Raw genomic sequence first — 56,772 nt, forward strand, 5'->3', positions numbered from 1 at the left:
GTCAGCATCTCGATCGCCGAGAGCATGTTCACCTCGTCGGCACACACCAGGGAAATCGCCTCACCGGTGTTGCCCGCACGCCCGGTACGGCCGATACGGTGGATGTAGTCTTCGGCCACGATGGGCAGGTCGAAGTTGACCACCAGCGGCAGGTCTTCGATATCCAGGCCACGGGCCGCCACATCGGTGGCCACCAGGATTTGCACTTCGCTGGCCTTGAAGCGGTCCAGTGCGCGTTGGCGGGTGGCTTGGGGTTTGTCGCCATGGATGCCGTCGGCGTTGATCCCCAGGCCCTGCAACTTGTCCACCAGGGCGTCTACGCCGTTGCGGGTCTTGGCGAACACCAGCACTTGCTTCCAACGGCCTTTGCGCATCAGGTGCACAAACAGCTCCGGCTTGCGCTTCTTGTCCACCGGCACCACCCACTGCTTGACGGTGTTGGCGGCAACGTTGCGGGGGCTGACTTCAATGCTCAGCGGGTCGTTGAGCATCTGCCCGGCCAGCAGGCGAATGTCATCGGAGAAGGTCGCGGAGAACAGCAGGGTCTGGCGCTTTTTCGGCAGCATGCGATAAATGTTGGCAAGCTCTTCGGAGAAGCCCAGGTCGAGCATACGGTCGGCTTCATCCAGCACCAGGGTTTGCAGCTGGTTGAGCTTCAGCGCGTTCTGGCGGAACAGGTCGATCAGGCGGCCAGGGGTGGCGACCAGAATGTCGACGCCTTTGCGCAGCTTCATCATCTGCGGGTTGATGCTCACGCCGCCGTACACCGCGTAAGTGGTCAGCGGCAGGTGTTGGGCGTACTCGGCAACGCTGGCATGAACCTGCTCGGCCAGTTCGCGAGTGGGGCACAGGATCAGCGCTCGCGCCGAGTTGGCGGCGACTTTCGGCCCTTCCAGGGTCAGCAGTTGCAGCAGCGGCAAGGCGAAACCTGCGGTCTTGCCGGTGCCGGTCTGGGCTGCGGCCATCAGGTCGCGACCGGCCAGCACGGCCGGAATGGCTTGGGCCTGCACCGGCGTCGGGGTCTGGTAGCCAAGCGTCTCAAGGGCGCGCAGCAAGGGTTCGATCAGGCCAAGGGTGGCGAAAGTCATGTAGTTACCGTAGGAAAAATTCAGCGCAAGGGCGTAATGCGCGGCAGTTTACCTTATTTCGGGTTTGGGCTTGCGCCATTGGGGCAGGCTGATCAGCAACACCGCGCTGATGATCACCAGCATTGCCAGGGCTTCTTCCAGGCCGATGCTCTCACCGACGAACACAATCCCCAGTAACACGGCCACGGCCGGATTCACATAGGCGTAGCTGGTCGCCGCTGCCGGGCGTACGTGCTTGAGCAGGTACATATAAGCGTTGAAGGCGATGATCGAGCCGAACACCGTGAGGTACGCCAGGGCCAGCCAGCCCTCCAGCGGCGGCATGGCCTGCAGGTGCTCGCCAGACAACGCGCTGACCAGCAGCAGCGCCACGCCGGCCACGAGCATTTCTGCGGCACTGGCCATGGCGCCTTGGGGCAGCGGCAAATGCCGGCTCCACACCGAGCCGAAGGCCCAGGACGCCGCCGCCATCAACAGCAACACCGCGCCCAGTGGGCTCGACTGCAAGGTACTGCCCATGTTGAGCATGGCAATGCCGATGATCCCCAGCAGCACCCCGGCCCATTCCAACCGCGTATTACGTGCGCCCCAGAAAAACCCACACAGCAAGGTAAACAGCGGCACCGTCGCCACCGCCAGCGCGGCCACGCCGGACGACACGCCCATATGTTCCGCCACGCTGACGCCACCATTGCCCACGGTGAGCAACAAAATCCCGATCATCCCGGCCGCCTTCCACTGCGGCCAGGTCGGCGCCGGCACCCCGCGCCACCTGAGAAAGCCGTACATCAACGCGCCCGCCGTGCAAAACCGAATCCCCGCCAGCAACAGCGGCGGCCAGTACTCCACGCCAATGCGGATCACCAGGTAGGTGGAACCCCAGATCACATACAACGCAAAAAAGGCGGCGATCAACGGTAAGGGAAAGCGACGTGGGCCAGGCATTGGGCGGCTCTATGGCAGGAAATGGGAAACTTATTCTAGAAACGAAGGTGGATAAACTTAAGTTACAAAACCTGTTTAAAACGCCAATACACTTCTCAAACCATGGTTATCAAGGCTATAAACCGTGCTTTCGAAAGCCATGCGCAACCGGAGCCTTATCATGGACAAATACGACCGCATGCTCCTCAGCGCCCTGCTTGAAGATGGCCGTGCTTCCTACGCGCAACTGGCGCGCACCGTGAACCTCTCCGCCCCCGCCGTGGCCGAACGCGTGGCCAAGCTTGAGGCCAGCGGCGTGATCACCGGGTACCAGGCCAAGGTGGATTTATCCAAAGTGGGTTTGCCGATTCAATGCGTGATTGAACTGCGACTGACCAACCATGGCAGCCAAAAGGTTTACGACGCCCTGGCGGAAATACCCGAACTGACCGAATGCCACCGCGTCACCGGCGACCCGTGCGTGATCATGCAAGCGGCGGTGGGCTCGATGCCCGAGCTGGAAAACCTGATTAATCGGGTAGCGAAGTTCGGCTTCAGCAAGACCTCGATTATTTTGTCCAGCGCCATAGAGCGGCGGGTGCCGTTGGGGCAGTTGGAAGCCAATGGGAAAAATGCTGGCTGATCTGCCCAAGCGACGCGGTCAACTGTGGGAGCTGGCTTGCCTGCGATGGCGCCAGTGGCCTCACCGGTTGCCCGCCGCGCCCCCTGTAGGAGCGAGCTTGCTCGCGAAAAACCCGAGGGCGCCGCGTGCATTCAGGACGCCAGCGTCCGTTGGCGTTCTTCGCGAGCAAGCTCGCTCCTACAAAGGGCTCGATCTGCGCTGGACGATCAGATCGACTATCTGCTCGATGGTCGTGATGTGATCCCAATCCTCCTGCGTCGCTTGCAACTTGAACTGCCACTTGATCTGCATGACAAAGCACGTCAGATCGTCATCAATGATGTCGAAGTCATGGATGAAATCGGTTTGCTCCGTCACATCGCTTCGGTCGATAAAGCCGATGATATCGACGAATAGCTGGATCACTTTTTCGCTGATGTCGGCTCTGGTCAGGCTACCTTCCATTTCTCGCCTCATAGGCACACTTACCAATACTGACTAGGTCAAAGACTGCAAGCCCGGCAGCAACGAAGGGTATGCCTCGCCCGATGATGCCAAATACCCGAACCGTGCCAAACGTTGCCTTTGCCATTCTGGCCATGGTGGGTTGCCTGATCAATGTACGAGGGAAAAAGCGCATGCCGATCAGGCTAGCCAGGTTCGTGGTTTTGCTGGAGCCGACGTGAACCCAAGCACCCACCGCAATTTTGCTTATCGGTATGCCCGCCGCGCCAGTGATCACGGTGGCTGCCGTGAGGCCGTAGTGTTGCTGTGTACATTTCCAGAGTTCATCAAACGTCGTATCCGGCACAGCGGGGTCAGCGTGAATCGGCTTGAGTAACTGGTAATGAGGGCCATGACTCCAACCTGGCGAACTCGGCAACACCATGACTGCCGGGCAGCTTGTCATCGTGTTGCCCACATGAAACGCCATGCTTGAACTGGAGCCCAGATCAATGCCATTTGATTCAAGTTCCAACTTGCTTCGCATAATCGCTGTATGAAGATCGCTTTCCTGCATGACTGTAATCCCTGTGCATGAGTGACAGACGGGATGGTAGGTCGCAGTAAGACGCGATAGAGGAGTAAAGAGGAAAACCAGAAAGGTCCTAGGTCATAGCCGGATTTGGCCTACCGACCATTCAGCGCTCAGGTGAAAGAGACCTCAAAACCTCCGTGTTTCAGTGGCCAGCAAGACCGATCCCTTTCATTTGCGGGACGTTTCCGAGAGAATCCCACGGCCTTGTTTCCGTCGGATTCGGTAGCTAGTCTCGCTCTGTCATCGAATGTTCGGTGACCGGACGTGCAAGTCCGATGGCAAGCAAGATCATAAATAAACCTACAGCCAATATGCCTGTTATGGCGGCTGTGCGTGGGAGGCCTTCGGGCCTGCTGGGTTTGGATCCTTGCCCCGGTCTTGCACACCTACGCACAGTTGCCACCCTAATTCGCGTGCAAGCGAACGGTGTCGACTTCTTCCAGCAAGGAGTTTCACCATGGTCAAAAAAGTCACCCCCGATCCACCCCAGCCCAAAACCGACTTCCTCAGCGAAGACGCCCTGCTCCACCGTCGTGCCATCGACTACTACCTCAAGGCATCCGCCCCGGATGCGCCGATATTTATCCTCAATGACAACCTGAGCTTCGAAGACGCCCTGGCCCATGCGGCGGAGTTGTTGCACTGCGCGGTGGAGACAGCGAATGCGTCGGGTGAGGTGATGAAGGCGCCGCAGCGGGCGGTGATGCATTTGGTGGAGATGGCGAAGGGGGTGGTGGACCAGGCGCTGGAGTGCGCACAGCCTCGATAGTCGACGCATAACCCCCTGTGGGAGTGGGCTTGCCCGCGATAGCGGAGGGTCAGGCAATAAATGGCTGGCTGATACACCGCTATCGCAGGCAAGCCAGCTCCCACATTGGAACTTCAGTGTTCTTGAGAGGGGTGGCTGGATCAGAACCCGCGATGTTTTGCTCGCGAAGGCGGTGTGTCAGTCAACTTATTTAGCGACTTGCTGATCGTTCCCACGCTCTGCGTGGGAATGCCGCCCTGGACGCTCTGCGTCCGCTCTTAAAGTCGTGACGCGGAGCGTCACCAGATGCATGCCCACGCGGAGCGTGGGGACGATCAGCGCCAGGCCTTAGAACCCGCGATGTTTCTTCAGGTGTTCATTGATCTTTGCGGCAGGCACTTTCTGCAACGTGCACAACAGGTCATGGGACAGCTCGCGCAAACCATGAGTCTGGCGCAGTTCCTGGGCCAGGTGCGCCGTGAGGTTAGCGGCCATTTCCGCGTCCGCCAGCGCCCGGTGAGCCTGGCCGGTGTGGGGCAGTTTGGCGTAGGCGTTGAGGGTGCCGAGCTTGTGGTTGGGCGCCGCCGGCATCAGGCGGCGGGCCAGGAGCAGGGAGCAGGCGAATTTCTGCAGGCGGGTGCGGCGGATCAGGCCGAGCTCAAAGTCCCAGAACTTCTGGTCGAACGCGGCGTTGTGCGCCATCAAGGGCGTGGTGCCGACGAATTCATTGACTTCGTTCATCACCCGTTCAGCCGGTGGCGCGCTGCGCAGCATGGCGTTGCTGATGCCGGTGAGTTGTTCGATAAACGCCGGTATGCGCACACCGGCATTCATCAGGCTCTGGTAGCGGTCCACGATTTGCCCGCGCTCAAGGATGACCACGCCAATCTCCGTGGCCCGGCAGTGGCTGCTGGGGGTGATGCCGGTGGTTTCAAAGTCGATGACCGCTATGCGTTCCAAACCTGTTCCTACTCCGTTCAACGATCTATTTGAGCAACAACGCGCCTTCGATCGGCACGTAGTGGCTGGCGGCGCGTATCAATGAGTTGGCCGTCAGCCCCGGCACGCCGTAGGCCACGGCCCGCACGCCATGCTTGTGGATAATGCGCTCGAGCAGCATGTCGAAATCACCGTCACCGGAGGCCAGCACGACCTCGTCGACATGGTCGGCGGCGTCCATGATGTCCAGGGTGATGCCCACGTCCCAGTCGCCCTTGGCCGAGCCATCGCTGCGCTGGATGTACGGCTTGAGTTTTACCGTAAAGCCCAGGTTGCGCAGGATCTGCTGGAACTGCTGCTGCTTGCTGTCGCCGCGGTCGATGGCATAGGCGTACGCCTCGACAATCTGCCCGCGCGCGCTGATGTCAGCCCACAGAGCGGCGTAGTTGAAGTGGCAACCATAGGCCTGGCGCACGGTGTAGTAGAGGTTTTGCACATCGGCGAACACTGCAATTTTTTTCACCGCACTTCCTCATGGACAGCCAGGCGCCAGCGCCCGGAAAGGGCGCCAGTATGCCAGCCAAGGGAGTGTTTCCGGGAAAAAATCAGACCGGAGCGCCGCAGCGTTCCGGTCTGCGTGGGTCAGACGAAAGAATCGTCGTCGCCAAAGGATGAGGAATCGTCCGAATAATCGCTGTCGGCATTGTTGCCGCCCCAGCTGTCATTGCCGGCGAACTGTTGGTCATCGTTGCCCCAGTTGCCTTGATCGCTGGCCGGTGCCGGTTGTTCGATGATCTCCTCCACCACCTGCGGCTGCGAGTTGTGATGGAACAGGCTGCTGATCCCTTCGGCCAGCAACACACCACCGGCCACACCCGCGGCGGTCTTCATGGCGCCGCCGAGGAAGCCACTGCCGGCTGGTGCGGCGACCGGTGCTTGCGGCGGCTGGTAGTTCTGCTGCGGCGCCGGCTGGCCAAAAGCGGGCCGCGCCGGTTCACGCCAACCCCCACCGGAGTTGCTCGGCGCAGGCTGTGGCTCACGGGAGCCGCCGCCAAAGATGCTCGACAGGAACCCACCACCGCTGGCCGGCGCCGGTTGCGTGGCCTTGGCCCGTTGCAGCTCGTCCTGCAATTGCTGGATCTGCTGGGCCTGTTGCTTGTTTTGCGCGTCGAGGCTCTGCAGCGCATGTTCCTGCACCAGAATCGACTGGGTCATGTAATAGCCGACGGCGGGTTGGCGAGCCATATGCTCCTTGATCCGCGCTTCGGCCTGGGCGTCGCGGGGGGCTGAGTCCGTTTCGGCTTGCTGCAACCGTGAAAACAGTCCATCGATCAGGGTTTGCTCTTCGCTGTTCATGGCGACCTCGTTAGATTGCCGATAAAAAATTCCGGTCCCGCCTGTGATCAGGCTGGGGGCTTTCCAGTTATGGGGATGTTACGAGTTGTTTCAATGGTCTTTACTCAAGGTTTACGTTTGCGCCCCTTGGACCCTGATCGGTTAAAGTGTGGCCCTCTGCTTCCAGGCCTGTGATGACCCTGATGAATCCGTTAGACGTTTTGCGCGACTCCTTCCGCTTTACCCAGCGCAACCTGGGCGCCATCGTCCAGCTGTGCCTGCCGTTGGTGATCCTCGAAGCCTTGTTGCAACAGGTGCTGGACCACACGCTGGGCCCGGATGCGTTTCCCGGCTACAGCGTGGTCGTGGGTTTGTTGGTGTACCCGCTGTACACCGGCGCCCTGATCCTGTTTCTCGATGCCCGCACCCGGGGCGAGTCGCCGCGCACCAAGGACGTGTGGGCCATGGCCTTGAGCCTGTGGCCGCGTTTTGCCCTGCTGACAGCCATGAGCACCTTGCTGATTCTGCTGGGGCTGTCGCTGTATTTCCTGCCGGGCTTGTGGCTGATGGTGGTGCTGGCGTTTGCCGAATACCTGCTGGTGCTGCGCGGCATGCCCGCCCTGGAGGCGATGAAGGAAAGCTTTCGCCTGACCCGCGGGCATTTCTGGCGCATCCTGGTGTGCCTGCTGTGTGTGATGACGCCGTTGTGGCTGCTCAAGGGCGCCAGCGTGGCGGCCTACCCTGAGCCGGCGCCGCTGCTGGGGCTATTGATGGACAGCGCCCACAGCTTCCTGCAACTGTTCACCAGCGTGGTGCTGTTCCGTTTATTCATGCTGATCGGTGGCGACGCCGACGTGCGGTGATATGCTCCGTGGCTCTTCTGACACGCATATAAGCCGAGCCGATGACCCGTTTATTGCGCATCACCCTGTTGAGCCTGTTGATCATCACCGGCCTGCTGGCCGCGCTGATCTACAGCCTGACCTGGCGCCCTGCCGACAAAGAGACCCTGCCCGTCAGCTGCGTGGCACCCCGCGCGCCTACGCTGTTGCCGGGGCAGGCGCTCAAGGTCATGACCTGGAATGTGCAATACCTGGCCGGCAAGAACTACGTGTTCTGGTACGACACCCCGGACGGTAGCGGCCCGGACGATCGCCCCACCGTCGAAGACATGGCCTTTAGCCTCGACGAAGTGGCGCGGGTGATTCGCGACGAACAACCCGACATCCTGCTGTTGCAGGAAGTCGACGAAGGCGCCAAGCCTTCCCATTATCAGGACCAGCTTGCGCTGTTGCAGGAGCGTCTGGTCGACCTCTACCCATGCAGCACCCAGGCGTTCGACTGGAAGGCCGACTTTGTGCCCAGCCTGCATATCTTCGGCAGTGTCGGGCGCAAGCTCGCTACGCTCAGCCGCTACCAGATCGAACACGCCGAACGCCTGCAACTGCCGGCCGCCGAAACCAACTTCATCAGCCGGCAGTTCCAACCTAAACCTGCGTTGCTACTGACTTACCTGCCCTTGAGCGATGGCGGCCAACTGGCGGTGCTCAATACACGCCTGGACGGCGGCGCACCTGGCCGCTCGGCAGCGCAACAACAAGTGCAAGCCACGGCCAAGCTGCTGGACAAGTTCGAAGGCCGGGGCACGCCCTGGTTGATCGGCGGGGATTTCAATCTGCTGCCACTGGGCCAATACCTGCGCCTGGACGCGGCTAAGCGTGGGCAGTATGCGCCGGACAGCGAGTTGCACCTGCTGTGGGACAAGTACCCGATGATCCCACGTAACAGCGAGTCCAGCGGGATTGATCGAGAAAAATGGCTGACGCACTTCCCCAATGACCCGAGCCTGGACGGGCCGGATCGCACCTTGGATTATCTGTTCTACAGCCCGCGCATCAAGCGGGTGGAGGCGAAGGTGAGGCAGGAGGACACATTGCGCATTTCCAACCATCTACCGGTTATCGCCCGCTTCCTGCTGCCTGCCGCGCAATAACCCACATCCTTAATCTTTTGTGGGAGCTGGCTTGCCTGCGATGCCGCCGATGCGGTCTTTCAGTGACACCGCAGCGATGCGATCGCAGGCAAGCCAGCTCCCACATTTGAACTGCATCGCGCCTACTTACGCGGCTTGATCCGGGCCGTCGCTTCGGCCACCAACGGGTCATCCGGCCAGTAATGCTTGGGGTAGCGCCCTTTCAAATCCTTCTTCACCTCGGCATAGGTACTGCGCCAAAAGTTCGCCAGGTCCTGCGTGACCTGCACCGGTCGCCGCGCCGGGGACAGCAGGTGCAGCTTCACGGCCAGGCGCCCACCGGCAATGCGCGGGGTGTCTGCCAACCCGAACAATTCCTGCAAGCGCACCGCCAGGATCGGCGGCTGTTCGCTGTAGTCCAGGCGTACCGATGACCCTGAAGGCACTTTCACATGCTGCGGCGCCAGCTCTTCCAGGCGTTGGGGCAAGGGCCATGGCAGCAGGTTGTGCAGGTAGCTGGAAATATCCAGGTTGGCGAAATGGCTGAGGCGCGAGACCTTGCCCAGGTAAGGCATCAGCCAGTGCTCCAGGCCCGCGAGCAGGGCCTTGTCACTGATGTCGGGCCACTCGCTGGTGTTGCCGGCATCCAGTTGGCGCAGCAGCATCACACGGGCTTGCCACTGACGCAGTTCCGGGGTCCAGGGCAGCAGTTCCAGGCCTTTGCGGCGCACCAGGTTGACCAGCGCCTGGCTGCGAGCGGATTCGTCGAGGCCGGTCAGGGGTTCGCGGCTGAGCACCAGTTCACCGACTTTGCGTTGGCGCTCGGCACGCAAGACGCCTTCGCGCTCGTCCCAGTCGAGTTGGTCGACGTTGCGCACTTGCTCGGCCAGCACCGTGTCGAACAGCGCCGGGGCAAAATCCGCCGCCAGGTAGATGCGCTCTTCACGCTGGCCCTGGCGGCTGCCCAGGTCGGCGATCACCAGCCAGGGTTGTTTCATCAGGCTGTCGGCTTCGGCAAACAGCGCTGCTCGGCCATTGGCCAGACGATATTCAGCGCCACCAGGGCGCCGTTGCTGGGCGACGCGGTCCGGGTAGGCCAATGCCAGCAAGGCGCCGAGCCAGCGCGGGTGGTCGGGGTTGTCCACCGGCAGGGTCGCCTTGCCGCGCAGGTAGCCACGGTATTGCCGGGCCAGTTGCTTGGCGCGCTGCACGCCCCCCTGGGTGCCGCGCGCACGTTCTTCACCGGACATCAGCGCCAGGCGGCTGTGCAAATCGGCACCGCCGCCGCGCAAGATGTCGCGTTCGCCCAACAAGGCTGCCACGTCGCAGGCGGTGGCGGCGAGGCCCAGGTCCTGGCCACGTAATAACAGATGGGCGATACGCGGGTGAGCCGGCAACTCGGCCATCTTCTGGCCATGGGCAGTGAGGTTTTCTTCGTCCAATGCACCGAGGCGTTGCAACAGATCCTGGGCCTGGGCATACGCGGCAGTCGGTGGTACGTCCAGCCACACCAACTGGTTGGGCTTCACACCCCAACGGGCCAGTTGCAAGGCCAGCCCTGCCAGGTCAGCGGCGAGGATTTCCGCGCTGCCATAAGCGGCCAGACCGTCGTGCTGGTCTTCGGACCACAACCGGTAACACACCCCCGGCTCCAACCGCCCTGCCCGGCCGGCGCGCTGGGTGGCGCTGGCGCGGGAGATGCGCTGGGTGTCGAGGCGGGTCATGCCGCTGCCGGGGTCGAAACGCGGCACCCGCGCCAGCCCGGCGTCGATCACAACGCGTACGCCGTTGATGGTCAGGCTGGTCTCGGCGATGTTGGTGGCCAGCACCACTTTGCGCTTGCCGGCCGGCGCCGGGTCGATGGCGGCGCGCTGGGCGTTGAGGTCCAGCTCACCGTGCAACGGGCATAACAGTACATCAGGGCGATCTCCCAAGGCCTCAGTCAGTTGCTGGTTGACCCGGCGAATCTCCGCCTGCCCCGGCAGAAATACCAGCACACTGCCGGGCTCGTCATGCAGGGCTTCGAGGATAGTTTGCACCACGCGCGGCTCGATAAACTCCCCGGCCTGGTACGGCCGGCCCCAGCGCATCTGCACCGGGAACATGCGCCCTTCGCTGCGCAGGATCGGCGCGTCATCCAGCAAGCCCGCCAGGCGCTCCCCTTCGAGGGTGGCCGACATCAGCAGGATCTTCAGCGGCTGCTCGTCGCGAAACAGCTCGCGACCGTTAAGGCTCAGGGCCAGCGCCAGGTCGGCGTCGAGGCTGCGCTCGTGGAATTCGTCGAAGATCAACAAGCCCACGCCGTCCAGCGCCGGGTCGTCCTGCAGGCGGCGGGTGAGGATACCTTCGGTGACCACCTCGATACGCGTATTGGGGCCGACTTTGCTGTCCAGCCGAATGCGGTAGCCCACGGTCTCACCGACCTTTTCACCCAGTTCACTGGCCAGCCGCTCGGCAGCAGCACGGGCAGCCAGGCGCCGGGGTTCGAGCATCAGGATGGTTTGCCCGGCGAGCCACGGCTCATGCAACAAGGCCAACGGCACGCGGGTGGTTTTACCGGCGCCGGGGGGCGCTTCCAGCACGGCTTCATGGCGATGCGCCAAGGCGTCACGCAGGGCGGGTAAAACATCATCGATCGGCAACGAATTCATACTGGCTCCAAAGCAGAGCGGCGAGTATAACGGCGAACTGCCGAGTGCCGATGCGGGTCTTAAAAACACCCACGCTTTGGGCTGTGAATGCAGTCGAAGGTGGGAGCTGGCTTGCCTGCGATAGCGGTGTGACAGTTGCCGCTGTATTTCCTGAACCGTCGCAATCGCAGGCAAGCCAGCTCCCACATTGGTTCATCGGCGCCTGGCCGATCTGGCTTATAGTCACCCTTAAATATGTTCAGGAGACTTTTTCATGCGTATCGCTTCCCGTGTCATCGGCGGTGTCCTCGCCGTTACCCTGCTGAGCCAACTTACCGCCTGCGGGTCGATTTTCTACCCCGACCGTCGTGGCCAGATCGATGGCAAGATCGACCCGACCATCGCGGTACTCGATGCCCTCGGCCTGTTGTTTTATGTGATCCCCGGCCTGATCGCCTTCGGTGTCGACTTCGCCACGGGCGCCATTTACTTCGAACCGGGCAAGACCGCCCAGGTCGCCCCCGAGAAACTGCACGAAGCCATCGGCGCTGACGGCAAGGTCGATAACGCCAAGCTGCAAAGCATCATCCAGAAAGAAACCGGCCGCACCTTGCCGCTGGACGACCCACGCCTGATCCAGTTCAGGGGCAGCGTGCAGCAACTGGCGGCCCTGGGCCCGCAGCCTGCCGCGTAAGGACAGCTCATGACCAGCAGCCCCGAACACGCAAGGCTCTTGCGCCTAGCCACCCGCGCCTCGGTGGGCGTGGCCTGTGTGTTGATTGTGACCAAGGCCATCGCCTGGTGGCTCAGCGGCTCGGTGAGCATGCTCGCCGGGTTGACCGACTCGCTGCTCGACGGCGTGACCTCGCTGCTGAACTTGCTGGCGGTGCATTACGCCCTGCGCCCCGCCGATGACGATCATCGTTATGGGCATGGCAAGGCAGAGTCGCTGGCGGGTATGGCGCAAGCCTTGTTTATCGCCGGCAGTGCGGTACTGATTGCGCTCCAGGCCTATGAACGGCTCAAGCATCCGGAGCCGGTCGGCGCACCGTGGCTGAGTATCGGCGTGATTATCTTGTCGCTGGGGCTGACCATGGCCCTGCTGATGCTGCAACACCGCGTGGTGCGCGAGACCGGCTCCAACGCGGTGCGTGCCGACTCGCTGCATTACCGCTCAGACTTGCTGCTCAATGGCAGCATCCTGATTGCGCTGGTGTTGGCAGGCTTTGGCTTTCATCAGGTCGACGCCTGGTTCGGCCTGGGAATCGCCGCTTACATTCTGTGGAGCGCGATCCAGATCGCCCGGGAAAGCTTTGCGGTGTTGATGGATGAAGAGCTACCGCCGGATGTCAGCCAGCACATGCTGGATCTGGCCCGTGGCGTGCCCGGCGTACTGGGTGCCCACGACTTGCGTACGCGGGTTTCCGGCAACCACTGGTTTGTGCAGTTGCACCTGGAGTTGCCGGGGGAATTGACGCTGTCGGTGGCCCATGGCATCAGCGACCAGGCCGCCGATGCCATTCACCGGGAATACCCGAAAGCCGAAGTGCTGGTGCACGCCGACCCACGGGAAGTGGTCACCGGTAACAAGGCCTAGTACTGCACCTGATACCCCCGACTGCCCAGGCAGTTGCCCTGGGCCTGGCGGTAGGTTTGCACCACCGCAGGGTCCGGGGCGTAGGTGACGGTGCGCGGGTCGAAGCCACTTTGTTGCACCGCCCAGCGATAACAGTCGTAGCCGTCCTGCTGTACCTGGGCTGGCGACTGGCCGTTGGCCGGGTAAGCCACCACGTCATAACCGTTGCCTTGAGGCGTCGGCGGAGGTGATGGCACCTGCGTCGGAGGTTGTACCACCACGTATTGTTGGGTGCTTTGCTCGTAGGCGTAATAGGCGCCTGCGGCGAGGAACAACAGCGAGCCGCCTACCCACACTTCACGTGCGTAGTCCGGCAGGTAATGCACGCGGATGCCGTAGGGCGGCGTCACCACCACGTAGCGCGGGCCTTGGGGGCGATACCAGTAGCCACCGGAGAAAAAGTAGTCCTGGCCACGGTAAGGCACGCGGTAATTGCGGTCGGGAAAACGGTCGATGACATAACCAGGGCGATGTTGCGGGCCCGGGCCCCAGCCGTTGCCATGCCCGTCGGGGCGGCCTGGCCAGCGGTTATCACCGGGGCGATCGTTACCCGGACGCGAACCGGGGCCGCCGGCCTCCCAATGCCGGTTGTCATCGGGGCGTCTGGGAATATCACGGTAATAACCCTGGCGCGGCTCCTGGGTCTGGCGCGCGGTATCGGGCCGGCCCTGGATCGGCAGGTTATTGGAGGGTTGCGGTTGCGGTGCTGGTCGCCCCGGCTCATGACCTTGAGGCCGACCCTGCCATTGGCCACCCTCGTGCTGGCCGCCACGATCACCCTGCGGGTTTTGTGGGCGTGGCTGATTGTGCTCAGGCCGTTGCCCCTGGCCCGGTGAGTTATCGCGTTCGTCGGCCATCGCCTGGGAGCCGACGCTGACCACCAGCAAACCAACACCTGCCATACGCCAGATGCGCTTCATGCTTTTCCTCACTGCGGATTGGGGCTTGATCATGAGACTGGAAAAGCCTCGCCCGGTTCTGAGACAGGTTATCAGTCACGAGAACTATTTTCTGAAGGCAAAACGCGCACAAAGAAAAAGGGGTGACCCGTCGGCCACCCCTTGAGAATTTCGTCCTGGCTCAACGCTTTTGACGTTGGCTCACCTCACGCCGTCTTGTGGACAGTGTGCAGCCTGGAGGCCGGCTCAACCCTGCTGGGGCGGCGGCCGCAACGGGCCTGATTGGGCGCGTTGCGGTGGACTGTTGTCCAGGCGGTGATTCTGTTGGTAATCATAGGCGTGCCGGGCGGGCAGAGGATTGCGAAGATTGCGTCAATAAACAGTGCTTGCGCAATTTTTAACCCTTCATGGATAATTAACCGCAATAGTTACGACAAAGGCCAACCCAATGAGCAAGCTTGACCGATACGACCTGAGTATTCTGGCGGAATTGCAGCGCGACGCGAGGATCTCCAACCAGGAGCTGGCCGAACGCATCGGCCTGTCGCCTTCGCCCTGCTCACGCCGGGTCAAGCAATTGGAGGACGACGGCTACATCGCCCGCCAGGTCGCCCTGCTCGACCGCAAGATGCTCGGCCTGAGCCTCACCGCTTATGTATTGATCGGCATGGACCGTCACACGCCGGAACGCTTCGAGAATTTCGAGGCCGCCATCCGCACCCTGCCGCAAGTGCTGGAGTGCAGCCTCGTGACCGGGATGGATGCGGACTACCAGTTGAAGGTGGTAGTGCCGGACATGGATCACTATCAAAAATTGCTGCTGGGGCATCTGACCCGGATCGAAGGGGTGACCAGCGTGCGTTCCAGCTTTGTGCTGAACCAAGTGCTCAACAGCACCGAACTGCCCCTGACCCACCTGCGCACCTGAGAACAACGGTGGGAGCTGGCTTGCCTGCGATGGCGGCGGGCCAGTTTGCATCACGGTACCTGACAGACCGCTATCGCAGGCAAGCCAGCTCCCACAGTTCGATGGTGTAGGACTCAGGTCAATGTTGCGTTTGTGACGCTGCCGTATACTGCTCGCTTGTCTTGTCGGAAGAGTCCCATGAACAACATCGACCCCGCCCTGTTTGAAGAATGGATGATGACCGGCCTGGTCACTATCCTGATCATTTTCATGGGCTTCATCGTCTGGGACCTGGCGAAGAAATCCAAGGCCGGGCGCTTTGGTTCGTTCATCCTGTTTTTCGTGTTGGGCCTTGGTGTGGCAGCGTTCATCATCAAGAGCGTGGTGATCGGCCTGATTGAATCCGGCGCCTTATAAGCGCGCCGGCACTGCCTTCCATTGGCCTTGATCCAGGCCGTCGATAGACCAGTCGCCAATGCGCACGCGCACCAGGCGCAGCGTCGGCAGGCCCACTGCTGCGGTCATGCGCCGTACCTGACGGTTGCGCCCTTCACGAATCACCAACTCCAGCCAATGCGTCGGCACGCTTTTGCGAAAGCGTACCGGCGGGTTGCGCGGCCATAACGCCGGTTCATCCAGTTGCCGAGCCTCGGCAGGCAAGGTCATGCCATCGTTCAGCTCGACACCATCGCGCAGACGTTGCAGCTGTTCTTCAGTCGGCTCACCTTCCACTTGCACCCAGTAGGTTTTCGCCAATTTGTGCTTGGGATCGGCGATGCGCGACTGAAGCTGGCCATCGTTGGTCAACAGCAGCAAGCCTTCGCTGTCACGGTCCAGGCGCCCCGCCGGGTAAATACCGGGAATATCGATAAAATCCTTGAGCGTCGCGCGCCCGCCTTCGTCGCTGAACTGGGTCAGCACATCGAACGGTTTGTTGAACAGGATCAGCTTCGGCTCGGCCGGTGGCGCCTTGGCGACACGTCGAACAGGCTGCGAAGGTTTCACGCCTGGGCGGCGCGAATCGGGACGGGTAGGACGGGACATGGCAAAGGAACATCTAACGGTCAGGACCGACAATGCTAGTGGCCTGACCGCCAAATGACCATCCCAACCGCTTAGCGGAACGGCGGTTCGTCGAAGCTGCGCAGTTTGCGCGAGTGCAACGAGTTGAGTTCGGTGCGCAACAGGTCGACCGCCTCGATGCCGATCTTCAAATGCTGGCTGACCGCACGCTCGTAGAACGCGTTGGCCGAACCCGGCAGCTTGATCTCGCTGTGCAGCGGCTTGTCGGATACGCATAACAAGGTGCCGTAAGGCACGCGCAAACGGTAACCTTGGGCGGCGATGGTGCCGCTTTCCATGTCCACGGCCACGGCGCGAGACAGGTTGATCAGCGGCCGCTCCTGGGCCCAGCGCAGTTCCCAGTTACGGTCGTCGTAGGTCAGCACGGTACCGGTGCGCAGGCGTTTTTTCAGCTCTTCGCCTTTTTCGCCGGTGACTTTCGCCGCCGCTTGCTGAAGCGCCAGCTGCACTTCGGCCAGGGCCGGGATCGGGATGTTCGGCGGTACTACACGGTCCAGAATCCCGTCGCGGCGCATATAGGCGTGGGCCAGTACGTAGTCGCCGATGGTTTGGGATTGGCGCAAGCCGCCGCAGTGGCCGATCATCAGCCAGCAATGCGGGCGCAATACGGCCAGGTGGTCGGTGATGTTCTTGGCGTTGGACGGGCCCACGCCGATGTTCACCAGGGTCACGCCGTGGCCGTCAGTGGCCTGCAGGTGATACGCCGGCATCTGGTAGCGGTGCCAGACCACGCCGGCGGCAATGGCCGAGGCTTCGCCGTGGTCCATGCTCTTGTCGATGACCACGTTGCCCGGCAGCACCATGCGGATAAAACGCGGGTCACTGCGCAGTTGCTCCAGGCCATGCAGGATGAACTGGTCCACGTAGCGGTGGTAGTTGGTCAGCAGGATCCACGGCTGTACATGGCGCCAGTCGCTGCCGGTGTAATGCACCAGGCGGCGCAGGGAAAAATCCACACGGGCGGCATCGAACAGGGCCAGGGGCAGCGGGTCGGTGTTTTCCCAGTCGTACAGGCCATCGGCAATGCCGTCGGTGGCGGCGGACAAGTCGGTACTGGGGAATACACGGGCCAGGGTCGCGGCGGTGACGCCGGAGCCGGCCAGTTCATCGCCCTGCTCCACCACGTACGGATATGGAATGTTCTGCTGGCTGACGCCTACTTCCACCGTGACGGTGAAGTCGTGCATCAGCGGCACCAGTTGCTCCAGCAGGTACTTACGGAACGCGGCCGGGTGGGTCACGGTGACGCTGTAGGTCCCCGGCAGTTGCACCTTGGCATACGCCCGAGTGGTTTGGGGGACTTCACCGTGGCAGTGGTAGGTCAAGCGCAGTTCCGGGTAGCGAAACAATGCGCGCTGCTCGGCGTCGGGCTCGACGCGGTCCTTGAGGTATTGCTTGAGCGCCTGGTTGAGCGCGCCAGTGGCACGCTCATGCAGCGCCGCCAGCCGGTCCACGGCTTCTTCGGCGGTTTTAACGACAACAAAAGCTTCGGTCACGGTAAGCATCCTGTGTTCTGACTTGCAGGCCTTTATCTTGCCTGTATCCAGGCCTCACCGAAACACCAGAAGTGGAATGCGTTGATAGGTGGGAGCTGGCTTGCCTGCGATAGCGGTCTATCAGCTACATAATTGCTGGCTGGACCACCGCTATCGCAGGCAAGCCAGCTCCCACATTTGGATTGTGTTTATTCAGAGCGATTGCGGGGTTGAGCGGGCGACAATTGCTTCCACGTCGACGCCACGCGGCAAGGTGCCATATACCCGCCCCGACGACTCACCCAACCGGCTGGCGATAAACCCATCACTCACCGCCGCATTACCCGCCTCCAGCAACAACTTGGCCTGTAACGCCAGGGCGATGTCCTCGGTCAGTTGCCGCGCCCGATACTGGATGTCCTGGGTGTCCATGAATGCCGCCTTCAACTGCTCGATATGCCGCGCCAACCGCTTGTCGCCGTGGCCATCGCCCAGCTCCACAAACAACGCCTCCAGTACCCCCGGCTCTTTGGACAGGGCACGCAATACGTCCAGGCACTGCACATTGCCGGAACCTTCCCACGTCGAATTCACCGGTGCCTCGCGGTAAAGGCGCGGCAGGATGCTGTCCTCCACATACCCGGCGCCGCCCATGCATTCGGCGGCTTCGTTGATCATCGCGGGCGCGCGTTTGCAGATCCAGTACTTGCCCACGGCCGTGACCAGCCGGGCGAACTTGGCTTCATGTTCATCATCAAGATGATCCAGGGCGCGCCCCATGCGCAGGCTCAAGGCCAGGGCCGCTTCGCTTTCCAGGGCCAGGTCGGCCAGCACGTTCTGCATCAGCGGCTGCTCGCTGAGCACGCGGCCACCCACCTGCCGATGAGCGCAGTGATGGCTGGCCTGGGTCAGCGCCTGACGCATCAAGGCGCTGGAGCCGACCATGCAATCGAAGCGGGTCATGGCAACCATTTCGATGATGGTTGGAACGCCGCGGCCTTCTTCACCGACCATCCACGCCAGGGCGCCGCGAAATTCCACTTCGCTGGAGGCGTTGGAGCAGTTGCCGAGTTTGTTCTTCAAGCGCTGGATGTAGAACTCGTTGCGCGTGTCATCCGGGCGGTGCCGGGGCAGCAGGAAACAGGTCAGGCCCTTGTCGGTCTGGGCCAGGGTCAGAAAGCCATCGCACATCGGTGCCGAGCAGAACCACTTATGCCCCACCAACTCGTAGGCTTGGCCAGGGCCACTCGCGCCCACGGGGTAAGCGCGGGTGGTGTTGGCGCGCACGTCGGTGCCGCCCTGCTTCTCGGTCATGGCCATGCCGATAGTAGCGCCGGCCTTGTGGGCGATGCCGACATTGCGGGGGTCGTATTGGGTACTGAGGACTTTAGGCAGCCAGAGGTCCGCCAGCTCCGGTTGCAGGCGCAGGGCCGGGACGCAGGCGAAGGTCATGGTCAGCGGGCAGCCGCTGCCGGCTTCGGCCTGGCTGTGCAGGTAGGTCATCGCCGCACGCGCCACATGGGCGCCCGCCTGGGGATGGGCCCACGGCAACGACGGCAGGCCATGCTCGACGGCGGTGCGCATCAGCTCGTGATAAGCCGGGTGAAACTCAACCAGGTCAATGCGATGGCCATAACGGTCATGGCTGCTGAACACCGGTTTGTTCTGGTTGGCCAGGAAGCCGGCTGCCATCAACGGCCCACCCGCCAGCGCGCCGTAGGCATCAATGCGCGCTTGGGCCCAGCCGGCGCCAAAGCGGCGTGACCATTCCTGCAAAGGCAAGTCGATGCGATACAGGTTGGTGCCGTCCAGGGACGGTGGCTGGTTGGTGACGTCGTGGGTTTCGGCAAACTGATGCAGGTTCATGACGGGCCTCCTGGAAAAAAGGCCGCATGAACAGTGGCCCGGAATTCAGTTAAGCACCGTGCAAGACCTTAAAAAAGTGGCATACGCGCCGAATGTTCGGCGCTTTCACCCTCATCCGCGCACAGCACGCTACGTTCAAGTGCCGCCTGCAAAGCATCGAAACGCACCGGCTTGGCCAGCCGATCCGTCATGCCAATGCCATGGCAGCGCTCACGCTCCGGCCCATTGGGCGAAGAGCTCAGGGCGATCACCGGCAATTCACCGCAGCCAGGCAATGCGCGAATCTGACAGCACAACGAAAAGCCACCCTCTGGCACATCCAGCAGCACGGCGTCGAAGCTATGCCCTTGCAATGCAGCGAGTGCCGCCGGGCCGCTGTCCACGGTTTTGACCCGGTAACCGAGCTTGAGCAACATGCCACGCACCGCCAGTTGGCCCACACTGTTGTCGTCCACCAACAGTACCGTGCACTCCTGAGGCGCACGCTGTGCAGGCAGCGTTTGCGTGGCGGGCGTCACCTGCTGCGGCACGGCGCTGACGTCCACTTCCAACTGGAAGCGACTGCCTTTACGGGGCTCAGAATGATGGGTCAGGCGCCCGCCCAGCAGTTCGATCAACTGCCGGCAGATCGCCAGGCCAATGCCCAGGCCGCCGTATTCACGCGTCATCGAGCCGTCCAACTGAAAGAAACGCTGATACAGCGTGGCCTCATCGAGAAAGGCGAAGCCGATACCGGTGTCGGTGACGATAAAGCTCAGGTGCAAGGCGCCATCCCCTTGGGGCACGCCCACCACTCGCAAGCGCACCGCGCCGACGTGGGTGAATTTGAAAGCGTTATCGAGCAGGCAATCCAGGCACTGGAGCAGTTTGTCGGCATCGCCGATCAGCCGGTCCGGCACCTCATCGGCCACATCAATGGAGAACGCCAGGCCTTTGCTCTGGGCGCTGCCGGTGAATTGCTGGCGCAAGGTATCGAGCGTGCCGCGCAGGCTGAACACTTGTGGCTGGGCCACCAGGCGACCGGCCTGCAATTCGGTGAGGGTGAGGATGCCGTTGACCATGCGCATCATGTCCCGCGCCGAGCCGGCGGCGGTTTGCTGGTACTGCGTCAGGTCATCGTCCAATGACACGGTTTGCATCAGCTCCAGCGAGCCGATCACACCGTTCATCGGCGTGCGCAATTCGTGGGTCAGGGTGGCGAGAAATTCGTCTTTGAGGCGATTACTGCGGGCCAGTTGCTGGTTGAGCGCTTCCAGCTTCTGGCTGGCATCGAGGAGAATCTGCGCCTGCTGTTCGCGCATGCCGTTGATGCGGTCGGCCAGGGCCAGGGACAACAGCGCCACTTCAATGGCTGAGCCGAGCTGGCTGGCGTACATGGTCAGGAACACGTTAGGCAGGTAACCCAGCACCATCAGGGTGTTGACCACCCCGCCGAGCAGGAAAGCCGACCAGGCGATGATGAAATAACGCGCCATGCGCTGCCCGCAATACCAGGCCTTGATGGCCGCCACGAAGATGGTCACGGTAAACACCAGCGCCAGCGCAGTGGCCAGGCGCAGGGCCACGGCGTAACTGGTCAACAACGCCAGTGCCATCACCAACCCTCCACAGGCCGCGAGCGCCAGCAGGATACGGTTGAGCCAGCGGCTGTGCTGCGCGGTGTGCAGGAAACTGCGCGCGAACAGGCTGCCGAACAAGGCCGCCGAGCCGATCAGGAAGGGCACCGCCGCATTCGCCCACCACGGGTTGTTCGGCCAGAAGTACTCCACCGCGACGCCATTGACCGACAGCTGATACAAGCCGAACGAGGCGATATAGAGGATGTAATACAGGTAGCTGGTGTCGCGCACGCTCAGGTAGATGAACAGGTTGTAGATCAGCATGCCCAGCAACACACCGTAGATGGCGCCGAGCACGTACAAGCGCAGCGGCTGCTCCTCCATGTAGGCGGTGCCGGCCCATAATGTCAGCGGTGCCTGGATCGAGCCTTGGCTTTGCAAGCGCAGGTAGACGGTTTGTTGCTGGTCGGGCAAGAAGCTGAGCTTGAACAGGTAGTTGCTCTGGCTCACCTCACGGCTGGAAAACGGCAACGCGCTGCCGGTGCGGGTGGTGAGGCGGAAGTGACCAGTGCCGTCGTCCTGGTAAAGGTCCAGGCGATTGAGCGGCGGGTAGGCCAGTTCCAGAAACCAGGTGCGTGGTGCCCGGGGATCTTTGGCGGTGTAGTGCAGGTTGACCTTCAGCCAGAACACCGAGCGTGAATAGCCGGCATTGAGCGTGTCTTTGTCGTGGGTCTTGAATTGGGCGGCATAGGCGGGGGAACTGACATCGGCGATGGTGAGGGCATCGGTTGGGTCTTCGAGCACTTGCATGACCCGGCCCAACGGGAGGCTTCGCGTGTCCTGGTTGAACTCGACGGCGCTGGCGAGCATCGGCAGCCCGCACAATAAAAAAATCAGCAAATAGCGCATAGAGCCCCAGCGTAGCCTGGTCCGGTTGTGTCAAAAGCCCCCCATTCCTTTTGAGAAGACGTACACCGGCGATACAGTAAGTTGTTTGGATGCACTTTAGCATAGCCAGTAAAAGCCATTAGCCACCGCGGGAACTTTTTTTAGGACAGCTCTAGAGCAATGCTTTCAGCTCATCTCAGTGCAGCGCTCAGCCACGGCAAATCGCGCCGCAGCGGCAAACTCCTGCCATCGCCAGGCAGCCACGCAAAAAGCGTTTGGTGGTAAGCTCGCGCACCATGAATATCTACAGCTCTCGCCCCGTTGTCCTCTGTCTCTCCGGCCACGACCCCAGTGGTGGCGCCGGCCTGCAGGCAGATATCGAAGCCCTGCTCGCCCAGGGTTGCCACGCGGCCCCGGCCGTCACCGCGTTGACCGTGCAAAATACTGTCAATGTCAGTGATTTCCGCGTGCTTGACCGTGAGTGGGTACTGGCCCAGGCCAATGCCGTGCTCGGTGACTCTGAAGTTGCGGCAGTCAAGCTGGGCATGCTCGGCTCCACCGCGATGGTCGACACCGTGGTCGAACTGCTGCAGGCGCACCCGCATTTGCCGGTGGTCTGCGACCCGGTGCTGCGCGCCGGCGGCGGCGGTAGCCTGGGCAAGGACGAGGTCGGTTATGCAATGCGCGAGCGGCTGCTGCCCTTGTCATTGATCGCCACCCCCAACCTGCCCGAAGCGCGCATCCTCGCGGAACTGCCCGACGGCAGCGCCGACGACTGCGCCGAGAAGCTGTTGCCGTACATCAAGCACCTGCTGATCACCGGCGGCCATGGCGACGAGCACGAAGTGCACAACCGCCTGTACAGCCGCGACGGCACGCGCCAGACCTTTACCTGCCAGCGTTTGCCCGGCAGTTATCACGGCTCGGGTTGCACCTTGGCCAGTGCGCTGGCCGGGCGCATTGCCCAAGGCGAAGGTTTGGCCAGCGCCGTGCAAACGGCTCTCAACTACACGTGGCGTACCCTGCGTGATGCCGAACAACTCGGCCAGGGCCAGTTCGTGCCGCGTCGATTGCCGCTGGATTTCTGCTCGTAACTTATCGCTCGTCAGCAAGGGGTTTGCCCGATGAAACTACGCGGCCTTTACGCCATTACCGACAGCCAACTGTTGGCCGGCAAATTCCTCGCCTACGTCGAGGCGGCGCTGGACGGTGGCGTCACCCTGTTGCAGTACCGCGACAAAAGCAGCGACGAGGCACGGCGCCTGCGTGAAGCCGAAAAGCTCTATGAACTGTGCTCGCGCTACAAGACTCAATTGATCATCAACGACGATGCCGAACTGGCCGCGCGACTGGGCGTCGGCGTACATCTGGGCCAGACCGACGGCCCGCTGACCTCGGCCCGGGCACTGCTCGGCGCCAAGGCGATCATCGGCGCCACCTGCCACAGCCAGATCGAACTGGCCGAACAGGCCGCCAAAGAAGGCGCCAGCTACGTCGCCTTCGGCCGCTTCTTCAATTCCACGACCAAACCCGGCGCACCCGCCGCCACCGTTGACATGCTGGCCCAGGCCCGCAAGCGCCTGCACCTGCCGATCTGCGTAATTGGCGGCGTCACCCTGGAAAACGCCGAGCCGCTGGTGGCCCACGGGGCTGACCTGCTCGCCGTGGTCCATGGCCTGTTCGGTGCCGACAGCACCCAGGAAGTCACCCGCCGCGCCCGTGCATTCAACGACCTTCTTAAATCTTCAGTTTAGAGAGCCCGATCATGTCCCGTTCCGAAACCCTGTTTGCCAACGCCCAGAAACACATCCCCGGCGGTGTGAACTCCCCCGTGCGTGCGTTCAAGAGCGTGGGCGGCACGCCGTTGTTCTTCAAGCATGCCGAAGGCGCCTACGTCACCGATGAAGACGACAAGCGCTATGTCGACTACGTCGGCTCCTGGGGCCCGATGATCCTCGGCCACAGCCATCCGGATGTGCTGGAGGCGGTGCGCCAGCAACTGCAACACGGCTTGTCCTACGGCGCCCCGACCGCGATGGAAACCGAGATGGCCGACCTGGTCTGCTCGATCGTACCGTCGATGGAAATGGTGCGCATGGTCAGCTCCGGCACCGAAGCCACCATGAGCGCGATCCGCCTGGCCCGTGGTTTCACCGGCCGCGACAACATCATCAAGTTCGAAGGCTGCTACCACGGCCACTCCGACAGCCTGCTGGTGAAAGCCGGCTCCGGCGCGCTGACCCAGGGCGTTCCCAATTCCGCTGGCGTACCTGCGGCATTCGCCAAGCACACCCTGACCTTGCCGTTCAACGACATCGCAGCCGTCGAGCAGATGCTCAGCGAAGTCGGCCAGGACGTTGCCTGCATCATCGTCGAGCCGGTTGCCGGCAACATGAACTGCGTTCCACCGGCCCCGGGTTTTCTTGAGGGCTTGCGCGAGCAGTGCGACAAGCATGGCGTGGTGCTGATTTTTGACGAAGTGATGACCGGTTTCCGGGTCGCCCTCGGTGGCGCCCAGGCTTACTACGGCGTTACGCCAGACCTGAGCACCTTCGGCAAGATCATCGGCGGCGGCATGCCGGTAGGCTGCTTCGGCGGCAAGCGCGAGATCATGCAACACATCGCCCCGCTCGGCCCGGTATACCAGGCAGGCACCTTGTCGGGTAACCCACTGGCCATGGCCGCCGGCCTGACCACCCTGCGCCTGATCAGCCGCCCGGGCTTCCACGCCGAGCTGACCGACTACACCACGCGCCTTCTCGACGGCCTGCAACAACGCGCCGACGCCGCCGGAATCCCGTTTGTGACCACCCAGGCCGGTGGCATGTTCGGCCTGTACTTCAGCGGCGCCGACGATATCGTCACCTTCGATGACGTGATGGGGAGCGATGCCGAGCTGTTCAAGCGCTTCTTCCACCTGATGCTCGAAGGCGGCGTGTACCTGGCACCGAGCGCCTTTGAAGCCGGCTTCACCTCGATTGCCCATGGCGAAGCCGAACTGAAATTGACCCTGGATGCTGCCGAGCGCGCCTTCGCGGCCCTGAAATAAGTGACGGCAACCTCTGACGTTGCCCCTGGCAGCGTCAGATTTGCTACTTTGCTTACAGAGAATTCCTGGTTTTTTCGAGAATTGCACTGCAATCCGGCAGATAACTTGCCCAAGCAGCAGAAAAACGAGTAAAGACTTTGTAAGCAGAGGCCTGCTTATTTCATAATGCGCGCTTATTGGACTCCCTCGAGGGTCCGCGCGCCCCGTCAGAGGTAAGTCGATTCCCATGAAACGCACCGGCCGCACCCTGGTTCTGGGCTGCCTGTTGCTCCTTCAACCGCTACTGGCACATGCCCAGGCCGGCGGCAACTCGTTGTTAATTCCAGCGATGGGTCGTTGCACCCTCAATACCCAGCCAGAGAGCCAGGCCGAAGCCCTGAGCGCGTGCCAGAAACAGGCCGAGGACGGGGATGCGCAGGCGCAATACGAGTTGGGCGAGTACTACCACGACAGCAAGAACCCGGCCGTTGACCTCAACAAAGCGTTGAGCTACTTCGAGAAAGCCTCGTTGCAGGGCCACGCCCAGGCGCAATACCAGTTGGGCAACATGTTCTTCAAAGGCGAAGGCGTGCCGGCCAACAACATTCAGGCGTACATCGTGCTGAAAATGGCCGCGGTCAATGGCGCCGAAGACGCGCTGGACACCGCCGACGAAGTCGCCGAGCACATGCAGCGCGATGAACTGGAAGTGGCGACCCAGGTGCTGGGGCAGATTTTCCGCAACTACCTGCAGGAGTTGCAGAGCGCCGATGGGCGTTCGCCTTTCTCTCCCCTGCCTTGATCACGGCGATAACAGGTAGCCCTGTCGATACGCCGTGACCCCTGCGACGTGGGCAATCGCCATACCGGCGCTTGCCATTCGGCGTATTGATCGTACATACAAAAGCCCTGCACGCTCACACGCTACCTCGGTCACACGGTCTGTAATCGGATCGATGACGTGCGCCACGATTTGTCCTGCTTCCAGGTAATCCCCCACCTGCGCGCAAAACACAATCAAGCCTCCCACCGCACTCACCACCGGCTCGACCCCCGCCAAGGGTGTTGGCGGACTCAATAACGCCGGTAGTGGAGGCGCTTGCCCCTCAACGCCTCCCTGCAAAGTCAGATAGTTGATCAACGCCTGACAATCCTGTCGCGCCAGCCCGTGGCTCACATCAGCCACGCCGCGCAACTCCACGGTCACGGCAAAACCCGGCGCCGCAAAGACCCCAGGGAAACGCGCCTGCATCCGTGCCCAGAACAAGGTGTAGCAATCGTCGAACGAATGCCCGCCCGCGTCCGGGCTCATAAAGCAGGCCCGGGCGCCCAGGTACCGCGCCAGCGGTTCCACCTGGGGCCAGGCGTCCGGTGCCAGGTACAGGTGCTGCACCGCCTCGAAATCACAATGCAGGTCCAGCACTCTGTCGGCGTCACAGGCCAGCGTTTGCAGGGCCAGGCGCAGGGAATGCAGCTGGGTCGCCGGCACCTGGCTGACAAGGGTTTGCCGCAAGGTCGCGCGGATCAGGTGCAGGTTATGCGCAGGATCATCAGTCAGAACATCCTGGACCTGATCCCCGACCTGCTGGCTGACGTCGACGAAGAAGCGATTGAAGTTCTCTCGACTGTCGTTATCGAAGCGTCCCTGCGGCACGTCCATCAGCACCTGCTCCAACCCCAGCGGATTGGCCACCGGCACCAGCACCACCTGCCAACGCAGCGCACCTTTGGCCTCCAGATCTGCCAGCCGTTGTTTGAGATGCCACAACACCAACATCCCCGGCAGCTCATCGGCGTGCAGGGACGCCTGGATGTAAACCTTGCTCGGCGCATCGGCTGGGCCGTAATGAAAACTATGAATATGCCGCGTGGTACCTGGCACAGCCGTCAACAGTTCATGTCTGCAAGTCTGCATATCGCCTCCTATCGATTCGAATCAAGAAAGCTCAGCCAGCGTCGTTCTGCCAGACGGAACAGGCAGATCAACGCGAACGTAATGCACAAGTAGAGCGCCGCGGCCAGGCCAAAGGATTGGAAGGTGAGGAAGGTTGCAGCGTTGGCATCCCGCGCGACTTTCAGGATATCCGGCACCGTTGCCGTGAACGCCAGGGTGGTGGAATGCAACATGAAGATCACTTCATTGCTGTAGTAGGGCAACGACCGGCGCAGGGCCGAGGGCATGATCAAGTGCACGTACAGCTTCCAACCGTCGAAACCCAACGACCGTGCAGCCTCGATTTCACCGCGCGGCATCGCCCGGATCGCGCCCGCGAGTATTTCCGTGGTGTAGGCCGCGGTATTGAGGGCAAACGCCAGAAGGGTGCAATTGAGCGCTTCGCGAAAAAAAGCATCCAGCAACGGTTGCTCGCGAACGGCGCCAATGCTGTAGATGCCGGTGTAGAAGATCAGCAACTGGATATACAGCGGTGTGCCGCGAAACACGTAGGTAAAGCTTTGCACCGGCCAACGCAGCCAGCGTCGGCTGGACGTCCTGGCAATGGACAGTGGCAACGCCAACAGCAGGCCCAGGCACGAAGAGGCGCTAGTCAGCCACAAGGTCATGGCCAGGCCGGTGATTTGTTGGCCGTCAGAATAGATAAACGGCCGCCAATACTCCTGGATAAGCTCGATCATGATGATGATTCCTGCACACCGTCACTATACCGACGCTCCAGCCAGCGCAACGCCGCGTTTGAAACACTGCTGAGCAACAGGTAAACCAGCGCCGCCAGCAGCAGAAAAGCCAGTAATTGCTGACTGCTCTTGCCCGCCATCTGCGCCACTTTCACCAAGTCTGCCAAGCCGATGATCGACACCAACGCCGTGGCCTTGAGCAAGACCATCCAGTTATTGCCCAGCCCCGGCAGGGCAAACCGCATCATTTGCGGGAATATCACATGCACAAAACTCTGCCTGAAGGTCAGGCCAAGGGCTTTGGCAGCCTGGAACTGGCCCCGGGGCACAGCCAGCAACGCGCCGCGAAAGGTTTCGGTGAAATAGGCGCCGTAGATAAACCCCAGAGTGATCACGCCGGCGCTGAAAGGGTCGACATCGATGTAGGCCCAGCCCAATTCGCTGGTCAGACGACTCAGGCCTGTCTGCAACCCGTAGAAAATCAACAGCATCAACAACAGGTCCGGAACCCCGCGAATCAAGGTGGTATACACCTGCGCGCACAGGCGCCATGCCCTGACCCTGGACAGCTTGGCGCCTGCCCCCAGCAGGCCCAGGATCAGCCCCAGCAGCAATGACAACAGTGCCAGTTGCAGGGTGACCCAGACCCCGTGCAGTAACATCGGCAAAAAACCGCCCAGGGACGCGGCGAATTGAGTGAAGGCAGGTAGCATGATTGTGTCCTCGCTGGCCGTTGAGGGCGGTTATTGGCCGCTGAACATGTTCACTCCGGGGAAGTACTGCTCTTGCAGGCGAGCGTAGGTGCCATCGGCGTGCAGGGCAGCCAGCCCCTTATCCAACAGCGCTTTCAACGTGTGGTTGCCCTTGGCAATGCCAATGCCGCTTTTGGACGGCATCAACTCGCTGTCAATCAACGGGCCCAGCACGAACCCGACGCCTTGGGGTGAACGTAAAAATCCGCTCTGTGCTTGCTGAGCATCCTGCAGCGATGCCTGCAAACGCCCTGTCAGCAGGTCCGCGTACACTTGTTCCTGATCGGCATAAGCCACCACCTTCATACCCTGCCCGGCGAGCACTTGCCGGGCATACACTTCTTGAGTACTGCCCTGCAAATAGCCGACGGCCATGCCTGTGGAAAGCTCAGTGCCAGGGCGCATCACCATGGCGGTGGGACTGGAAAACACCTCCGAGGAAAAGTCGACGACCTTTTGCCGAGCGGCAGTGATGGTCATTGAAGCAAGGATGGCGTCGATCTTGCCGGCGTTGAGGCTGGGAATCATGCCGTCAAAGTCACTCTCGACCCATTGGCAGCGAACATTCAAATGTGCACAAATTGCATTGCCAATATCTATTTCAAAACCGGTCAAAGTGCCCGTACTGTCTTTATAAGCAAAGGGCGCATAGTTGGGATCGGCAGCGAAACGGATCACTTTATAATCGCTGGCAAACAACGATGAATTAATAAGGAGTGTGGTGAATAACATCAGGAGTATTTTTTTCATTATTGTATTCCTCGTTATTGATTGAACAGTCGGACTGACTACACCTCGATAAATGGAATTTCCCGCCGCACTATCAGCGAGCCTTCGGGCGCATCGAACTCACGTGCGATGCGATGACCTGAATACACCGCCGCCGCAATGGTGCCCGGCGCCACACAGTCGCCGATCAGCGTCAGCGTTCGGATGCCTGCCGCCTGTAACTGTTCGGGTGAGTTGTTCAAGGCCTGATACAGCGCCTGCTCAGGCTCCCGGGAAGTGACCAGCAGCAAGGCTGCAGCTGGGATCAACCGCGTACGTTCGGTGTAGATGCAACCCGCTACCACACCCTCTGGCTTAACGCTGACCAGCGTATGGGACGGTATGATCGTGACATTCAACTGCATCAGACGACGCTGAATGCGGTGCTGCTCGAGAGTGTTATGGGTCCAGGCCGCCACGTCCGCCGCAGGGGTGATGAATATCACCTCCACACCCCGCGCCACCAGGTGTTCGGCCAGCACGCTGCCCATGTAATAGTGATCGTCATCGAACAGCAACACCGGCGAAGTGGGCAACACCCCCGCCATCAGGTCATCAGGCGTCAGCACGGGCAGGCTCTCCAGGCCCGTTAAGGGGGAGCGCAAGGCGCGTCCCAAGCCATCCCGCCGCCAATGGGAACCCGTAGCGATGAACACATGCTCGGCGGCGAAATCCAGCACATCCTGGGCCTGCAAGGGGCTTTCCCGATAGATCTCGACTGACGGCATGCGGCTCAACGCATCCAGTCGATAGTCAATCACCCGTGCCCAACTCGCCAGCCCCGGCAGCCGGGCTTCCAACGCTACACGCCCGCCTAGGGTGCGCAGGCTGTCGACCAGGGCCACTTCCATCCCTCGCGCACCTAGGATCCGTGCACACTCAAGCCCGGATGGCCCGGCGCCGACCACCAGCGCCCGGCCGGGTTGCTGCGTACGGTTGACCGACTCGGGGTGCCAGCCACGCCGCCACTCCTCGCCCATGGTCGGGTTCTGTGTACAGCGCAGGGGCGTGCTGGTGTGGTCGCCACTGACACATACATTGCAGCCGATGCATTCGCGAATTTCCTCGGCGCGCCCCTCTTCAATCTTCTTGGGCAAGAACGGATCGGCAATCGAAGGGCGGGCCGCCCCGATCAGGTCCAGTACGCCACGGCGAACCAAAGACACCATGGTGTCCGGCGAAGTGAAGCGGCCGACGCCCACCACGGGCTTGCTGGTCAGCGCCTTGAGCCCCAGCAGGAAGGCCTCCTGGTAACCCTCCCCGGCAAAGCGCGCCGTCACGCTGTCATTGGACCAATCGGCGACATTGACGTCCCACAAGTCCGGCAGGTCCGCCAGCATCGAGAAGATTTCGGCACCTTCGCCCTCGCGGCTGAGGCCGTCGGCCATTTGCTCATCCACCGCCAGGCGGACCGCTACGGCACACCGATCACCCACTGCGTCGCGAGTGTCTTCAATCAACTCGCGCAACAGGCGCACACGGTTTTTCAGCGTACCGCCGTATTCGTCGGTACGCCGGTTATTGCGTGGCGTGAGGAAATGGAACGGCACGCTCAGGTCGTGGCCGGCGTACACATAGATGATGTCGAAACCCGCCTCCCGGGCGCGCAATGCGGCGGCTCGATGCAGGGCGCGCAATTGCCGGATATCGGCATGGCTCATGGCCCGAGCCTGCACCGGGTCGTAACTGCGCACCGGGGTATTGGAAGGCGCCCAGGGAATTTCGCGACTGTAGCGGTTGGGCGCCGAGTAACCATTGAATGCCAGCTCTACCCCGGCCAACGCCCCGTGACGGTGTACCCCCTCACACATGCGCGCCAGTGCAGGAATATCGCGTTCATCCCAAAGACGCGCTTCTATATAAGGGGAGAACTCGCTCAGCGGGCTGATTTCGCATTCTTCCGTGCACACCACGCCCCAGCCGCCCTCGGCTTTCACTGCGCGCATGCGCGCCATCGCCGAGGGGTGCACGTGGCCCATGCCATTACAGTGCGGAACTTGATAAAAGCGATTGCGGGTACGCACCGGGCCTATTTGCACCGGCTCAAACAGAATGTCATAGCGAGGATCGCGCACAGGGCTACTCCCGAACAGGTCAGTTCGTTAATGACGGCGTGATGGAACTTGACGCTAATGAGTGGCGTGATTAAACGCAGTCGAACGGGGGAAACTTCGAGGTTTTCTTATTATTGGTAGATTCATGATGCCCTCTCTGAATAAACAAAATTTGCTATCTTTCAAACAAAATGTCTATCCATTGAGAGGCAGTTTCGGAAACGCCCTACAAATTAATTGCAGATCACTTCTCAGGCATCGGCATCGGAAACGGCATCACATTGCTCATGCCCCGAGCTTCACTGATCTTCGGCGTCCCCAAGCGCTCGACTTCATCGATGCGCACAATCGAATGCATGGGCACAAAGCTGCGCACCACACCTTCGAACTGGGCCTTGAGCTTTTCTTCGCCCGGATCGACCACCAACTGGGTGCGCTCGCCAAAGACGAACTCTTCCACCTCCAGGAAGCCCCACAGATCACTTTGATAGATCTGCTTGGCGTACATTTCGAACACCTGGCCCTGGTTGAGGAAAATCACCTTATAGATTGGAGCTTCACGTTTGGTCATGGTGGGCGAACAACACATGGGGATATAAAAGAGGGCGCGAACTATAGCATGGCACCCGATGCACAGCGCTAGGAACCAATGGGCATGCCCCCTATAATGCGCGGTTCTTTACCACCAGTTGACGATTCCCATGGCCAAGAAGCTTTACATCGAAACCCACGGTTGCCAGATGAACGAGTACGACAGCTCGCGCATGGTCGACTTGCTGGGCGAACACCAGGCCCTGGAAGTCACTGCCCGCGCCGAAGATGCCGACGTGATCCTGCTCAATACCTGCTCGATCCGCGAGCGGGCCCAGGACCGTGTGTATTCGCAGCTGGGCCGCTGGCGCGAATTGAAACTGGCCAACCCGGACATGGTGATCGCCGTCGGCGGGTGCGTGGCCAGCCAGGAAGGCGCTGCGATCCGCGACCGCGCGCCCTATGTCGATGTGGTGTTCGGCCCGCAAACCCTGCACCGCTTGCCCGAGATGATCGACGCCGCACGCATCACCAAGCTGCCGCAGGTTGACGTGTCGTTCCCCGAAATCGAAAAATTTGATCATCTGCCCGAACCGCGCATCGATGGGCCGAGCGCCTATGTGTCGGTGATGGAAGGCTGCAGCAAGTACTGCACCTTCTGCGTGGTGCCTTACACCCGCGGCGAAGAAGTCAGCCGGCCGTTTGACGATGTGCTATCGGAAATCATCCACCTGGCTGAAAACGGCGTGCGCGAAGTGACCCTGCTGGGCCAGAACGTCAACGGCTACCGTGGCCAGACCGATGATGGCCGCCTGGCCGACCTGGCGGAATTGATCCGCGTGGTCGCCGCTGTCGATGGCATCGAGCGTATCCGCTACACCACCTCGCACCCGCTGGAGTTCTCCGACAGCCTGATCCAGGCCCACGCCGAAGTGCCAGAGCTGGTCAAACACCTGCACTTGCCGGTGCAATCGGGTTCGGACCGCATTTTGTCGGCGATGAAGCGCAACCACACCGCGCTGGAATACAAATCCAAATTGCGCAAACTGCGCGCTGCCGTGCCGGGCATCTGCATCAGTTCGGACTTTATCGTCGGCTTCCCGGGCGAAACCGAGAAAGACTTCCAGCAGACCATGAAGCTGATCGAGGACGTCGGTTTCGACTTCTCCTACTCGTTCGTCTACAGCCAGCGCCCGGGCACCCCGGCTGCCGACCTGCTGGATGAAACCCCGGAAGCGTTGAAAAAAGAGCGCTTGAACGCGCTGCAACATCGCCTCAATCAGCAGGGCTTTGAAATCAGCCGACAAATGGTCGGTTCGATCCAGCGCATTCTGGTCACCGATTATTCGAAGAAAGACCCGGGTGAATTGCAGGGGCGTACCGAGAACAACCGAATCGTCAACTTCCGCTGCGACAATCCCACGCTGATCGGCCAGTTTGCCGATGTGCACATTGATGCGGCGCAGCCACACTCGTTGCGTGGCTCGTTGATCAACTGATCTCGCTGACCGGATGAAGATCAAAATGTGGGAGCTGGCTTGCCTGCGATAGCGATGTATCAGTGCCCTATGTGCCAACTGACCCACCGCTATCGCAGGCAAGCCAGCTCCCACAGGGGTTCTTCAGGGTTATCGAGAGTGGGGCCAAGCTATTTAAGTGCTTTCGCACACCGGCGCCTGGCGTTATTCTCTCTCTCACCTCATCAGCCAAAGGGCGGCTAAAAGCAACCTTGAACGCACCCATAGCAGAACCCCATCGCTTTATCCTCGAGCCGTTTGAGGCTCGCCGTTTCGCCAACCTGTGCGGCCAGTTCGACGAGCACCTGCGCCTGATCGAACAACGCCTGAGCATCGAGATCCGCAACCGCGGCAATCAGTTCGAGCTCATTGGTGAACCTCAACACACCACGTCTGCAGAAAACCTGTTGCGCCGCCTCTACCGCGAAACCAAGGGTAGCGAGCTGTCGCCGGAGACCGTGCACCTGTACCTGCAGGAATCGGCTGTGGAAGACCTGGCCAATAACCCGGTGGCCGAAGCCAGCGTGGCCTTGCGTACCAAAAAAGGCATGATTCGCCCCCGCGGCTTGAATCAGCAGAAGTACGTCAAGGAAATCCTCGGCAACGACATCAACTTCGGCATCGGCCCGGCCGGTACCGGCAAGACCTACCTGGCGGTGGCCTGCGCTGTCGATGCCCTGGAGCGCGAGCAAGTGCGGCGCATCCTGCTGGTGCGCCCAGCGGTCGAGGCCGGCGAAAAGCTCGGTTTCCTGCCCGGCGACCTGGCCCAGAAGATCGACCCGTACCTGCGCCCACTCTACGACGCGCTGTACGAGATGCTCGGCTTTGAATACGTGGCCAAGCTGATCGAGCGCCAGGTGATCGAGATCGCACCACTGGCCTACATGCGTGGCCGCACCTTGAACAACAGCTTCATCATCCTCGACGAAAGCCAGAACACCACCGTTGAGCAGATGAAGATGTTCCTCACCCGTATCGGTTTCGGCTCCACTGCCGTGATCACGGGCGACATCACCCAGGTCGACCTGCCCAAGGGCACCAAGTCGGGCCTGGGCCAGGTGATCGAGGTGCTCAAGGACGTGCCGGGTATCAGCTTCACGCACTTCATGCCCAAGGACGTGGTACGCCACCCGCTGGTGCAGCGCATTGTCGAGGCCTATGAGCGTTTCGAACACCGCGACGACGCGCCCGCCAAGGACGCTCGCCACGATGCTTGAGCTAGACCTGCAGCTGGCCACCGACGCGCCCGCCCCCAGCGAAGCCCAGTTCCGCCAATGGTGTGAACTGGCCCTGCGCCAGCGCACCGCCGACTCGGAACTGACCATTCGTCTGGTGGACGAGGCCGAAGGCCGTGAGCTGAACCACACCTGGCGCCAGAAAGACTACGCGACCAACGTGCTGTCCTTCCCCGCCGACGTGCCCGACGAATTGCTGGATATTCCGCTGCTGGGCGACCTGGTGATCTGCGTCGCGGTGGTCGAGCGCGAAGCGGCCGAACAAGGCAAGGAACTTGAGGCCCATTGGGCCCATCTAGTCATCCACGGCTGCTTGCATCTCTTGGGTTACGACCACATAGACGATGACGAAGCCGAGGAAATGGAAGCGCTGGAACGAACGTTGCTTGCAGAGCTGGGTCACCGCGACCCGTACGCAGACGACGAAAACTGATCAACACTCAACTGTCATATCAAAGGATTTAGAGTAATCGCTATGAGCGAAGACCGATCGAGCAACGGGCAGAAGTCATGGCTGGGTAAACTGACCCAGGCTTTTGCCCACGAGCCGAAAAACCGCCAGGAGCTCTTGGAGCTGCTGCGCGATGCACACCAGAACAAATTGCTGGACAGCGAAGCGCTGGCCATCGTCGAGGGCGCCATCCAGGTGGCTGACCTGCAAGTACGCGACATCATGGTCCCGCGCTCGCAGATGATCAGCATCAAGGCGACCCAGACCCCACGGGAATTCCTCCCGGCCGTGATCGACTCGGCGCATTCGCGCTACCCGGTGATCGGTGAAAGCCATGACGACGTCATGGGCGTCCTGCTGGCCAAGGACTTGCTGCCGTTGATCCTCAAGGAGAACGGCGACAGCTTCAACATCAAGGACCTGCTGCGCCCGGCCACCTTCGTGCCCGAGTCCAAGCGCCTGAATGTGCTGCTGCGCGAGTTTCGCGCCAACCACAATCACATGGCCATTGTGATTGACGAATACGGCGGCGTGGCCGGCCTGGTTACCATCGAGGATGTGCTGGAGCAGATCGTCGGCGACATCGAGGACGAGCACGACGTCGAAGAAGACAGCTACATCAAGCCGCTGCCCAGCGGTGACTTCCTGATCAAGGCGCTGACGCCCATCGAGAACTTCAACGAGTTCTTCGACAGCGAGTTTTCGGACGATGAGTTCGACACCGTCGGCGGCCTGGTGATGAGTGCGTTCGGGCACCTGCCCAAGCGTAATGAAACCACCGAGATCGGCGCCTATCGCTTCCGCATCCTCAATGCTGATAGCCGTCGCATCCACCTGATCCGCCTGACACCCATCGCCCGCTAAGGACTGACATGCGCCGTCTCACCTCACCCGGCTGGCCCGGTAATTTGCTGGCCGTGGTGGCCGGCGCCATCACAACCCTGGCGCTGGCGCCGTTCGATATCTGGCCGTTGGCGCTGGTAGCGGTCGGCCTGTTCTATATCGGCCTGCGGGAGCTGACACCCCGCCAGGCCCTGGGCCGTGGCTGGTGTTTCGGCTTCGGCCTGTTTGGTGCCGGCACCAGTTGGATCTACTACAGCATCCACCACTTCGGCGGCGCTTCGGTGCTGCTGGCGGGGTTCCTGATGCTGCTGTTCACGGCCGCCATCGCCTGGTTCTTTGCCCTGCCCGCCTGGTTATGGGCACGCTGGTTGCGCCGTAACGAAGCACCACTGGCGGATGCATTGACGTTCGCCGCGTTGTGGGTCGGCCAGGAAGCCTTTCGTGGCTGGTTCCTTACCGGTTTCCCGTGGTTGTACTCCGGTTACAGTCAACTCGATGGGCCTTTGACCGGCCTCGCGCCATTGGGTGGGATGTGGCTGATTTCCTTCGCCCTCGCACTCACCGCCGCATTGCTGTGCAACCTGCCGCGTCTGCTGGCCAGCAAGCGCAATGCCTTCATCGGCGCGGGCCTGTTATTGCTGGTTGCACCTTGGGCCATTGGCCTGGCGCTCAAGCATCACGCCTGGACGTCGCCGTCTGGCGCGCCGCTGAGCGTGGCCGCGATTCAGGGCAACGTCGAGCAAAGCATGAAGTGGGACCCCGACCAGCTCAATGCACAGTTGGCGCTGTACCGCGACATGAGCCTGAGCTCCAAGCGCGTCGACCTGCTGGTCTGGCCGGAAACCGCCGTGCCGGTGCTCAAGGAGTCCGTCGAGGGCTACCTGGGCATGATGGGCAAGTTTGCCGCCGACCGGGACAGTGCGTTGATCACCGGGGTACCGATTCGCCAGGAAGTGCACCACCAGAAGCGCTACTTCAACGGCATCACCGTGGTGGGTGAAGGTGACGGCACCTACCTCAAGCAGAAACTGGTGCCGTTTGGCGAGTACGTGCCGTTGCAGGACATGTTGCGCGGGCTGATCGCCTTTTTCGACCTGCCCATGTCCGACTTCGCCCGCGGCCCTTCTGACCAGGCCATGCTACAGGCCAAGGGTTATCAGATTGCGCCGTTCATTTGCTATGAAGTTGTGTACCCCGAATTCGCCGCCGGCCTGTCGGCCCAGAGCGACCTGCTGCTGACCATCAGCAACGACACCTGGTTTGGCCGCTCCATCGGCCCGCTGCAGCACCTGCAAATGGCGCAGATGCGTGCCCTGGAAGCTGGCCGCTGGATGATCCGCGCCACCAACAACGGCGTGACCGGGCTGATCAATCCGTTTGGGCAGATCACCGCGCAGATCCCGCAGTTCGAGCGCGGCATTCTCTATGGAGAGGTGGTGCCGATGCATAACCTCACGCCGTACCTGCAATGGCGTTCGTGGCCGTTGATCATTGTGTGCCTGCCATTGTTTGGCTGGGCTCTGCTGGCTGCACGAATGTCCAAAACGCTCTGACCTGTGGGAGCTGGCTTGCCTGCGATGGCGGTGTATCAGTGCCCTGAGTGCTCACTGACCCACCGCCATCGCAGGCAAGCCAGCTCCCACATTTTGATCTCCTGTGTTGCGCCTACCGGTAAAACAACCGATACCCCACCTGCCCCACCGCTTCATTGATCAACTGCCCGCTTTGCCACACCGCCTTGACCTCCGGCATCCAGCCACCCAACGGTCGGCCATGGTCCACACCCAAAAAGCCCACCGGCCCCGGCACCACGGTGAAGCCGGCCTTTTCAAAACTCCACACCGAACGCGGCATGTGCCAGGCCTGGGTCACCACTACCACACGCTTGATGCCTTGAGGCAAGAGTATCTCGGCGCTCATCTGGGCGTTTTCCCAGGTAGTGCGGCTTCGCTCTTCTTTCCAGCGTACGGTGACACCGAAGTCATCCTGCATCGACACGGCCATCAGCTCGGCCTCACTGGGCGGCGTGCCGTAGTGCAAGCCACCGCTGGTCAGCACTGGCAAACCGGATGCTTTGGCCAGCCGCGCGGCAAAACGCTCACGCTCCAGGCCAATACCGGTGGGCTGGTCGCTGCCCCAGGCAACGTCACCGCGCTCGCGCCCCGAGCCCAGCACCACAATCGCGTCGGCACGCTGGGCCAAGGTGGCCCAGTCTTCCCGGGCCAAAGGTGGTTCTGTCTCCAGGACACGGGCGCCCCACTGCACCATCACTGGCAGGCTGATCAACCACATCCCGCCCAGCCCGAGGGCAAAGCACAAGCCCGCCAGGCGTGGACGGCTGCGGCGAAACCACCAGGCACACGCCAGCAACAGCAGAAAAATACCGGGCGGCAACAACAGTTGTTTAATGAAATAACGAAAAGGCATCGGGCATCTCCAAAGATGCCCGAAGCCTAGATGCATCGGGGTTTTGCAACAATCCTTACCGACAACATTTTGATAACGCTAACGGATAACGCGGGTCTCACTTGCACCGCACGGAGCGGAAGTCCTCTGGCCCGCGGCCGGTCGCCAAGTCTTTGAGCCAGATGACCTTGGCCGAATGAGCGGGCGGGGAAGCCTGCCCATGGGAGGCGCGGTCGTAATTCAACGCCAGGTAGTTCTTGATCAATTCAAGTTCCGCCTGGCTCAAGCCTCGCAACTCCAGCTCCAGAGGCCGCTCATCACGCAATCGGCCTGCGGTTCTTGCGGCATCCAATGCCCGACCCAAACGGTCGATCAATCCTTCATACAACTGCGGTTTCGTTAAAGTTCGCTGCGATTCAACCATCCCCTCACCTCATTGAAGAAATACTTGCTCCCCACTAAACAGCGTAGCCCCCGTGGCTGCGCCTGCCCGGTGCCGCGACAGACGGCCCTTGCCGCGCAATCAGGGTTTCCCTCGATAGAGTGGGGTCATGTATGCTACGGCGCTTCCTGTAACTCCACTTCCCGCAGGGTTTGGGCACGGACGCGCCGCTTCTTGGTGTCGAACAACCCGGACAGTGCACCGAAGAGGATTAGGCCACCCCTATCCAGTTCAAAAGTAGCCATGCACGAACAATATCAGCCCCGTGAAATAGAAAATGCCGCCCAAACCTTCTGGGACGAGCAAAAGTCCTTTGAAGTCAGTGAACAGCCAGGCAAGGAGACTTACTACTGCCTATCGATGTTCCCTTACCCCAGCGGCAAGCTACACATGGGGCACGTGCGCAACTACACCATCGGCGACGTGATTTCGCGCTACCAGCGCATGCTCGGCAAGAACGTGTTGCAACCTATGGGTTGGGACGCCTTCGGCATGCCGGCAGAAAACGCCGCGATGAAAAACAACGTGGCGCCCGCCAAGTGGACCTACGAAAACATCGCCTACATGAAGACCCAGCTGCGCAGCCTGGGCCTGGCGGTGGACTGGTCCCGCGAGGTCACCACCTGCAAGCCGGATTACTACCGTTGGGAACAATGGCTGTTCACGCGCCTGTTCGAAAAAGGTGTGATCTACAAAAAAAGCGGCACCGTGAACTGGGACCCGATCGACCAGACCGTACTGGCCAACGAACAGGTTATCGACGGTCGCGGCTGGCGTTCCGGCGCGCTGATCGAAAAGCGCGAAATCCCGATGTACTACTTCAAGATCACCGCCTACGCGGATGAACTGTTGTCGAGCCTCGACGATCTGCCGGGCTGGCCTGAACAGGTCAAGACCATGCAGCGCAACTGGATCGGCAAATCCAAGGGCATGGAAGTGCAGTTCCCATACATCGTCGACTCCATCGGCGAAGCGGGCGCACTCAAGGTCTTCACCACCCGCCCAGACACCCTGATGGGCGCGACCTACGTCGCCGTGGCCGCCGAACACCCGCTGGCCACCCAGGCCGCACAGAACAACCCTGAGCTGCAGGCGTTCATCGCTGAATGCAAAGGCGGCAGCGTGGCCGAAGCCGACGTCGCCACCCAGGAGAAAAAAGGCCTGCCAACCGGCCTGTTCGTCGAGCACCCGCTGACCGGCGAGAAACTGCCGGTTTGGGTCGCCAACTACGTATTGATGCACTACGGCGATGGCGCCGTCATGGCCGTGCCGGCCCACGACGAGCGCGATTTCGAATTCGCTACCAAGTACAGCCTGCCGATCAAGTCGGTCGTGCGCACCAGCTCGGGCGACACCAACCCCGCTCCGTGGCAAGACGCCTACGGCGAGCACGGCACGCTGATCAACTCCGGCGAATTCGACGGCCTGGACTTCCAGGGCGCCTTCGATGCCATGGAAGTTGCCCTGATCCAGAAAAACCTCGGTGCCTCGCGCACCCAGTTCCGCCTGCGCGACTGGGGCATCAGCCGCCAGCGCTACTGGGGCTGCCCGATCCCGATCATCCACTGCCAAACCTGCGGCGACGTGCCGGTACCGGAAGACCAACTGCCGGTCGTGTTGCCAGAAGACGTGGTGCCGGATGGCGCTGGCTCGCCGTTGGCACGCATGCCTGAGTTCTACGAGTGCAGTTGCCCTAAGTGCGGCGCACCGGCCAAGCGTGAAACCGACACCATGGACACCTTCGTGGAGTCCTCGTGGTACTACGCTCGTTATGCCTCGCCGCATTATGAAGGTGGCCTGGTGGAGAAATCCGCAGCCGACCATTGGTTGCCGGTGGATCAGTACATCGGTGGCATCGAACACGCCATCCTCCACCTGCTGTATGCGCGCTTCTTCCATAAGCTGATGCGTGACGAAGGCCTGGTGAGCTCCGATGAGCCGTTCAAGAACCTGCTGACCCAGGGCATGGTGATCGCCGACACTTACTATCGTCGCGAAGCCAATGGCGCCTACACCTGGTTCAACCCGGCGGATGTCGAGCTTGAGCGTGACAGCAAGGCCAAGGTCATCAGCGCCAAATTGAAGGCCGACGGCCTGCCGGTGGAAATCGGCGGCACCGAGAAGATGGCCAAGTCCAAGAACAACGGCGTCGACCCACAGTCGATGATCGATCAGTTCGGCGCCGACACCTGCCGCCTGTTCATGATGTTCGCCTCGCCGCCTGACATGAGCGCCGAATGGTCCGACTCGGGTGTCGAAGGCTCGCACCGTTTCCTCAAGCGCGTCTGGCGCCTGGCCCACGCCCACGTCAGCCAGGGCCTGCCGGGCAAGCTGGACCTCGGCGCCTTGAACGACGAGCAGAAAGCCGTGCGCCGCAGCATCCACCTGGCTATCCGCCAGGCCAGCCAGGACGTCGGGCAGAACCACAAGTTCAACACCGCCATCGCCCAGGTGATGACGCTGATGAACGTGCTGGAAAAAGCCTCGCAGGCGACCGAACAAGACCGTGCGCTGATCCAGGAAGGCCTGGAAACAGTTACCCTGTTGCTCGCGCCGATCACGCCGCACATCAGCCATGAACTGTGGAGCCGTCTGGGCCACAGCGGTGCCGTCATCGATGCCGCCTGGCCGGTGCAGGATGACAGCGCCCTGGTACAGGACACGCTGCAACTGGTCATCCAGGTTAACGGTAAACTGCGTGGCCAGATCGACATGCCGGCCAGCGCCAGCCGTGAAGAGGTTGAAGCAGCTGCACGTATCAATGAGAACGTGCTGCGCTTTACCGAAGGCCTGACCATCCGCAAGGTGATCGTGGTGCCTGGCAAATTGGTCAATATCGTCGCCAGCTAAATCGGATCAGGCGCGGGGCTTGGGCCCCACGCCGAACTAAACCTTTAGGGCCCGAGAAGGCCCACCTGGTTTCAAGGGGAGCAACAAAATGATCAAACGCAATCTGCTGGTTATGGGCCTTGCCGTGCTGTTGAGCGCTTGCGGCTTCCAGCTGCGCGGCACCGGCACCAATGAGCTGTCGCTCAAGGAACTCGACGTCAGCGCCCGCAACGCCTACGGCGAAACCGTCACCCAGCTGCGCCAGACCCTGGAAAACAGCGGTGTGCACGTGTACAACGGCGCCACCTACAAACTGATCCTGACGGATGAGCGCGAAACCCAGCGCAATATCAGCTACGCCAGTGCTGGCCGTGCGTCGGACGTCGAGTTGAACACGGCGCTGATGTTCGAAATACAAGGCCGTGATCAGTTGCCGTTGATGGGTGACAAGATCCAGGTGCAGAAAGTGGTGAGCCACGATGGCAACAACCTGGTGGGTTCGGACTCCGAGACCATCCAGGTGCGCAAGGAAATGCGTCGTGAGCTGATCCAGCGCATGATGACTCGCCTGCAAATGCTCACCCCGGAAAAACTGGCTGAGCTGCAGCAAGTGGCCGACAACAAGGCCAAGGCTGACGCCGACGCCCTGAAAGCCGCGCAGGAATATGAAGACAACACACCGAAACAGTCACCTGTTGAAGTCCCTGTCGAGTAAGCCAGACGGGGCGCCCCTGGCGCCCCGTTTGCCCCGCCTATGAAACTTGCCCCCGCCCAACTCGCCAAACACCTGCAAGGTGGCCTTGCGCCTGTGTACATCGTCAGCGGCGACGACCCGCTACTGTGCCAGGAAGCGGCCGACGCTATCCGCACCGCCGCACGCCAGCAAGGTTTCGATGAACGCCAGGTGTTCAGTGCTGACGCCAGTTTCGACTGGGGCACGCTGCTGCAAGCTGGCGCGAGCATGTCGCTGTTTGCCGAAAAACGCCTGCTGGAACTGCGCCTGCCCTCGGGCAAGCCGGGCGATAAAGGCGCGGCGGCCCTGATGGAATACTGCTCGCGCCCCGCCGAAGACACCGTGCTGCTGGTCAGCCTGCCCAAGCTTGACGGCAGCGCGCAGAAAACCAAGTGGGGCAAGGCCCTGGTTGAAGGTCCACAGACTCAGTTCATCCAGATCTGGCCGGTGGACAGCAACCAGTTGCCGCAGTGGATTCGTCAGCGCCTGTCGCAATCAGGGCTGGCGGCGACACAGGATGCCGTGGAACTGATCGCCGCTCGGGTCGAGGGCAACCTGCTTGCCGCCGCCCAGGAGATCGAAAAGCTCAAGTTGATGGCTGAAGACGGGCAGATCACCGTCGAAACCGTGCAAGGCGCAGTGGCCGATAGCGCGCGCTTTGATGTGTTCGGCCTGGTGGACGCCATCCTCAACGGCGAGCCCGCCCACGCCCTGCGCATGCTCGAAGGCCTGCGTGGCGAGGGAGTGGAACCGCCGGTGATTCTGTGGGCACTGGCTCGGGAGCTGCGGGTGTTGGCGAACATTGCCCTGCAATACAGCCAAGGCACACCGCTGGACAAATGCTTCAGCCAGGCCAGGCCGCCGGTGTGGGACAAACGCAAACCCCTGATGAGCAAAGCCCTGCAACGGCACTCGGCGCAACGCTGGGCGCAACTGTTACTGGAAGCGCAGCGCATCGACGCACAGATCAAAGGCCAGGCGGCCGGCTCGCCGTGGATGAGCCTGAGCCGCTTGTCGCTGTTGATGGCTGGCCAGCGCCTGGCGTTGCCTGCCGAATAACCACCTCTGTACAACGGCACAAAACCCTGTGGGAGCTGGCTTGCCTGCTCCCACATTGACTCTGCCCACTGCCTATTTGCGACATTTCCCACCTATCGACGGGCTTTACAGCCGGCCCACTTCGGCAGATGATTTGCACCGCTGCATTCCACCCTCAAGCGAGAGAATCCACCATGAGCAAAAAGCCATCCAAGCATGGCCCCAACAAGGCCAAATCCATCATCGCCCAGCCCTTGTTCCGCAGCCGCCAGGAACGCGCCGGCAAAGGCAAAGGCAGCTACCGCCGCGAAGCCTTCCAGTCTAATAGCTGGGAGGCTTCTTACTTTCTGGCTGCCTGAAGGCAAGCGCCCCTCTGGCATGATAAGGTCTGTACCTGATTTGTAACCCCTGGACCTGTGCATGCCCTCTCGTCTTTCTCGTCATTGGCACCTGCGCCAATTGATCGCTGCCTCCAGCCTCATTCTGCTTGTCGCCTGCGCCGAAAAACCTACCGCTGCGGACGCTCAACCCCTGCCCAAGCTCCAGACGGCCCCGGCTATCGCGCCTGCCGTGGTGGCCCCGTTGGCGGTGGACAATCTCGATATCCAGCCGACCCAGACCTTTGCCGAATGGCAAGCTGGCTTCCGTGCGCAAGCGCTGCAGGCCGGGATCACTGCGGCCGTGTTCGATAACGCTTTTGCCGGCGTCACACCTGATATGGCGGTGATTCGCGCCGACCGCAGCCAACCGGAATTTTCCCGCCCAGTGTGGGAGTACCTCGACGGAGCACTGTCGCCGGTGCGCGTGCGCAATGGCCAGGCACTGCTGGTCAAGTACGCCGATATTCTGCAAAGCATCGAGCAACGCTATGGCGTCGACCGCCAGGCGCTGGTCTCGGTGTGGGGCATGGAGAGCAACTTCGGCGCTTTCCAGGGCAATAACTCGGTGATCCGCTCCTTGGCCACCCTCGCCTATGAAGGACGTCGTCCGGCCTTTGCGCAAGCGCAGTTGCTGGCCGCGCTGCAGATCATCCAGCATGGCGATATTCAGGCCGACCAGATGAAAGGTTCCTGGGCCGGGGCGATGGGCCAGACCCAGTTCATCCCGACCACCTACAACACCCATGCCGTGGACTTCGACGGTGACGGTCGCCGCGATATCTGGAACAGCCCGTCCGACGCCCTCGCCTCCACCGCGCATTACCTGCAAAGCTCCGGTTGGCAGAAAGGCCAGCCGTGGGGCGTTGAAGTACAGCCGCTGCCGTCGGGCTTCGACTACAGCCTGGCCGATGGCGGCGTGCGCAAGACCGTGGCGCAATGGCTGCAACTGGGCATCCAACTGCCGCCTGGCGTGAGCCTGCCGGCCAATGTCGACCAGCTGTCCGCCGCCCTGCTGCTGCCGGCCGGCTACCGTGGCCCGGCGTTCCTGGTGCTGGATAACTTCCGCGCGATCCTCAAGTACAACAATTCGTCGTCCTATGCACTGGCGGTTGGCTTGCTGTCGGAGCGGTTTGGCGGTGGCGGTGTGATTCGGGGCAGTTGGCCAAAGGATGAGCTGCCGCTGAGCCGTTCGCAACGCATAGACCTGCAGACGGCGCTCAGCGCCAAAGGCTATGACGCGGGTAATGCCGACGGGATCATTGGCGCCAACACGCGCAAGGCGATTCGGGCTGCGCAGCAGGCACTGGGCTGGCCGGCGGATGGGTATCCGACGGTGAAGTTGCTGGAGTCGCTGCAGAACCGCTGAAGTGATCGCTCCCACGCTCTGCGTGGGAGCGCTGCCTTGGACGCTCCGCGTCCGCGGCTGAAGAGGGTGACGCAGAGCGTCACTGAAGGAATTCCCACGCAGAGCGTGGGAACGATCAGGCCTTGAACACTACATCCTGCTCCAACACCACCCGCTGCTCCCCCGCATCCAGGCGCACCAAGGCGCCCATCGGCAATGTCAGGTTCGGGTCGCAATGCCCACTGCGCCAGCCTGCCAGCACTGGAATGCACAGCGGCTCAAAGGACTGCTTCAGCAGACGTGCCAACGCCCCGCTATCCACACCCGCCACATCCCCTACCAGCACACCGGCGACCTGGGCCAGCTTGCCAGCCAGGCGCAGGTGGGTCAGCAGACGGTCAATGCGATAGAGCGGTTCGTTGACGTCTTCGATAAACAGGATGATGCCGTCAGCGTCTATTTCGTAAGGCGTGCCCATGACTGCGGCGATCATCGACAAGTTACCCCCCAGCAAGCGCCCACAGGCCACACCTGGCTCGATTGTGGTCAACGGGTAGGCCATCGGGTGCGGCAGCACACTGCCGGCGCCCCGCTGGCCACGCAGCAGGCTGAACAAGGAGGATTCGGTGGGTGGCTGTTTGCCGCCGAGCAGGTCGGCGTTGAGCATCGGGCCATGGAACGTCACAAAGCCCGCATAGCGGTTGATGGCCAGATGCAAGGCGGTGATATCGCTGTAGCCCACGAACGCTTTCGGGTTGGCGCGCAGCAGGTCGAAGTCTAGGGCGTCGAGCAAACGGGGCGTGCCGTAACCGCCACGCAGGCAAAGGATGGCATCGATATCGGGGTTGGCGAAGGCGGCATGCAAATCACGCACGCGCACTTCATCGCTGCCGGCCAGGTAGCCGTCGTGCTCGTACACCCCGGGGAAAATGTGCAATTGGTAGCCACGGGCACGCATCCATTGCCCGGCTTTTTCAACATCCAGCGCGGCGGGGCCGGCGGGGGCGATCAGGCCGAGGGTGCCTTCGGGGCGCAGTGCAGGTACGGCGGCGGTCATCCATGGTTCTCCCTATATGACGCAGAACGAAATGTGGGAGCTGGCTTGCCTGCGATGCAAGCGCCTCGGTGTATCAGTGACACCGAGGTGATGCTATCGCAGGCAAGCCAGCTCCCACACAAGCCAGCATTTCACATTGATTCTGGGGGCGGCTTACGAAACCAGGCTCGCCTTGACCAGCTTGGCCTGCTCGTCGGCGTGGTACGAAGACCGCACCAACGGGCCCGAGGCCACGTTCTTGAAGCCCATCTTGTAGCCTTCCTCGGCGAACCAGGCGAAGGTGTCCGGGTGCACGAAGCGCTGCACCGGCAAGTGGCTGCGGGACGGTTGCAGGTACTGGCCCAGGGTCAGCATGTCGATGTCGTGTTCGCGCATGCGCTTCATGACTTCGATGACTTCTTCGTCGGTTTCACCCAGGCCCAGCATCAAGCCGGACTTGGTCGGGATGTGCGGCATCATCTGCTTGAATTTCTGCAGCAGGGTCAGCGACCACTGGTAGTCCGAACCCGGGCGCGCCGCCTTGTACAGGCGCGGCACGGTTTCCAGGTTGTGGTTGAACACATCCGGCGGCTCGGCAGCGGTGATGTCCAGGGCGACGTCCATCCGGCCACGGTAGTCCGGCACCAGGGTTTCGAGCATCACGTTCGGCGACAGCTTGCGGATCTCGCGGATGCAGTCGGCAAAATGCTGGGCACCACCGTCACGCAGGTCGTCGCGGTCTACCGAGGTGATCACCACATACTTGAGCTTCAGGTCGGCGATGGCGATGGCCAGGCTTTCTGGCTCGTTGACGTCCAACGGCTTCGGACGGCCGTGGCCGACGTCGCAGAACGGGCAACGACGGGTGCAGATGTCACCCATGATCATGAACGTGGCGGTGCCGCCAGAGAAGCACTCGCCCAGGTTCGGGCAGGAGGCTTCTTCGCATACGCTATGCAACTTGTGTTTGCGCAGCAGCGACTTGATACGGTCGACTTCCGGCGAAACCGGGATGCGCACGCGAATCCAGTCAGGTTTCTTCGGCAGTTCGGTGGTCGGGATGATCTTGACCGGGATGCGTGCAACCTTCTCGGCGCCGCGCAGCTTGACGCCGGCTTCCACCTTGGCACGCGGGGCCGGGGCTGGACGCTCAGTGATGTCCAGCGCCGGGATCATGGTTTGCACAACATCAGTAGTCATATCAATCAATTCCGCCCGTCAGGGTCGTCTGCTCTGCATAGTCGAGGTGTTTGACGAGCTGCGCGCGCAGCCGGGCACTTACCTCGGCAAATTCTATGGATGTTGCATGCTCACTCAACTGGGTCATCGCAAGCCCGGCGTAACCGCACGGGTTGATGCGCCGGAACGGCGCCAGGTCCATGTCCACATTCAAGGCCAGGCCATGAAAGGAACAACCGTGGCGAATGCGCAGCCCCAGGGAGGCGATTTTCGCGCCATCCACGTATACACCCGGTGCATCGGGCTTGGCCACGGCGGTCACGCCGTAACTGGCCAACAGCTCGATCAGGCACGTTTCCATGCGGCTGACCAGGTCGCGCACGCCAAACCCCAGCTTGCGCACGTCCAGTAGCAGGTAAGCCACCAGTTGACCGGGCCCATGGTAAGTCACTTGCCCCCCTCGGTCGACCTGCACCACCGGAATATCACCCGGAAGCAGCAAGTGCTCGGCCTTGCCGGCCTGACCCTGGGTGAAGACCGGCAGGTGTTCCACCAGCCAGATTTCATCCGGGGCCGAGGTGCCGCGCTCATTGGTAAAGCGCTGCATGGCATGCCAGACCGGCTCGTATGCCATCCGGCCGAGCTCGCGAAAGCCCAGGACTTGCGACATCACAGCACCATATGCACGAAGCCGGTGGCTCGCAGTTCGCTGTTGATGTTGTAGAGCTGGTCTTGATCGGTCGCAACGATGTGCAACTGGATCGTGGTGTACTTGCCGGTGGAGCTTTGGCGCTCGTCCACGCGGTTGTCGTTGATCGTCGCGTGCTTGCGCACGATTTCGAGAATCTTGTCCTTGCGGCCGACACCGGTATCGCTGATCACCTTGACGGGATAATCCGTCACAGGAAATTCGATCTTTGGCGCCTTTACTTCTACGTCTTTATCGGTCATGGCAGAACAGCCTCGTAAGCGCTAAGCCGTGGCGACGGGCAAAGCCCCGCGTTGGATCAACGCGGGGCTTTGCAGGTGCACACAATCAGTTGAACAAGCCGTAGAAGAATAGACGGATGCTATCCCATACGCGGCGGAAGATACCACCTTCCTCGACAGCGTCCAGCGCGATCAGGTCGGCGCTGTGCACCACCTTGTCGTCCAGCTTCACTTCGACCTTACCGATCACATCACCCTTGGCGATTGGCGCAACCAATTGCGGGTTCAGGGTCATGCTGGCGGCGAGCTTTTTCAGCTGGCCTTTAGGCATGGTCAGGGTCAGGTCGTCGGCCAGGCCGGCCTTGACTTGCGAAGTCGAGCCCTTCCACACCGGCGCGGTCGCCAGTTCAGCACCCTTCTGGTAGAAGGTCTGGGTTTCGAAGAAGCGGAAGCCGTAAGTCAGCAGTTTTTGCGTCTCGGCCGCACGGGCCTGCTCGCTGTTGGTGCCGAATACTACGGCGATCAGGCGCTGGCCATCACGTACGGCGGACGACACCATGCAGTAGCCGGCTTCGTCGGTGTGGCCGGTCTTCAGGCCATCGACGGTCTTGTCGCGCCACAGCAACAGGTTGCGGTTAGGCTGCTTGATGTTGTTCCAGAAGAATTCCTTCTGGGAGTAGATCGCGTAGTGCACCGGGTCAACGCGGATGATGGCGCGCGCCAGGATCGCCATGTCATGAGCCGACGAGTAGTGCTCCGGGTTCGGCAGGCCGGTCGGGTTCATGAAGTGGCTGTTGGTCATGCCCAACTCACCGGCGGTTTTGTTCATCATGTCGGCGAAGGCGTCTTCGCTGCCGGCGATGTGCTCGGCCAGGGCGACGCTGGCGTCGTTACCGGACTGGATGATGATGCCGTGCAGCAGGTCGCTCACGGTCACTTGCGAACCCACCTTGATGAACATCCGCGAACCACCGGTACGCCAGGCGTTTTCGCTGACAGTAACCGGGTCGTTTTCGCCGATCTGGCCGCGACGGATTTCCAGGGTCGCGATGTAGGCGGTCATCAGCTTGGTCAGGCTGGCAGGCGGCAGGCGTACATCACCGCCGTTTTCGACCAGCACGTTGCCACTGGCGGCGTCCATGAGGACCCACGACTTGGCGGCCAGTTGCGGGGAGGCCGGCACCATTTCAACCGCCCAGGCGGCCGGGGTGATGATCAGCGAGATAAGCAGGCACGTGCGTTTGGCTAAGGTGGTGATGTTCATCCGTCTCTCGAAATTGCTTATGGAAACTTGCCCTCGCGGGCAAAACTATTCAGACAGCCCGCTTCCAGACTGTCACGTGTTCGGTTGCCCGCTCACCCCTTGCCCCTGGGTTTTTATTGTTCAACGAGCCAACAACCAGGGCTCGGGCACGCAGACGCCCCGAGCCATCAATGCGTTACTTATTCTGCGGTGACCACGCTAGGTTGCCCCAGGTTGGCCAGGCGTACGCTGTTCTGCACTTGCGCCACTTCGCTCGGAGAGCCGATCGGGCCCATGCGCACACGGTGCAACGTTTGCTGGTTACGCACGATGGAGCTGATGAAGACTGGCGCACTGACCATACCGCTGAGCTTGGACCTTAACAGTTCTGCCGCATCCGGGTTGGCGAAAGCGCCGACCTGCAGGTATTGCCCGCCCGCCATCGAGGCGCCCGGTGCCGCGTGAGGGACGACGACGGTATCCGGAGCATGTTGCGCCGGCGGCGGCGTCCACTGCTCGATCTTGCCGGTCGAGGCCGTCACTTGCGGTTGCGGGGTAGCCGGTTCGTTGAGCATCAACGGCGCCGGCTTGCCGCGCTGGGCCCAGTACTGCGCCGGGTCGATGCCTTCGACTTTCACCCGGGCGGTGCCGGTTTCGGCGTAGCCAAGCTTCTTGGCGGCGGCGTAGGACAGGTCGATGATCCGGTCCGAATAGAACGGCCCGCGGTCATTGACCCGCAGGATCACCGTGCGGTTGTTGTCCAGGTTGGTGACGCGAACATAGCTGGGCAGCGGCAGGGTCTTGTGGGCCGCGCTCATGCCATACAGGTCATACACTTCGCCGTTGGCGGTGTTCTGGCCATGGAACTTGGTGCCGTACCAGGACGCGGTGCCCGACTGCACGTAAGTCTTGGACTCCTGCAGCGGGAAGTAATTCTTGCCCAGCACGGTATAGGGGTTGGCCTTGTAGGGGCCGGTGTGCAGGGTCGGCGTGGCGTCCGGGATTTTCGACACATCCACATCCCACCACGGCGCGCCGTCTTTGTGCGCGCGGTTGATGTCCAGGCCCGGCTGGGCGCGCACGACCGCGCCGCCGGCCTTCTTGGCCGGCGCACGGCTAGGCGTGGTGGAGCAACTGGCTACCAACAAGGACAACGCGGCGAACGCCACCAGCTTGAGCGGTTTTTTGAACGGCGATACCCGCATTACTTGTTGCCCCGTGCTTGAACCAGCTCATCTGACAGCTGATGCACGGCCATGGCGTACATCACACTGCGGTTATAACGCGTGATTGCGTAGAAATTCTTCAGGCCCATCCAGTATTCAGGGCCATTTGCGCCTTCCAGGCGGAATGCCGTCACCGGCATGTCGTCGCGTGGCGCATTCTGACTCGACCAGCCCAGCGCTCGCAACTCCCCGACGGTCTTGACCGGTTCGATACCTTGGGTCAGGCCCTCGTCGGCGTGCTCGCCCGCGACATCGGCGCGGATAACCACCGGCTCGCCGCCCACCCAGCCGTGGCGCTTGAAGTAGCTGGCCACGCTGCCGATGGCATCGTCGGGGTTGCTCCAGATATTGATGTGCCCGTCACCGTCGAAATCCACCGCGTAGGCCCGAAAGCTGCTCGGCATGAACTGCGGCAAGCCCATCGCCCCGGCGTAGGAGCCCTTGAGGCTCAGCGGGTCGACCTGCTCTTCGCGGGCCAGCAACAGGAATTCGCGCAGTTCCTTGCGGAAGAATTCGGCACGGGGCGGGTAATCGAAGCCCAGGGTCGACAAGGCGTCGATCACCCGGTAGCTGCCGGTATTGCGCCCGTAAAAGGTTTCGATGCCGATGATCGAGACGATCACCTGCGCCGGCACGCCGTACTCTTGCTCGGCGCGGGCCAGTACCGCCTCGTGCTGGCGCCAGAAATCCACGCCGCGGGCGATGCGTGCATCAGTGAGGAACATCGGGCGATAGTCCTTCCACTGCTTGACGCGTTCGGCGGGCCGGGAAATGGCGTCGAGGATCGCCTGCTTTTTCTGGGCTTCGCGGAACACGCCCATCAGTTGCTCACCGGCAAAACCGTAGTCGCGGGTCAGCTCACCGACAAATTCGGCAACCTGGGGAGAGCCATCGTAGTCACCGGCCTGCGCCTCTTGCGTTGCCCCCAGCAGCCCGATCAGGCCCATCCAGGTCGCATGCCGAGTCGCCCAGCCGCGCATTACTTGCATTGACATCTTCACCTTATTCAAACCTGTGCGATCCACTTGCGATGCGTATGAATCGACATCAAAACCCCAAACGCTGACAGCAATGTCACCAGCGAAGTTCCGCCGTAGCTAATGAATGGCAACGGCACCCCAACCACCGGCAGCAGGCCACTGACCATACCGATGTTGACGAAAACGTAAACAAAAAAAGTCATGGTCAGGCTGCCGGCGAGCAATTTGCCGAACAGCGTCTGCGCCTGGGCCGTGATCACCAGGCCGCGACCGATCAACAGCAGATAGATCAGCAACAATGCGCAAATGCCCACCAGGCCGAACTCTTCGCCCATCACCGCGATGATGAAGTCGGTATGGCTCTCGGGCAAGAAGTCCAGGTGAGACTGGGTGCCCAGCAACCACCCCTTGCCAAATACCCCGCCGGAACCGATGGCCGCCTTGGATTGGATGATGTTCCAGCCGGTGCCCAGCGGGTCGCTCTCCGGGTCGAGGAACGTCAGGATCCGTTGCTTCTGGTAGTCGTGCATAAAGAAGAACCACATGGCCACCGCCACGGGCACGGCGGCGGCCAGCACGCTGAGGATCCAGCGCCAGCGCAATCCGCCCATGAACAGTACGAACGCGCCACCGGCGAGGATCAGCAACGAGGTGCCAAGGTCCGGCTGGCGCACGATCAGCACAAAGGGCACGCCAATCAGGATCAGGCTGATCGCCACGTGCTTGAGCTGCGGCGGCAAGGTGCGCTTGGACAGGTACCAGGCAATAGTGGCCGGCATCAGGATCTTCATGAATTCCGACGGCTGGAAGCGAATCACCCCGGGGATGTTGATCCAGCGTGTGGCCCCCATGGCGTTGTGGCCCATGACGTCCACCACCACCAGCAGCAACACGCCGGCGACATACCCCAAGGGCACCCAGCGTGCCATGAAGCGCGGCTCCAACTGGGCGATCACCACCATCGACAGCAGGCCCAGGCCAAACGAGGACGCCTGCTTGATCAGCAAGTCCCAGTTCTTGCCGCTGGCCGAATACAGTACAAAAAGGCTGCCGGCCGCCAGGGTCAGCAGCAGGATCAGCAAGGGGCCATCAATGTGCATGCGTTGCAGCAACGTCGCACGGCGACGCATCACATCTTCGCTGGAGAGGATGCGGTCAAAATTACTCTTCACGGGCCGTAACCTCGGGGCTTGAAGGGGGGCCGCCATACTCGGGCTTGAGCCGGCCATCGTCGGCCAGCAGCCAGGCGTCCATCACCTGGCGTACCACTGGGGCCGCGACGCCGGAGCCGGACTCGCCGTTCTCGACCATCACTGCCACCACGATTTTCGGGTCTTCCGCCGGCGCAAAGCCGACAAACAAGGCGTGGTCGCGGTGACGCTCCTGCACCTTGGAGCGGTCATACTTTTCGCCCTGCTTGATTGCGACCACCTGGGCCGTACCACTCTTGCCGGCAATGCGGTACTGCGCGCCGACCGCCGCCTTGCGCGCGGTGCCGCGAGCGCCGTGCATCACCTGCTGCATGCCGTGGTTGACCTTGGTCCAGTCGGACGGGTCACGCAGCACGATGTCCGGAATCGGGTTGTCGTCCACCGGCTTTTCGCCTTCGATGGTCCTGGCCAGGTGCGGTCGGTTCCACACGCCTTTGTTCGCCACCAGCGCCGTGGCCTGGGCCAGTTGCAGCGGAGTGGCTTGCATATAGCCCTGGCCGATACCCAGGATCAGGGTTTCGCCAGGGAACCACGCCTGGCGGCGGGTCGCACGCTTCCACTCCCGCGATGGCATCAGGCCAGGGGATTCTTCGAACATGTCCAAGGAGACTTTCTGACCGAGGCCGAACTTGCCCATGTAGGCAGATAGCCGATCAATCCCCAGCTTGTGGGCCAGGTCGTAAAAATAGGTGTCGTTGGAGCGCATAATCGCGGTGTCCAAATCGACATAGCCGTCACCGGAGCGGTTCCAGTTACGGTACTTGTGGTCGTAGTTGGGCAGCATGTAGTAGCCAGGGTCGTACACCCGGCTTGAGGCCGTGACCACACCAGCATCCAGGCCGGCAATCGCCACCGCCGGCTTGATGGTCGAGCCCGGGGGGTACAGGCCGCGCAACACACGGTTGAACAGTGGCCGGTCGATGGAGTCACGCAGCTCGGCGTAGGCCTTGAAGCTGATGCCAGTCACAAACGGGTTGGGGTCGAAGCTGGGCTGGCTGACCATCGCCAGCACTTCGCCAGTCTTCGGGTCCAGCGCCACTACGGCACCTCGCCGACCGCCCAAGGCCATCTCGGCAGCTTCCTGCAACTTGATGTCCAGGCTCAGGACAATGTCCTTGCCCGGTACCGGATCGGTGCGCTTGAGCACGCGCAATACGCGGCCACGCGCATTGGTCTCGACTTCCTCGTTACCTACCTGGCCATGCAACTCGGCCTCGTAGAAACGCTCGATGCCGGTTTTGCCGATATGGTGGGTGCCGCTGTAGTTGATCGGGTCGAGGGTTTTCAGCTCTTTCTCGTTGATCCGCCCCATGTAGCCAACGGAGTGGGCAAAGTGCGGCCCTTGCGGGTAATGCCGCACCAACTGCGCCACCACTTCCACACCCGGCAGGCGGAACTGGTTCACCGCAATCCGGGCGATCTGCTCTTCGGTCAGCTCGAACAGAATAGGCACCGGCTCGAAAGGCCGGCGCCCCTGCCGCATGCGCTTCTCGAAGACGGCCCGGTCTTCCGGCGTCAGTTGCAGCACCTCGACGATGACATCGAGGACCTGCTTCCAATCGCCGGAGCGTTCACGGGTCATGCTCAGGCTGAAGCTGGGCCGGTTATCGGCAACCACCACGCCATTGCGGTCGAAAATCAGCCCACGTGTCGGCGGAATCGGCTGCACATGCACCCGGTTGTTTTCCGACAGTGTGGAGTGATAGTCGTACTGGATCACCTGGAGGAAATACAGCCGCGCAATCAGCACGCACATCAGCACCACCACCAAGACAGCACCGAACACCACCCGCGCGCGTACCAGACGTGCGTCTTTCTCGTGGTCCTTGATGCGGATCGGCTGGGTCATCGGGGGCGGCGCAGACTATTTGTGGTAAGGGTGCCCGGACAGGACTGTCCAGGCGCGATACAGCTGTTCACCGATCAGAATCCTTACCAACGGGTGCGGCAACGTCAGCGCCGACAGCGACCAGCGCTGATCGGCCCGCGCACAGACTTCTGGCGCCAGCCCTTCCGGGCCGCCGACCATGAAATTGACCGTGCGCGAATCCAGGCGCCAGCGATCCAGCTCCACCGCCAGTTGCTCGGTGCTCCAGGGCTTGCCGTGCACTTCAAGGGTGACGATGCGCTCATTGGGGCCGACCTTGGCCAGCATGGCTTCGCCTTCCTGACGGATAAAGCGCGCCACGTCGGCGTTCTTGCCCCGGGTATTGAGCGGTATTTCCACCAGCTCAAGCGACAGCTCAGCGGGCAGACGCTTGGCATATTCGTGCCAGCCTTCTTCCACCCACTTGGGCATGCGTGAACCGACAGCGATCAGACGCAGGCGCACAGCCGTTCCTTATTCCTGGTCTTTGTTGAGCTTGTCGAAGTGCGCGTGGCCCACTTCCGGGCTGTGGTGCTTGCCATCGGCAGCACGGCTCTGCTCGGCGCCTTTCCACAGACGCTCCAGGTCGTAGAACTGGCGAGCGTTGGAGGTCATCATGTGAACGATCACATCGTCCATGTCCAGCAGCACCCAGTCGCTGTCGCCCTTGCCTTCTTCACCCAGTGGCTTGACGCCCTGGGCTTTGACGGCTTCGCGAACCTTGTCCAGCATCGCGCCGATCTGGCGGTTGGAGGTACCGGTGGCGATGATCATGAAGTCGGTGATGCTCTGCTTGTCGCGCACGTCCAGCACCTGGATGTCCTGGGCTTTAACGTCTTCCAGGGCAGCCACGGCGACTTTCACCAGCTCTTCGCCAGCCAGTTCCGGGCCAACATGGGCTTCAACCGGCAGCGGCGCGCTTTTGAAGGTGCCTTTGCGCTTAACTTTGCTTACGTCTTTGTTCGTCATATAAAACTCGTTTTGCTCGTATGTTCGGGCGCTTGCTGCACGGTTCGTGCGTTCAAGCGCGCCTTTTCAGTTCGACGCACGGTAAAGCCCGTGCGCATCGATGTAGGCCAGGACCGCGTCAGGCACCAGGAAACGTACCGACTTCCCGCTGGCCAGCAGTTGACGGATCTGGGTGGCGGACACCGCAAGCGGGGTCTGCCAGACGAATGCAATATTCCCGTTCGGCCCGGTCAGGGCCAAGGGGTCACTTACCGACCGCGCGGCCAGCAGGTTGCGCAAGGCATCCGGCGGTTCGCTGTCGGCATCCGGGCGTTGCAAAACCAGGATGTGGCAATGCTGGAGGAGTTCCTCCCAGCGGTGCCAAGAGGGCAGGCCGCAAAATGCGTCCCAGCCCAAAAGCAGAAACAGTGGGTCATCTGCGGCCAATTCGGCGCGCATCAGCTCCAGGGTGTCGATAGTGTAGGACGGTTTATCGCGCTTGAGTTCGCGATCGTCCACCACCAGCGGCGATATACCTTCTACGGCAACACGCACCATTTCCAGGCGTTGTTCTGCGGCCACCTGCGGCGTGTCGCGATGGGGCGGCCGAAAATTGGGCAGCAGGCGCAGCTCATCCAGCGCAAGGGCATCCGCAACTTCCAGGGCACTGCGCAAATGGCCGATGTGCACGGGGTCGAAAGTACCGCCGAGCAGCCCGATGCGTTTAGTCATCAAGTGCGCACATGACCGTCGCCAAACACCACGTACTTCTCGCTGGTCAGCCCTTCGAGGCCCACCGGGCCGCGTGCGTGGAGCTTGTCGGTGGAAATACCGATCTCCGCCCCCAGGCCGTACTCGAAGCCGTCGGCAAAACGCGTCGAGGCGTTGACCATCACCGAAGCGGAATCCACTTCGTTGAGGAAACGCCGGGCATCGCTGAAATGCTCGGAAACGATGGCGTCGGTGTGCTTGGAGCCATAGGTATTGATGTGTTCGATGGCCTGATCCAGGTCGTCGACGATGCGGATCGACAGGATCGGGGCCGTGTACTCGGTGTACCAATCCTGCTCGGTCGCCTCGATGACGTCCGCGCCCAGCAGCGCACGGGTGCGCTCGCAACCGCGCAGTTCTACCGACTTGTCACGGTAGATGGAGGCCAGCGGCGGCAGCACGCGCTCGGCAATGCCGACGTGCACCAGCAGGGTTTCCATAGTGTTGCACGGCGCGTAGCGGTGAGTCTTGGCGTTGTCGGCAATGCGGATCGCCTTGTCGAGATCGGCGGCGATGTCGATGAACACATGGCAGACGCCGTCTAGGTGCTTGATAACTGGCACCTTGGCATCGCGGCTGACGCGCTCGATCAGGCTCTTGCCACCACGAGGCACAATCACGTCGACGAATTCCGGCATGGTAATCAGCGCGCCCACGGCGGCACGGTCGGTGGTTTCCACCACTTGCACCACTTCGGCTGGCAACTCGGCCACGGCCAAGCCCTGCTGGATGCAGGCGGCGATGGCGCGGTTGGAGTTGATCGCCTCGGAACCGCCACGCAGGAT

56 protein-coding genes (2 of these 56 only partly in view) are annotated in these 56,772 nt (G+C 61.6%); 22 read left to right on the forward strand and 34 right to left on the reverse strand.

Annotation, left to right across the window (positions count from 1 at the left end):
- Together MHH62_RS20545 and yedA are read right to left on the reverse strand one after the other, a co-directional pair.
- Positions 1–1,088 carry the 5' portion of a DEAD/DEAH box helicase gene (locus MHH62_RS20545; RefSeq protein WP_020301742.1) on the reverse strand. Its footprint begins 247 nt before the window's first position, so the window shows 1,088 of its 1,335 coding nt (coding positions 1–1,088); the start codon lies at positions 1,086–1,088; its stop codon lies off the left edge, out of view.
- 48 nt (positions 1,089–1,136) lie between these two features.
- On the reverse strand, positions 1,137–2,033 hold the full coding sequence (yedA, locus tag MHH62_RS20550; RefSeq protein ID WP_014720048.1) for a drug/metabolite exporter YedA: 897 nt from the start codon (positions 2,031–2,033) through the stop codon (positions 1,137–1,139).
- 160 nt (positions 2,034–2,193) lie between these two features.
- On the opposite strand from yedA, the gene MHH62_RS20555 reads away from it, so the two are divergent.
- Positions 2,194–2,655, forward strand: coding sequence for an Lrp/AsnC family transcriptional regulator (locus tag MHH62_RS20555; RefSeq protein WP_014720049.1), 462 nt, complete (start codon positions 2,194–2,196; stop codon positions 2,653–2,655).
- Between the two features lie 177 nt (positions 2,656–2,832).
- On the opposite strand, the gene MHH62_RS20560 is transcribed toward MHH62_RS20555, so the two are convergent.
- Positions 2,833–3,099 carry an acyl carrier protein gene (locus MHH62_RS20560; RefSeq protein ID WP_019818047.1) on the reverse strand — a complete coding sequence of 89 codons (267 nt, stop codon included), beginning with the start codon at positions 3,097–3,099 and terminating at the stop codon, positions 2,833–2,835.
- Entirely contained in the window at positions 3,089–3,655 is a 567-nt protein-coding gene (locus MHH62_RS20565) for a hypothetical protein (RefSeq protein WP_032873225.1), read from the reverse strand. Before MHH62_RS20565 ends, MHH62_RS20560 begins: the two co-directional genes overlap by 11 nt.
- A gap of 475 nt (positions 3,656–4,130) precedes the next feature.
- On the opposite strand from MHH62_RS20565, the gene MHH62_RS20570 reads away from it, so the two are divergent.
- On the forward strand, positions 4,131–4,442 hold the full coding sequence (locus MHH62_RS20570; protein ID WP_014720050.1) for a DUF3077 domain-containing protein: 312 nt from the start codon (positions 4,131–4,133) through the stop codon (positions 4,440–4,442).
- A gap of 327 nt (positions 4,443–4,769) precedes the next feature.
- Here MHH62_RS20570 and MHH62_RS20575 read toward each other — a convergent pair whose 3' ends face one another.
- The 3 genes from MHH62_RS20575 to MHH62_RS20585 form a co-directional block, all read right to left on the reverse strand.
- Positions 4,770–5,381, reverse strand: a complete 612-nt coding sequence (locus MHH62_RS20575) for a 3'-5' exonuclease (protein WP_003194395.1) — start codon at positions 5,379–5,381, stop codon at positions 4,770–4,772.
- Positions 5,382–5,406: 25 nt separating this feature from the next.
- Positions 5,407–5,883 carry an NYN domain-containing protein gene (locus MHH62_RS20580; protein ID WP_003194396.1) on the reverse strand — a complete coding sequence of 159 codons (477 nt, stop codon included), beginning with the start codon at positions 5,881–5,883 and terminating at the stop codon, positions 5,407–5,409.
- A 119-nt stretch (positions 5,884–6,002) separates the two neighbouring features.
- Positions 6,003–6,716 carry a DUF2076 domain-containing protein gene (locus tag MHH62_RS20585; RefSeq protein ID WP_032895194.1) on the reverse strand — a complete coding sequence of 238 codons (714 nt, stop codon included), beginning with the start codon at positions 6,714–6,716 and terminating at the stop codon, positions 6,003–6,005.
- A gap of 182 nt (positions 6,717–6,898) precedes the next feature.
- On the opposite strand from MHH62_RS20585, the gene MHH62_RS20590 reads away from it, so the two are divergent.
- Positions 6,899–7,558 (forward strand): YciC family protein, encoded by a 660-nt coding sequence (locus tag MHH62_RS20590; protein WP_032873246.1) that lies wholly within the window; start codon positions 6,899–6,901, stop codon positions 7,556–7,558.
- A 41-nt stretch (positions 7,559–7,599) separates the two neighbouring features.
- A complete protein-coding gene (locus MHH62_RS20595) occupies positions 7,600–8,688 on the forward strand; it encodes an endonuclease/exonuclease/phosphatase family protein (protein ID WP_058410088.1) in 1,089 nt (362 codons plus the stop codon).
- Between the two features lie 122 nt (positions 8,689–8,810).
- Here MHH62_RS20595 and hrpB read toward each other — a convergent pair whose 3' ends face one another.
- Entirely contained in the window at positions 8,811–11,318 is a 2,508-nt protein-coding gene (gene hrpB / locus MHH62_RS20600) for an ATP-dependent helicase HrpB (RefSeq protein ID WP_339231771.1), read from the reverse strand.
- A gap of 253 nt (positions 11,319–11,571) precedes the next feature.
- On the opposite strand from hrpB, the gene MHH62_RS20605 reads away from it, so the two are divergent.
- Positions 11,572–11,991, forward strand: a complete 420-nt coding sequence (locus tag MHH62_RS20605) for a polyribonucleotide nucleotidyltransferase (RefSeq protein WP_339231773.1) — start codon at positions 11,572–11,574, stop codon at positions 11,989–11,991.
- A gap of 9 nt (positions 11,992–12,000) precedes the next feature.
- Positions 12,001–12,894 carry a cation diffusion facilitator family transporter gene (locus tag MHH62_RS20610; RefSeq protein ID WP_060766661.1) on the forward strand — a complete coding sequence of 298 codons (894 nt, stop codon included), beginning with the start codon at positions 12,001–12,003 and terminating at the stop codon, positions 12,892–12,894.
- On the opposite strand, the gene MHH62_RS20615 is transcribed toward MHH62_RS20610, so the two are convergent.
- The gene (locus MHH62_RS20615) at positions 12,891–13,853 is read right to left on the reverse strand and encodes a DUF6515 family protein (protein WP_198833176.1); all 963 of its coding nucleotides are present in this window, start codon (positions 13,851–13,853) and stop codon (positions 12,891–12,893) included. The two genes, MHH62_RS20610 and MHH62_RS20615, sit on opposite strands and share 4 nt — an antisense overlap.
- A 427-nt stretch (positions 13,854–14,280) precedes the next feature.
- Here MHH62_RS20615 and MHH62_RS20620 point away from each other — a divergent pair, with 427 nt between their 5' ends.
- Positions 14,281–14,760: an Lrp/AsnC family transcriptional regulator gene (locus MHH62_RS20620; RefSeq protein WP_003194418.1), complete on the forward strand. Its 480-nt coding sequence runs from the start codon at positions 14,281–14,283 to the stop codon at positions 14,758–14,760.
- Positions 14,761–14,946: 186 nt separating this feature from the next.
- Positions 14,947–15,156, forward strand: coding sequence for a DUF2788 domain-containing protein (locus tag MHH62_RS20625; protein ID WP_025999909.1), 210 nt, complete (start codon positions 14,947–14,949; stop codon positions 15,154–15,156).
- On the opposite strand, the gene MHH62_RS20630 is transcribed toward MHH62_RS20625, so the two are convergent.
- From MHH62_RS20630 to MHH62_RS20645, 4 genes are all read right to left on the reverse strand, one after another.
- Positions 15,151–15,783, reverse strand: coding sequence for a pseudouridine synthase (locus MHH62_RS20630; protein WP_019818056.1), 633 nt, complete (start codon positions 15,781–15,783; stop codon positions 15,151–15,153). The genes MHH62_RS20625 and MHH62_RS20630 overlap by 6 nt on opposite strands.
- Before the next feature lie 71 nt (positions 15,784–15,854).
- Positions 15,855–17,327 (reverse strand): AMP nucleosidase, encoded by a 1,473-nt coding sequence (gene amn / locus MHH62_RS20635; RefSeq protein ID WP_161981173.1) that lies wholly within the window; start codon positions 17,325–17,327, stop codon positions 15,855–15,857.
- A gap of 183 nt (positions 17,328–17,510) precedes the next feature.
- The gene (locus tag MHH62_RS20640) at positions 17,511–19,163 is read right to left on the reverse strand and encodes an acyl-CoA dehydrogenase family protein (RefSeq protein WP_038451618.1); all 1,653 of its coding nucleotides are present in this window, start codon (positions 19,161–19,163) and stop codon (positions 17,511–17,513) included.
- Between the two features lie 68 nt (positions 19,164–19,231).
- On the reverse strand, positions 19,232–21,631 hold the full coding sequence (locus tag MHH62_RS20645; RefSeq protein WP_038451620.1) for a hybrid sensor histidine kinase/response regulator: 2,400 nt from the start codon (positions 21,629–21,631) through the stop codon (positions 19,232–19,234).
- A 275-nt stretch (positions 21,632–21,906) separates the two neighbouring features.
- Between MHH62_RS20645 and MHH62_RS20650 the strand changes: the two genes are divergently transcribed.
- The 4 genes from MHH62_RS20650 (at position 21,907) to MHH62_RS20665 (ending at position 25,440) form a co-directional block, all read left to right on the forward strand.
- Positions 21,907–22,704 (forward strand): hydroxymethylpyrimidine/phosphomethylpyrimidine kinase, encoded by a 798-nt coding sequence (locus MHH62_RS20650; RefSeq protein WP_019818058.1) that lies wholly within the window; start codon positions 21,907–21,909, stop codon positions 22,702–22,704.
- Between the two features lie 30 nt (positions 22,705–22,734).
- The gene (thiE, locus tag MHH62_RS20655) at positions 22,735–23,364 is read left to right on the forward strand and encodes a thiamine phosphate synthase (protein ID WP_014720063.1); all 630 of its coding nucleotides are present in this window, start codon (positions 22,735–22,737) and stop codon (positions 23,362–23,364) included.
- Positions 23,365–23,375: 11 nt separating this feature from the next.
- Entirely contained in the window at positions 23,376–24,659 is a 1,284-nt protein-coding gene (hemL, locus tag MHH62_RS20660; RefSeq protein ID WP_019818059.1) for a glutamate-1-semialdehyde 2,1-aminomutase, read from the forward strand.
- Positions 24,660–24,885: 226 nt separating this feature from the next.
- Positions 24,886–25,440, forward strand: a complete 555-nt coding sequence (locus MHH62_RS20665) for a tetratricopeptide repeat protein (protein ID WP_014720065.1) — start codon at positions 24,886–24,888, stop codon at positions 25,438–25,440.
- On the opposite strand, the gene MHH62_RS20670 is transcribed toward MHH62_RS20665, so the two are convergent.
- From MHH62_RS20670 to MHH62_RS20695, 6 genes are all read right to left on the reverse strand, one after another.
- A complete protein-coding gene (locus MHH62_RS20670) occupies positions 25,441–26,553 on the reverse strand; it encodes a succinylglutamate desuccinylase/aspartoacylase family protein (RefSeq protein ID WP_020301981.1) in 1,113 nt (370 codons plus the stop codon).
- Between the two features lie 8 nt (positions 26,554–26,561).
- Complete coding sequence (locus MHH62_RS20675) at positions 26,562–27,272, reverse strand: ABC transporter permease (protein ID WP_014720067.1); 711 nt, start codon at positions 27,270–27,272, stop codon at positions 26,562–26,564.
- On the reverse strand, positions 27,269–27,985 hold the full coding sequence (locus MHH62_RS20680) for an ABC transporter permease subunit (protein WP_339231778.1): 717 nt from the start codon (positions 27,983–27,985) through the stop codon (positions 27,269–27,271). The genes MHH62_RS20675 and MHH62_RS20680 overlap by 4 nt, the downstream gene beginning before the upstream one ends.
- A gap of 30 nt (positions 27,986–28,015) precedes the next feature.
- On the reverse strand, positions 28,016–28,774 hold the full coding sequence (locus MHH62_RS20685; protein WP_339231780.1) for a transporter substrate-binding domain-containing protein: 759 nt from the start codon (positions 28,772–28,774) through the stop codon (positions 28,016–28,018).
- Between the two features lie 38 nt (positions 28,775–28,812).
- A complete protein-coding gene (locus tag MHH62_RS20690) occupies positions 28,813–30,867 on the reverse strand; it encodes an NAD(P)-binding protein (protein ID WP_078466472.1) in 2,055 nt (684 codons plus the stop codon).
- 223 nt (positions 30,868–31,090) lie between these two features.
- Positions 31,091–31,417 carry a DUF1820 family protein gene (locus MHH62_RS20695; protein ID WP_003215457.1) on the reverse strand — a complete coding sequence of 109 codons (327 nt, stop codon included), beginning with the start codon at positions 31,415–31,417 and terminating at the stop codon, positions 31,091–31,093.
- A 130-nt stretch (positions 31,418–31,547) separates the two neighbouring features.
- On the opposite strand from MHH62_RS20695, the gene miaB reads away from it, so the two are divergent.
- The 5 genes from miaB (at position 31,548) to lnt (ending at position 36,976) form a co-directional block, all read left to right on the forward strand.
- The gene (miaB, locus tag MHH62_RS20700) at positions 31,548–32,876 is read left to right on the forward strand and encodes a tRNA (N6-isopentenyl adenosine(37)-C2)-methylthiotransferase MiaB (RefSeq protein ID WP_014720071.1); all 1,329 of its coding nucleotides are present in this window, start codon (positions 31,548–31,550) and stop codon (positions 32,874–32,876) included.
- Between the two features lie 230 nt (positions 32,877–33,106).
- A complete protein-coding gene (locus MHH62_RS20705) occupies positions 33,107–34,111 on the forward strand; it encodes a PhoH family protein (RefSeq protein ID WP_019818064.1) in 1,005 nt (334 codons plus the stop codon).
- Positions 34,104–34,562 (forward strand): rRNA maturation RNase YbeY, encoded by a 459-nt coding sequence (gene ybeY / locus MHH62_RS20710; RefSeq protein WP_019818065.1) that lies wholly within the window; start codon positions 34,104–34,106, stop codon positions 34,560–34,562. Before MHH62_RS20705 ends, ybeY begins: the two co-directional genes overlap by 8 nt.
- Before the next feature lie 42 nt (positions 34,563–34,604).
- Entirely contained in the window at positions 34,605–35,444 is an 840-nt protein-coding gene (locus MHH62_RS20715; protein WP_003194444.1) for an HlyC/CorC family transporter, read from the forward strand.
- Between the two features lie 8 nt (positions 35,445–35,452).
- Positions 35,453–36,976: an apolipoprotein N-acyltransferase gene (gene lnt, locus MHH62_RS20720; protein ID WP_122299152.1), complete on the forward strand. Its 1,524-nt coding sequence runs from the start codon at positions 35,453–35,455 to the stop codon at positions 36,974–36,976.
- A gap of 112 nt (positions 36,977–37,088) precedes the next feature.
- Here lnt and MHH62_RS20725 read toward each other — a convergent pair whose 3' ends face one another.
- The gene (locus MHH62_RS20725) at positions 37,089–37,850 is read right to left on the reverse strand and encodes a YdcF family protein (protein WP_014720075.1); all 762 of its coding nucleotides are present in this window, start codon (positions 37,848–37,850) and stop codon (positions 37,089–37,091) included.
- Positions 37,851–37,947: 97 nt separating this feature from the next.
- Positions 37,948–38,253: a hypothetical protein gene (locus tag MHH62_RS20730; protein WP_339231785.1), complete on the reverse strand. Its 306-nt coding sequence runs from the start codon at positions 38,251–38,253 to the stop codon at positions 37,948–37,950.
- A 261-nt stretch (positions 38,254–38,514) separates the two neighbouring features.
- On the opposite strand from MHH62_RS20730, the gene leuS reads away from it, so the two are divergent.
- The 5 genes from leuS to MHH62_RS20755 all read left to right on the forward strand — a co-directional run bounded on the left by leuS (position 38,515) and on the right by MHH62_RS20755 (position 44,617).
- Positions 38,515–41,121 (forward strand): leucine--tRNA ligase, encoded by a 2,607-nt coding sequence (leuS, locus tag MHH62_RS20735; protein ID WP_339231787.1) that lies wholly within the window; start codon positions 38,515–38,517, stop codon positions 41,119–41,121.
- Positions 41,122–41,209: 88 nt separating this feature from the next.
- Positions 41,210–41,815, forward strand: coding sequence for an LPS assembly lipoprotein LptE (gene lptE / locus MHH62_RS20740; protein WP_014720078.1), 606 nt, complete (start codon positions 41,210–41,212; stop codon positions 41,813–41,815).
- Between the two features lie 39 nt (positions 41,816–41,854).
- Positions 41,855–42,892: a DNA polymerase III subunit delta gene (holA, locus tag MHH62_RS20745; protein ID WP_003194456.1), complete on the forward strand. Its 1,038-nt coding sequence runs from the start codon at positions 41,855–41,857 to the stop codon at positions 42,890–42,892.
- A 173-nt stretch (positions 42,893–43,065) separates the two neighbouring features.
- Entirely contained in the window at positions 43,066–43,230 is a 165-nt protein-coding gene (arfA, locus tag MHH62_RS20750) for an alternative ribosome rescue factor ArfA (protein WP_003176285.1), read from the forward strand.
- 61 nt (positions 43,231–43,291) lie between these two features.
- Complete coding sequence (locus tag MHH62_RS20755; protein WP_003194458.1) at positions 43,292–44,617, forward strand: lytic murein transglycosylase; 1,326 nt, start codon at positions 43,292–43,294, stop codon at positions 44,615–44,617.
- A gap of 115 nt (positions 44,618–44,732) precedes the next feature.
- On the opposite strand, the gene MHH62_RS20760 is transcribed toward MHH62_RS20755, so the two are convergent.
- The 13 genes from MHH62_RS20760 to MHH62_RS20820 all read right to left on the reverse strand — a co-directional run.
- Positions 44,733–45,653, reverse strand: coding sequence for an LD-carboxypeptidase (locus MHH62_RS20760; protein WP_339231789.1), 921 nt, complete (start codon positions 45,651–45,653; stop codon positions 44,733–44,735).
- Positions 45,654–45,806: 153 nt separating this feature from the next.
- On the reverse strand, positions 45,807–46,808 hold the full coding sequence (gene lipA, locus MHH62_RS20765) for a lipoyl synthase (protein ID WP_175556221.1): 1,002 nt from the start codon (positions 46,806–46,808) through the stop codon (positions 45,807–45,809).
- A 25-nt stretch (positions 46,809–46,833) separates the two neighbouring features.
- Positions 46,834–47,481 (reverse strand): lipoyl(octanoyl) transferase LipB, encoded by a 648-nt coding sequence (gene lipB, locus MHH62_RS20770; RefSeq protein ID WP_339231791.1) that lies wholly within the window; start codon positions 47,479–47,481, stop codon positions 46,834–46,836.
- Entirely contained in the window at positions 47,481–47,762 is a 282-nt protein-coding gene (locus MHH62_RS20775) for a DUF493 domain-containing protein (RefSeq protein ID WP_005791752.1), read from the reverse strand. Before MHH62_RS20775 ends, lipB begins: the two co-directional genes overlap by 1 nt.
- Before the next feature lie 85 nt (positions 47,763–47,847).
- Positions 47,848–49,005 carry a D-alanyl-D-alanine carboxypeptidase family protein gene (locus MHH62_RS20780; protein WP_014720083.1) on the reverse strand — a complete coding sequence of 386 codons (1,158 nt, stop codon included), beginning with the start codon at positions 49,003–49,005 and terminating at the stop codon, positions 47,848–47,850.
- A 179-nt stretch (positions 49,006–49,184) separates the two neighbouring features.
- A complete protein-coding gene (locus MHH62_RS20785; RefSeq protein WP_200600682.1) occupies positions 49,185–50,189 on the reverse strand; it encodes a septal ring lytic transglycosylase RlpA family protein in 1,005 nt (334 codons plus the stop codon).
- Positions 50,189–51,199 carry a lytic murein transglycosylase B gene (gene mltB / locus MHH62_RS20790; RefSeq protein WP_020301955.1) on the reverse strand — a complete coding sequence of 337 codons (1,011 nt, stop codon included), beginning with the start codon at positions 51,197–51,199 and terminating at the stop codon, positions 50,189–50,191. Before mltB ends, MHH62_RS20785 begins: the two co-directional genes overlap by 1 nt.
- Positions 51,200–51,216: 17 nt before the next feature.
- On the reverse strand, positions 51,217–52,320 hold the full coding sequence (rodA, locus tag MHH62_RS20795; RefSeq protein ID WP_044268991.1) for a rod shape-determining protein RodA: 1,104 nt from the start codon (positions 52,318–52,320) through the stop codon (positions 51,217–51,219).
- A gap of 31 nt (positions 52,321–52,351) precedes the next feature.
- The gene (gene mrdA, locus MHH62_RS20800; protein WP_014720086.1) at positions 52,352–54,250 is read right to left on the reverse strand and encodes a penicillin-binding protein 2; all 1,899 of its coding nucleotides are present in this window, start codon (positions 54,248–54,250) and stop codon (positions 52,352–52,354) included.
- Positions 54,251–54,265: 15 nt separating this feature from the next.
- Positions 54,266–54,733, reverse strand: coding sequence for a 23S rRNA (pseudouridine(1915)-N(3))-methyltransferase RlmH (gene rlmH, locus MHH62_RS20805; RefSeq protein ID WP_003176297.1), 468 nt, complete (start codon positions 54,731–54,733; stop codon positions 54,266–54,268).
- A 9-nt stretch (positions 54,734–54,742) separates the two neighbouring features.
- Complete coding sequence (gene rsfS / locus MHH62_RS20810) at positions 54,743–55,237, reverse strand: ribosome silencing factor (RefSeq protein ID WP_003176298.1); 495 nt, start codon at positions 55,235–55,237, stop codon at positions 54,743–54,745.
- Between the two features lie 66 nt (positions 55,238–55,303).
- Entirely contained in the window at positions 55,304–55,948 is a 645-nt protein-coding gene (gene nadD / locus MHH62_RS20815) for a nicotinate-nucleotide adenylyltransferase (protein ID WP_003194480.1), read from the reverse strand.
- A protein-coding gene (locus tag MHH62_RS20820) for a glutamate-5-semialdehyde dehydrogenase (RefSeq protein WP_020301956.1) crosses the window boundary here: on the reverse strand, positions 55,948–56,772 show its 3' portion. The gene runs 441 nt beyond the window's last position; only the last 825 of its 1,266 coding nucleotides appear in the window; its start codon lies beyond the right edge, outside the window — the gene reads right to left on this strand; it ends in the stop codon at positions 55,948–55,950. Before MHH62_RS20820 ends, nadD begins: the two co-directional genes overlap by 1 nt.

Origin of the sequence: Pseudomonas sp. FSL L8-0168, from assembly GCF_037976155.1 — a bacterium.
GTDB lineage: Bacteria > Pseudomonadota > Gammaproteobacteria > Pseudomonadales > Pseudomonadaceae > Aquipseudomonas > Aquipseudomonas paracarnis.

Coding starts and splice junctions, on each gene's coding strand:
- MHH62_RS20685 (WP_339231780.1), bottom strand. CDS start 28,774: ATGAAAAAAATACTCCTGATGTTATTCACCACACTCCTTATTAATTCA.
- lptE (WP_014720078.1), top strand. CDS start 41,210: ATGATCAAACGCAATCTGCTGGTTATGGGCCTTGCCGTGCTGTTGAGC.
- MHH62_RS20630 (WP_019818056.1), bottom strand. CDS start 15,783: ATGTCCCGTCCTACCCGTCCCGATTCGCGCCGCCCAGGCGTGAAACCT.
- lnt (WP_122299152.1), top strand. CDS start 35,453: ATGCGCCGTCTCACCTCACCCGGCTGGCCCGGTAATTTGCTGGCCGTG.
- rodA (WP_044268991.1), bottom strand. CDS start 52,320: ATGCGTCGCCGTGCGACGTTGCTGCAACGCATGCACATTGATGGCCCC.
- MHH62_RS20645 (WP_038451620.1), bottom strand. CDS start 21,631: ATGCGCTATTTGCTGATTTTTTTATTGTGCGGGCTGCCGATGCTCGCC.
- hrpB (WP_339231771.1), bottom strand. CDS start 11,318: ATGAATTCGTTGCCGATCGATGATGTTTTACCCGCCCTGCGTGACGCC.
- MHH62_RS20725 (WP_014720075.1), bottom strand. CDS start 37,850: ATGCCTTTTCGTTATTTCATTAAACAACTGTTGTTGCCGCCCGGTATT.
- MHH62_RS20590 (WP_032873246.1), top strand. CDS start 6,899: ATGAATCCGTTAGACGTTTTGCGCGACTCCTTCCGCTTTACCCAGCGC.
- MHH62_RS20560 (WP_019818047.1), bottom strand. CDS start 3,099: ATGGAAGGTAGCCTGACCAGAGCCGACATCAGCGAAAAAGTGATCCAG.
- MHH62_RS20565 (WP_032873225.1), bottom strand. CDS start 3,655: ATGCAGGAAAGCGATCTTCATACAGCGATTATGCGAAGCAAGTTGGAA.
- MHH62_RS20610 (WP_060766661.1), top strand. CDS start 12,001: ATGACCAGCAGCCCCGAACACGCAAGGCTCTTGCGCCTAGCCACCCGC.
- MHH62_RS20785 (WP_200600682.1), bottom strand. CDS start 50,189: ATGCGGGTATCGCCGTTCAAAAAACCGCTCAAGCTGGTGGCGTTCGCC.
- MHH62_RS20640 (WP_038451618.1), bottom strand. CDS start 19,163: ATGAACCTGCATCAGTTTGCCGAAACCCACGACGTCACCAACCAGCCA.
- MHH62_RS20775 (WP_005791752.1), bottom strand. CDS start 47,762: ATGACCGATAAAGACGTAGAAGTAAAGGCGCCAAAGATCGAATTTCCT.
- MHH62_RS20665 (WP_014720065.1), top strand. CDS start 24,886: ATGAAACGCACCGGCCGCACCCTGGTTCTGGGCTGCCTGTTGCTCCTT.
- MHH62_RS20620 (WP_003194418.1), top strand. CDS start 14,281: ATGAGCAAGCTTGACCGATACGACCTGAGTATTCTGGCGGAATTGCAG.
- leuS (WP_339231787.1), top strand. CDS start 38,515: ATGCACGAACAATATCAGCCCCGTGAAATAGAAAATGCCGCCCAAACC.
- arfA (WP_003176285.1), top strand. CDS start 43,066: ATGAGCAAAAAGCCATCCAAGCATGGCCCCAACAAGGCCAAATCCATC.
- MHH62_RS20780 (WP_014720083.1), bottom strand. CDS start 49,005: ATGAACATCACCACCTTAGCCAAACGCACGTGCCTGCTTATCTCGCTG.
- MHH62_RS20730 (WP_339231785.1), bottom strand. CDS start 38,253: ATGGTTGAATCGCAGCGAACTTTAACGAAACCGCAGTTGTATGAAGGA.
- MHH62_RS20570 (WP_014720050.1), top strand. CDS start 4,131: ATGGTCAAAAAAGTCACCCCCGATCCACCCCAGCCCAAAACCGACTTC.
- miaB (WP_014720071.1), top strand. CDS start 31,548: ATGGCCAAGAAGCTTTACATCGAAACCCACGGTTGCCAGATGAACGAG.
- holA (WP_003194456.1), top strand. CDS start 41,855: ATGAAACTTGCCCCCGCCCAACTCGCCAAACACCTGCAAGGTGGCCTT.
- MHH62_RS20650 (WP_019818058.1), top strand. CDS start 21,907: ATGAATATCTACAGCTCTCGCCCCGTTGTCCTCTGTCTCTCCGGCCAC.
- ybeY (WP_019818065.1), top strand. CDS start 34,104: ATGCTTGAGCTAGACCTGCAGCTGGCCACCGACGCGCCCGCCCCCAGC.
- yedA (WP_014720048.1), bottom strand. CDS start 2,033: ATGCCTGGCCCACGTCGCTTTCCCTTACCGTTGATCGCCGCCTTTTTT.
- MHH62_RS20595 (WP_058410088.1), top strand. CDS start 7,600: ATGACCCGTTTATTGCGCATCACCCTGTTGAGCCTGTTGATCATCACC.
- lipB (WP_339231791.1), bottom strand. CDS start 47,481: ATGTCGCAAGTCCTGGGCTTTCGCGAGCTCGGCCGGATGGCATACGAG.
- MHH62_RS20615 (WP_198833176.1), bottom strand. CDS start 13,853: ATGAAGCGCATCTGGCGTATGGCAGGTGTTGGTTTGCTGGTGGTCAGC.
- rsfS (WP_003176298.1), bottom strand. CDS start 55,237: ATGACGAACAAAGACGTAAGCAAAGTTAAGCGCAAAGGCACCTTCAAA.
- MHH62_RS20695 (WP_003215457.1), bottom strand. CDS start 31,417: ATGACCAAACGTGAAGCTCCAATCTATAAGGTGATTTTCCTCAACCAG.
- MHH62_RS20675 (WP_014720067.1), bottom strand. CDS start 27,272: ATGATCGAGCTTATCCAGGAGTATTGGCGGCCGTTTATCTATTCTGAC.
- MHH62_RS20680 (WP_339231778.1), bottom strand. CDS start 27,985: ATGCTACCTGCCTTCACTCAATTCGCCGCGTCCCTGGGCGGTTTTTTG.
- MHH62_RS20555 (WP_014720049.1), top strand. CDS start 2,194: ATGGACAAATACGACCGCATGCTCCTCAGCGCCCTGCTTGAAGATGGC.
- thiE (WP_014720063.1), top strand. CDS start 22,735: ATGAAACTACGCGGCCTTTACGCCATTACCGACAGCCAACTGTTGGCC.
- mltB (WP_020301955.1), bottom strand. CDS start 51,199: ATGCAAGTAATGCGCGGCTGGGCGACTCGGCATGCGACCTGGATGGGC.
- amn (WP_161981173.1), bottom strand. CDS start 17,327: ATGCTTACCGTGACCGAAGCTTTTGTTGTCGTTAAAACCGCCGAAGAA.
- mrdA (WP_014720086.1), bottom strand. CDS start 54,250: ATGACCCAGCCGATCCGCATCAAGGACCACGAGAAAGACGCACGTCTG.
- MHH62_RS20670 (WP_020301981.1), bottom strand. CDS start 26,553: ATGCAGACTTGCAGACATGAACTGTTGACGGCTGTGCCAGGTACCACG.
- MHH62_RS20760 (WP_339231789.1), bottom strand. CDS start 45,653: ATGACCGCCGCCGTACCTGCACTGCGCCCCGAAGGCACCCTCGGCCTG.
- nadD (WP_003194480.1), bottom strand. CDS start 55,948: ATGACTAAACGCATCGGGCTGCTCGGCGGTACTTTCGACCCCGTGCAC.
- hemL (WP_019818059.1), top strand. CDS start 23,376: ATGTCCCGTTCCGAAACCCTGTTTGCCAACGCCCAGAAACACATCCCC.
- MHH62_RS20755 (WP_003194458.1), top strand. CDS start 43,292: ATGCCCTCTCGTCTTTCTCGTCATTGGCACCTGCGCCAATTGATCGCT.
- MHH62_RS20715 (WP_003194444.1), top strand. CDS start 34,605: ATGAGCGAAGACCGATCGAGCAACGGGCAGAAGTCATGGCTGGGTAAA.
- lipA (WP_175556221.1), bottom strand. CDS start 46,808: ATGATCCCGGCGCTGGACATCACTGAGCGTCCAGCCCCGGCCCCGCGT.
- MHH62_RS20585 (WP_032895194.1), bottom strand. CDS start 6,716: ATGAACAGCGAAGAGCAAACCCTGATCGATGGACTGTTTTCACGGTTG.
- MHH62_RS20605 (WP_339231773.1), top strand. CDS start 11,572: ATGCGTATCGCTTCCCGTGTCATCGGCGGTGTCCTCGCCGTTACCCTG.